Consider the following 57671-nt stretch of genomic DNA (forward strand, 5'->3'; position numbering starts at 1 on the left):
AAATTAAATAATAGCGGCGGGTAATCTTTTTTCTTATCTACTTGTTTTTCTATAATTTCTGCGTCTTTATCCTCTAAAAGCTTAACTATATTTTCTGGAGTTTCTTTATCATCAAATTTTTCATTGTCATTTTCATAATAAACTCCTTCAAATTCCTCATTATCTTTTGTTTTGAAATTTGCTACTAATTTATAATAAGTGGATGATTGAAAGGTTTCTATTTCCTTGTCTCTATCATAGATAATTTTTAATGTTGGCAGTAAAACCCTTCCTATGTTTAATGTCTTCTTGTCATTAAAGTTATATCTTAATGTTGCTACAGAAGTTAAATTTATTCCTATTATCCAATCGGCCCACTGCCTTCCAATACCTGCATCTTGGAGGGATTTCATTTGCTCGTTAGGCTTTAGATTCGAAATACCTTTTTTCACTTCTTCCGCAGTCCACTCGTTTAATAACATTCTAAATACAGGCTTTTTCTCATTAAAATACAAGAATAATTCGTCTCCAATAACCTGTCCTTCTCTATCAAAATCTGTGGCAGAAATGATTCCATCCACATCGGGTCTATCTATTAAACTTTTTATTATATTAAGCTGCTTTTCGGCACCCTTATCCACAGAGTTTCTATTTACATTATCACATTTGACTTTATACTGAAATTTTTCTGGAATAAAGGGAAACCTTTCAAGTCTCCAAGCTCTCATATTTTCATCATAGTCTTTTGCATCAAATAACTGCAGCAAATGACCAAAAGCCCATGTAATAATGTAATCATTGCCTTCAAAATATCCATTCCCTCTTACCTTAACGCCAAGGGCATCAGCTATATTCTTTGCAACAGATGGTTTTTCTGCAATAATTATTTTTTTCAATAAATACATCTCCTATTTCATTTAATTCATGCTTAATTACTAGAGTACTAATTATATTATATACTACATTATCGTACAACTATTTATTAAGTTGAAACAACCCCAGTGCCATAAAAAACACCAGGGTAGAAAACTAGAAATAGCCTTTTACTCTATATATCTTATCATTATTTCTGCCTTATTCAAACTTGCCACTTGCCACATGGGTGGCACTTTTATAAAAAAGCTGTTGATAAAATAATTTTATCAACAGCTATATTGAATATTCTTTACAAATCTATGCATTTATTATATAATTGAATTTCGCACACAATTATAACAAGTATATCATACTTTTCTAAATTACACTATTATTATAGCACAAAGATTTTAATAATGTCAATAAATTTTACAAAAAATTATAGGAGCGTGATAATTTGAATACTTTCAATGAAAATCAACATGAAGAATTAGAGTACCTTGAAAAAACTTTATCTTTAATCAAAAAAAATTTACAAGAGGAAAAAGAATTATTAAATTCAAAACTAAGCAGCGTTATAGCTGCTGGAAGAGAGATGTGGGAAGAGGTATCTCATTCATCAGAGAACTTTGATGAAGTACCTGAAAGGAATCACTTTCTTAATGAATCCAGAATCAAAGCTAGGGATTATATTAGTACAGAAAATCAAATAAAAAAACTAAATAAATTGCTTAACTCCCCTTACTTTGGAAGATTTGATTTTATTGAAGACGACTTTGATGATACTGAAAAAATTTATGTAGGGTTGTCCAGTTTAGTAGACAATGAAACCAGTGATATTTTAGTATACGACTGGCGTGCACCAATTTCAAGCATATATTATCGCAGCGAATTAGGTAAATGCTTTTATAAATCCCCTGCTGGAATTGTAAGCGGTAATATCTTATTAAAGAGACAATATAAAATCAAAGATTCAAAACTAAAGTACTTTTTTGACAGCAGTATTAAGATAAATGATGAAATGCTCCAGGAAGTATTAAGTCAAAATGCTTCTGATAAAATGAAAACCATAGTTCAAACGATTCAAAAGGAACAAGATATTATCATAAGAGATACGGAAAATGAGCTTTTAATTGTTCAAGGTGCTGCAGGAAGCGGCAAGACCTCCATAGCTCTTCACAGAATTGCATTTTTACTTTACGAAGGATTAAACTCTAAGCTAAATACAAATAACGTTATAATAGTTTCCCCTAATTCATTTTTTAGCAGTTATATCTCAGATGTACTCCCTGAGCTTGGAGAAGACAATGTGGAGCAAATAACCTTTGATAACATTATAGTAAATTCCTTTCATAAAAATTATGTATTAGAGACACGGGAAAACCAAATGGAACTTTTATTGACTTTGCAAAGCTGTAGCAGTGATGATTTCAAAACAAAGCTTGACAGCATTAAGTTTAAGGGTTCTCCTGAATTTATAAAAATTCTTGATAATTTGCTAATATATTTAGAGAGAAAGCTAATCCCTTTTAAGGATGTTTACTTCAACGGAAAAATAATTAAAACCGGCCAGCAGATAAAAAGTATTTTTTTAAATAATAAAATAAACATGCCAGCAGCAAAACGGCTTAAGAGAATAGAAAATATGATACTTGATAAAATTCACCCATTAAGAAAAGAAAGACTTGAAATGGTTGAAGAAGTTGTTGAAAGAGTAACTGAAGATCATATACTTGAAATTAAATCCTTTAGCAGGCTTTTATGCATTAAAGAAGCCGCTAAACTTATGGAGTATATTCACACTTTCACAGAAATTGATCATTTAAATTTATATAATCTATTATTTAAAGATAAAAATTTATTTCTAAGACTTTCTAAAGGTATAACCCTGCCAGAAAACATAGATGAAATAATGAAATACACTAAAGGCAACTTAGATAACGAAGCTATATCCTATGAAGATGCTGCTGCAATTTTATACTTAAAATTAAGTATTCAAGGCAATGAAGAATTTGGTGAAATAAAGCAGGTTGTTATAGACGAAGCACAGGATTACTACCCAATGCACTACTATTTATTTAATTTATTGTTTAAAAATGCACGATATACAGTACTTGGGGATTATAATCAAACTCTTGAGAAATATGGAAATAAGACTATATATGACTGTATAGCGCAAATACTTAAAAAGAAAAAAACTGTAAAACTTAGCTTGAATAAAAGTTATAGATCTTCCTTTGAAATCAATACCTTTAACCAAAGGCTTTTAAGTAACACCCAGGAGGCAGTGCCCTTTCAAAGGCATGAAGCCGCTCCAGAAATTAAATTTGTAAAAGATACAAACGAATTAGATACCGCTATTTGTAAGGACGTTACTAAATACTTTGATTTAAACTATAAGTCCATTGCAGTTATATGCAAAAGCTCAAAGGAAGCTCTGGATGTAAAAAACAGATTAAGTAAATACATTGATGCAACCTTACTAGAAGATAAGGATATGAAAAAGAACGACTCTGTATTAGTTGTTCCGTCATATTTAGCAAAGGGCTTAGAATTTGACGTTGTACTAGTATACAATGTTTCAGATAAAAATTATAAGAGCGATTTTGATAAAAGACTTCTTTATATAGCCTGTACAAGGGCTCTTCACGGATTAACTTTATATCATACAGGAGAAAAAAGTAATTTTATTAAGGATTAATCTAAAAACAAACAGCTCCCTATAGGTTTAGAGAGCTGTTTTTATTCATGCACTACTTTTTATTTTCCATTTTAACCAGGTATCCAGCCCTCAAAATTTAAAATATTCTCTAAAAAATCATTTCTCCTGCTTTATACCCCTCAGGTAATTCTTCTTCACTTAAAAATTTGAAATTGTCATCACGTAGTATTGGTAAAAACGCTTCGTATGGAGTTCTAGCAAACTCTGAGGCATAATTACTAGCTCCAAACCACTTACCCTCTTTGCTACTCAAATTTAAATCTCTAGCAAATTTTGTATTGTTTGAACAATCATGAACTGCTAAATCCCACTTTTCTTCATCAGCTATTTTCATGAATTTAAGAGTTAATTCCCTACTCCAAATCGGAGATATATATCCATGTCTGGAAATATACATGTTTTCACCATAATAATTATCTATGTTATTTTCATTTAAATGTAATTCTGCACAATTGATAAAATCCAGTTTTGTATCTAAAATCGCTTGCTTTTTCTTAAAAAAGGTTTCAAAAAACTCAGGAGTCATTGGAGTTTCAATACCTACATTTTTAATATATTTTTTTGCTATTCCAATGTTTTCAATAACCTTATCTGAGCAATTAGAAGCACCCAGGTTAAAACGTATTTCGTCAAGACCAGCTTCAGCTAATGCTTTCAATGTCTCTTCTGTTGCTAAGATACCATTTGTATATAGATGTTGATGAATTTCAGCATCCCTAAATTTCTTTATTATTGGATAGTATTTTTCAATTTCCATGAATGGCTCTAAATAAACGTAGGAAATACCCGTTGGTTTCTTGTAGATGGAAAGAAGTAAATCAATATCCTTGTCATAAAATTTTGTACCTCCAATTTCCCACATACCTTCGCCAACTGGAGCAATATTATCTAGTTCTCCATAGTTATAGCAGAACTTACACTCTATGTTACATTTATTCGTTTTCCTAATTGCACTTAATCCAGTTCCCATCAGACAAGAACAACATCCTTTAGGGAATTTGCTTTCATTTCCCACAAAAAGAGTTCTGTTCCCCAAAGTTTTCAAACTTTTAATTTCCGACATTAACGTATCATTTCTATGATCAATGGCTGCCTCGATTTGTGCAAAGGTAGCGTAAATGATTTCTTGTTGTTTTGTCATTGGTTCCTCATCCTCTGGCAACATTGCAAAGAATTCAAACCACATCAACGCATCTTTTTTTGAAATTTTCATAACATGTCCTCCTCTAATTAATCTTCCCGAAGACTCAATTTGAATCTTCCTCTGTGCTTTTTTACATATTATCCTTCAAAAGACATATGCCAACCTATTTAATTATATATCAATTGTATTGTTTTGTGTGTAGATAAAGAGTTCAATTTTTAACATTATTCTTTAACACAATCTCAGATTTTATCACGTATGTATGACAATGTAAATAAAAACATGTCAGCATTTGATACATTGTTGACATGTTTGATTGTATTCAGCACTAGGCACATATATATTAGCAGTTAATATAAAAAACTAAAAATGTATATATTTTACATTAGGTAAATATTCTTTTATAATTTCGTATGCTAGATTAATCCAACTCTCACAAGTATTTAATATAATACCATCACTGGTCACTACATTATCCAAACTGTTCAAGATAACATCTGCATTTGGCACAAGAATAACTTCCACATCAAAATCATACTTTGAGAGAATTTCCAATATCCTTACCTTTAACCTTCCAGTGTTTGAAACTGGAGAATCTAAATAAAAAATTGTCTTTTCTATGTTCATTTTCTCTAACCTTTTACCAATAAGCTCAATAGCAGCATCTGTTTTATCAATTAGCTTATAAGTACCACGAAGACCAGCTAAGTCCCTTATTGTATCATCCATACAATGAAGAAGCGTAGATCCAGATAGTGCTACTTCTAGTGTAATAACTAAATTTAATCCATCAATATGTATCAAAGCATTTTCATAGCCCTCTTTTAACTGATGCTCTTTTCTTCTTTTAATATCTACCGAAGAAGATAAACCCCTTTTTAACGCTAATCTTTGTCTTGCAGAAAACAAAAAATGATTCCCTATAAAATCAATTACTTTATTAATTTCATATCCCCTGTCTAATAAAAAGCAAATATCCTGCTGGGCTTGTTTTAACAACTTTAAATTTTTATCATTAAACTCTATTTTATCCCTTTCAACATATCCTCGCTTTACTACTTGAGTCATAATATTCTCCTTTGTATAAGTTTTTTACTCTCTACATCAAAACCTATTTATATTATTCTTCAATATAAAAAATAAAATTATAAAAAACTTCCTAGCACTATGCTACTTATGATTTCCATATTAAATAGTTAAGCAATCAAATAATAAAATTAATGCAACGATATAGCTCGTACCACTTGGATAGCTCTTGCATATTGTATTACTGGGGGGATATATATGACTTTAAGAAAACCGTTTGAGAAGCTACTTCAGATATTACAATTTATTGAAACTGAAGCAGATAAGCCTCTTAATAATGATAATTATGAAACAAAAATATATAATAAAGGATATAAGGACGCAATGATTGCAGTTAGGGACTTTATTTGGATCATTTTTAATAGCGATGGTCCCTAAAACAGTCATAGGGAATGGTGTAAACTGTTCCTCGTCCCTCCCTAAACATAAACTATTTTATACATTTATACCAATGAAACTTATTTTAGTATATTTCATATCTATTCAAAAACCTTAACGCATCTTAGATCTAAGTAATAACAATATATTAATAGGTATGGAATAAGATATGACAAAAAAGTCCATCCTATATTCCAACCATTTCCATAGATAACTAAGTGAAATAAAAGCCCTAAGTATTCCAATGCTGTAGTAGCTACTGTAAAAATCAAAATGATTAAATAGGGCTTTAAGTACTTTCTTGAGATACAATAAATCAAATAACATCCCAATACAGAATATAACCCTAGATTTACAGATATAGAAGTATAATCGTCATTAACATTTATAGGTATTACTCTCCAAAAATTATAATGAAAACAAAATTCATTTGTTATATATGCCAATATTGACGAAAAAGGAGCAATAATTAATACTGTTTTTTTATCTTTAAAATAAAGCATTATTCCAAATATCCAAGGAATTATAAAGCCCAATATTATATTTAAAATCATATAATTACCCCTCTACTTAGTATTTTAGTTTTATTATCTCCAAAATAATATTAATTACCTTACCTAGTTTACGATAAGGAGGGGACTATTTTAGCGTCGAAAAGAATTGTTTCCAATAGATTGTCAAAGGGCCTTTGATACGGGAGCTAAATTAGTTAAAAAATATAGTGCTTATATTTTTCTCAACTTGCCACTTGCCACGTGAGTGGCACTTTTCTTTTTTATCATAAAAAATAATAATCGAACATAAAAATATCTATGTAGTAATTAAGTAATTTTATTAATGTAGGTGCGCACTATGTATATCAAATCATCCTTCATTACTAAAGAAAAGAATTGAAGGGAGGAATTTAATATAGATACAAAACAAGCATTTAAATGGGTACTATTTTGGATTTGTCTAGCTTTATGTTTTAACTTAGGAATTTATCTTATATTTGGTCAGCAAAAGGCTTTAGAATTTTTAGGCGGCTATGTTATTGAACAAATTTTAAGCCTGGATAATTTATTTTTATTTATTCTTGTTTTCAAAAACTTTGGAATAAGTACAAGAAACCAAAGAAGGGTATTAAATTATGGGATAATGGGTGCAATAGTTCTGCGCTTAATTTTTGTAATCTTAGGAGTTACAGTAGTTAGTAAATTCCACTGGATACTATATATATTTGGAATTACACTAATTATGAGCGGCCTTAAAATGATGTTTAAACATGAAGAAGAAAGTCATGACTTTCGAAACAACGGGCTGGTGAAACTTCTAAAAAAAGTAATTCCTGTAACTGATAATCTTGTGGGCGAGAAGTTCTTTGTGAAAATAAATAATGTGCTTCATGCTACCCCTCTGTTTGTAATACTTGTAATTGTTGAAGGCACAGATATTTTATTTGCTATAGACTCCATCCCTGCAATATTCTCTATAACCACAGATGCATTTATTGTCTATACCTCAAATATTTTTGCAATACTGGGATTAAGAAGTCTTTACTTCCTGCTTGTAAAAGTAAATGATACCTTCAAATACGTAGAATATGGAGTAGCATTAATATTGGTATTTACAGGTGTAAAACTTTCTATATTAATGTTCAATATAGAAATAGACATTGCATTTTCCATAATAGTAATTGCTATAATACTACTCACTAGCATTTTAGTTTCCGTTATATCAAAGATAATTACAGGAAAAAAATACACCGCCCACGATTATAAAGCCTAATAGTTAAAAGCAGAATCCTAGATGATCCTGCTCTTTTTATTTTATTCAACTTGCCACTTGCCATGTGGGTGGCACTATTTTAAAAGCTGAGTTATCTTTTCTCTTAATGTCTTTTCTTTTAAGGGCGTTAAAATACCGCTGTTCCTTTCTAAGATATTTAGCATATTCTCTGGATTTCTGAGAAGTATGAGAGTATTGTTGTGATCCTTATCTTGAACAGCCCCCATTTCATATCGACTTAAAGTAACTTCCCTCCAATTTAAAAGCTCAGAAAAAGCTCCTTGACTTAAACCATAGCTCTCCCTAATGGCTTTAATTTCCTCAGGATATAATAGTTCATGTTTTTTTCTATATATATCAAATGCTCTTTCAATATTTAATTCATCCAATTCCTTGTCAAATAATTCTTCACCGCAGCCTTCACAAATACATATCTGTACTTCTATTTCTATAGGCTCACCCTTAACTACATATATTTCATTTCTTTTTATTATATCCACAGTGTTGTACTTATCACAATTATAACAATATAATTCCTTTTGCAAGATTAACACCCCTTTCCTATTTATATACATATTTAATGGGGGAATCTGCTCTGTGAAATCCCATAATGCAAAGCAATTCTCCCCTACTGGTGTCTTTAATCTTTAATTTAATGTATATTTGATACTTTTCTTCATCTGCACCAAACTCCCATATAAACCCTGTAAAATTAGGATTATTATCCAGTTTAGGTCCATTAAAATAGTCCTTATATGTTAACTTTAATATAATATCTAAAGCAATTTTGAAATTTATACCAAGACTCGTTAAGTTATTTTTAGGCCTAGGAACAAAATCATAACTTCCAGATTTTACAAGAGATTTAACCTCCTCAAGGAAGCTATTTACTTCTGGTATAGTTGATTGAACCCCCATTCAAATCAGTCCTTCCCTGAAATAATCTGATATATAATCAGTATATTTTATATTATGGTCAAATTCAACAAAGTGCCATCATGCATAACACTTTTATATTAAAGTTTTTTCTAAGTCTTAAAAGGTGTAGGTGATTTGTAAAAACCTAACAATTCATGTTACAATACCTTTGGGGTGAGGAAATGATTAGAAGATACATAGTTCCTTTAATAATGGCTGCTGTTATGATGGTAAACTTAAGCGGCTGCACTAATAATATTTTAAATAAGAGCACTGCTTCTGTAATTAATTCAAGCATACAGAATAAAGAATCCAAATCAAAAGATAATATAAACACTAATTCTAATAAACAGATAAATAGCGATACACAAAAGAAAGATATCGTTGATGCGAAAGCTTTAAAGGATACAAAGAAAAATGAAGTGAGTAAAGAAAGTAAAGTTATAGTTATTGATGCAGGCCACGGAGGAAAGGCTACATTAGAGAAAGAGCCCATTGCTCCAGGTTCAACAGTTATGAAAGCAAAAGACGTTGCAGGGGCTACTGGAGTATCTACAGGAACTCCAGAATATGTTGTAAATTTAAATGTAGCTGCCAAGCTTAAAAACTATCTAAGTAAAGCTGGGTATAAGGTAATAATGACCAGAACATCAAATAATCAAACTATGGGAAATATAGCTAGAGCTGAAGTAGGAAATAAAAATAATGCGAACTTAGTTATAAGAATTCATGCTGATTCCTTTACTAGCCCATCTGCTAAAGGAGCATCCATGCTAGTACCTGGCAGTGTTGGTTATTCAAAGGATATATCCGGTATTAGTAAAAAATATGGAGAAATTATTTTTAACACCTTAGTAAATCAAGTTGGAATGAAGAGCAAAGGAATTATAACTCGAACGGATCTTACAGGCTTTAACTGGTCTAAGGTGCCAGTAATTCTCATTGAAATGGGATTTTTGTCTAACCCTGACGAGGACAAGCTGTTATCCTCTGATAGTTATCAAAATCAAATAGCTGAAGGACTTTTCAAAGGTATACAAAAAGCCTTTTTAGGAGCAGAATCTTAGCTCATTCTGCTCCTTTTATTGCTGCTCAACTTGCCACTTGCCACTTGCCACGTGGGTGGCACTAATCAATAAACTTCATCAATTCCTCATTGAATTTATCTTTTTCATCATAAAATGAAGCATGGCCGCTGAACTTAAAGGGTATAAGCTTTGAATTTTTGATGCATTGTTCTTGTACCTTACCTAATGCAAATGGAACAACCTTATCATGAATGCCGTGAATAATTAAGGTTGGAACCTTTATTTTTCTTAAATCGTCAAATAATACCTCAGCTATCCATGTCTTAGCAACGGCTGCAGTTGCCCATCCCGCTGCTTGTAAACCCAGGTTAAAAAACCACTGAGAAAATGGTTCAGTTATATGCTGAAAGAAAAATATATCTCCAAAGTCTCTCAGCATTTTAGGGCGGTCAGTGTATGTTCCCTGAATAATTTTAATAACCTCTTCCTTTTCTAAACCATATGGGAAATTTGGACGTTTAATAAGACTAGGTGCTGCTGCTGCAAAAAGAGCAAGCTTAGATACTCCATACCCTTTATGCCGAGCCATATATCGAATAGCTATAGCTCCACCAGTTGAATGTCCTGCTAAAGTGAAATCATTAAGTTTTAATGCATCAACCACGCATCTAACATCATCTGCTAATCTATCATAGTCGTAACCTTCATAAGGCTTATCTGATTTTCCAAATCCTCTAGTATCTATCCCAATGCACCTATATCCCATCCTTGGAAGCTGATCAAACTGATATTCAAACAACTCATGACTTCCAGGCCAGCCGTGCAAAAATACAATTGTCTTATCTCCCTTTGGATTAAGATCCTCCACATAAACTTTAACATTTGGTTCTACATTAACATAGTATCCCATTTATATCCTCCAATAAAGAACTATGCTAATAAGTTATTCTTACAAGTATAAAATTGTGAATAATTTAGTTCTTTGCCGCCTAGTGTAAAATCATCTTTTAAATCTTGCTGTATTTTAAGAACAGTATTTAAGAACTTGTCCTTAAAATAAATGGCATGCTACAGAATGTCCACTTTCTACTTCCTTCATTTCAGGTGAAATTTCTTTGCATTTTGGCATTGCATATGGGCATCTAGTGTGAAACCTGCAGCCCGAAGGAATATCCATAGGGCTCGGTATATCTCCTTCAATAATCTTCCTTACAGATGCTTGTGCCTTCCTAGGATCAGCTATAGGTATAGCTGATAAAAGAGCCTTTGTATATGGATGAAGTGGATTCTTATACAAATCATTGCTCTTAGATATCTCTACAATATTACCTAAATACATTACTCCAATTCTATCTGAAATATGTCTTACCATTGATAAATCATGAGCTACAAAAAGATATGTTAAACCCATTTGATCTTGCAAGTCTTCTAACATATTTACAACTTGGGCTTGTATTGACACATCTAATGCTGAAATTGGTTCGTCACATAATACAAAATCAGGTTCCGTTGATATTGCTCTTGCAATTCCTATTCTTTGGCATTGTCCACCACTGAATTCATGTGGGAATTTTTCCATATCAGCTTTCTTAAGTCCAACTATTTCAAGCAAGTGTTCTGTTTTCTCTAGTCTCTCTTTCTTTGTAAGAGTGGTATGCAGTGCTAAAGGTTCATTAATTAATTCTTCAACATTCATATTAGGATTTAATGATGAATATGGATCTTGAAAGATAATTTGCATCCTTTTATTATACTCTTTCATCTGTTTCTTATTAAATTTAGCAATATTGGCACCTTCAAAAAATATATCTCCCTCTGTTATATCATAAAGCCTGGTTATGGATCTTCCAAGAGTGGATTTACCGCATCCGGATTCTCCAACTAATCCAAAGGTCTCTCCTTTTTTTATTTCAAAGGAAACATCATCTACAGCTTTTATAAACTTTTTTTCTCCTCCTAGAAACTGACTTTTCACTGAAAAATATTTTTTTAAATTTCTTACTTGTATTAATATATCATCCGAATTATTCACTGTTTTTCCTCCCGCCTAACAACTTAAATTGCATAATATTTTCTATTCTGCTAAGAAACACATAGCCTTATGAGTTTTACTAAAACTTTTATATTCGGGCATTTCACTAAAACATTTTGAATTTGCAAATTCGCATCGTTCTGCAAATGGGCATCCCTTAGGAGGATTTAAAAGGGATGGCGCTGAACCATTTATTGGCTGAAGTCTTACCTTTTCATCCCCCTGAATTTTGGGTATAGAGTTTAATAACGCCTTTGTATATGGGTGCTTGGTTTCATAAAATATCTCTTCTGTAAGCCCCTCTTCCATTATTAATCCACCGTACATAACTTCTATTCTATTACATAAACTGGCTACTACTCCAAGATCATGTGTTATAAGAATAATAGACATGTTATTATCTTCTTTAAGAGATTTTAAAAGCTCCAATATCTGCGCTTGAATTGTAACATCAAGGGCCGTTGTAGGCTCATCTGCAATTAAAAGCTTAGGACTACATGCAAGAGCCATTGCAATTAATACTCTTTGTCTCATTCCACCGCTAAATTCATGTGGATATTGATTTATTCTTTTTTCTGGCATGGGTATACCTACATCATGTAGAAGATCCATTGCCACTTTCTTTGCCTCTTTCTTATTAATACCTTTGTGTCTAATTAATATTTCTACAATATGATCTCCAATTTTTTTCAAAGGATTTAATGCTGTCATAGGGTCTTGGAAAATCATAGCTATTTCCTTACCCTTAATTTTTTGAATTTCTTTAGGGGATAACTTGACAATATCTTTTCCCTCAAAGTAAACTTCTCCTGAATCTATCTTTGCGTTTTCTGGCAATATGTTCATTACTGACTTCATAAGAACACTTTTACCACTACCAGATTCTCCAACAATTCCAAGAATATCACCGGTTTCAACCTGAAAGCTTGTTCCTCTTACAGCTTCTATCTTTTTATCTTTACTGTAAAATGTAGTTCTAAGGTTATTAACTTTAAGAAGTGTTTCTTTAGCCATAATATTATCTTTCACCTCCTGCAATCTTAGGTTCAACAAATACTCTTAAAACATTGCCTAATTTATTGAATGAATATATTGTTAGTATTATTAATACTCCTGGTAAAATAGCCATGTATGGAGCACTTTGCAAATTTGTTTGAGCATTTTGAAGTAAATTTCCCCAAGAAGACATTGGCTGCTGAATCCCAAGGCCTAAAAAACTTAGTGATGACTCTGTCATTATTGCGTTAGCAATACTTGATGTAGAAGCTATTATAATAGTAGGAAATACACTTGGAATAATATGCTTAAATATTATACTTTTAGATGATTGCCCAATGGAAATTGCATAAAGCACATATTCTCTTTCCTTTATTGAAAGAGTTTCTGCACGAACTAATCTCGCAGTTTCCATCCAAGAAAATAATCCTATTACTATGATTATTGCCTGAAGTCCTGGTTTCAAAAATATACTAACTACAGTTATAAGTATCATCCATGGGATAGATGATATTATATCAACAAATCTCATAAGAATATTATCTATTCTACCTCCAAAATATCCACTTATAGTGCCCACTCCTATTCCTATGCTGGTAGATATAATCATAGCAAGAACTCCAACTATAAGGGACACTCTGCCTCCATATATGGTTCTTGTTAAATAATCTCTACCTAATTCATCTGTACCAAATAAATGAGTTAAACTAGGAGGTTGTAAAATGTTTAATGTATCTACGGCATCTGGATTTATAGGTATTAAAAAAGCAAATACTGAAATAAGTATTATAAAGATTAAAAAGGCCACTGAAAATAAAGCACTTTTATTACCTTTTAGCTCTTCTTTAACATTCTTTAATCTTCTATTTTTCATATGCTTTACTCCATTTCCTTTATTCTAGGGTCAATCAGACAGTATAATATATCTGACAATAAATTACCCATTATAACTAAAGAGGATGATAATATTAAAATTGCCATAATAACAGGATAGTCTAATCCTTGAACAGCCTTTACAAAATATGGCCCAACTCCCGGCCATCCAAATACAGTCTCTGTTATCATCGCTCCTGTAACTAGCATAGGTAATGCCATCCCAATTTTTGTTATGATAGGTAAAAGTACATTTTTACACACATGTTTAAATAATATCTCTTTCTTGCTTGCCCCAAAGGCATTTTGCACCATTACATATCCTTCAGAAACTTGTCCTATTGTTGAAGACCTTACATATCTTATAAGCTCTGGTAAGTATGCAACAACCAAAACAGTGCATGGCATTATAAAATGAAGTAAAAAATCTGAAAATGATTCATCTACCCCTATAGTACCTATTCCTAATATTGGGAAAATGGCAAATTTATATCCAAATATAAATATCATAATCATTGCAAACCAAAAACTAGGTATGGCTATACCTATTGAACAAAATCCATCTATTATTTTATCAACTAATTTATTCTTATTTGCTCCTGCTGTTAATCCAAGGATTATTGAAATTACAAGTGCAATTAAATATGCTGGTAATACCAATACAATGGTTGCTGGTAACCTTGCAGCTAAATCATTAGAAATACTCTCATGGGTAACTATTGAGTATCCAAAATTACCACTTAGTATGCCTTTAAGCCATAAAAAATACTGTACATATACAGGTTTATCAAATCCATACTTAGCCTTTATAATATCAACTGTGGCTTGGGGCATCCTTGGGGTAGTCATTGCATCAACTGCATTGTATGGAGCTAACTGAATTAATGTAAAGCATACTATAGAAATTATTAAAAGCAGCGGGATAGCTTGAAGAATTCTTTTGAATATATATTTTGCCACTCTTTTCTCACTTCCTTAATTAATAAATTATACATGGGAAATAAATCTCTTTATTCCCCATGTATTAAAATAAATTGCTCTTATTTAAAATAAAGCTTAGACATATCTTCAAAAGTATATACTGGCACTAATTGAGCTTCATCTACCCCAGCTAGTTTAGAACTCATAACTACAATTCTCTTATTTTCAAGAATTGGATAGAAGTATGCATTAGCTTGAATTTTTTTCTGGATTGCATTATATATCTCTTTTCTCTTTGCTTCATTTGTTTCAACTCTTCCAGCATTAAATAAATCATCAATTTCTTTATCTTTAAAATGACTGTAATTATATTGGCTGTCAGATGCAAACAATGAATTAAATGTATCAGGATCTATACCCATAATGTATCCACCAAGGAACATATCATAATTACTTTTTTCATTTTTCATTTGTGCACTTATTGCAGCATCTTCACCAGCAGCAAGTTCAACGTCTATTCCCACAGCTTTAAGATTTTGTTGAATTATAGCCGCTTCTTTTTTGTAAGGTACATTGCTTCCAGGATATCCAAGTTTAATTTTAAGTCCTGAAACTCCTGCTTTTGCTAAAAGTTCCTTAGCTTTTGCTTGGTTAAACTCATATTTTTCAACATCATCTGAGTGAAACTTATTTTCGTTTGGAAGGAATGAGTAAGCTTTCTTAGCATATTCCTCTGATCCAAAAGCAGCATTAATCAAATCTGTTCTGTTTAATGCATAAAATATTGCTTGTCTTACATTTGCATCCTTAAGTTTGTTAGAGTTAGAATTAAGTACTAAGTATGCTACTCTACCCTCATCATATTTGTAAGGAGTTAAAGTATCATTTTTTATTAAGTCTTTTAAATCACTTGATTGAACAGATAATGCATTTATTTCTCCCTTTTGTAAAGAAAGTTTAGCAGTATTAGCATCTGGTACTACTCTAAAAATAACATTTTTGATCTTTGCTTTTCCTAAGAAGTAATCATCATTACTAACAAACTTTACATATTGGCCTGCCTTATATTCTTGTAATTTATATGGTCCAGTACCTACTGGTTTTGCATTCTTTTCACTATTTTCGAAATTAGTTTCTCCTTCATATATATGCTTAGGCATTATGAATATATTTGCTAGAAGTTCAATTCCTGGCGCACTAATTTCTGGAAGTGTAAAGTTAACTGTATAATCATCAACTTTTGTAACTTTTACTGGTTTTCCGTTAAATATTAATTGGCTATAAGCCCAACCAGCATTTTTTTCTTTTAACATCTCATTGTATGTGAATACTACATCATCTGCAGTGAATTTAGTTCCATCACTCCATTTCACATCTTTTCTAAGTTTTGCAGTATAAGTTAATTTATCCTCTGATTGCGTCATACTTTCTGCAAGGAAATAATTAATTTTGTCTGCATTATACATATATAATGGTGAATATAAAGCCTTTATTTCCATCAATCCATAACGATCACTTGTTGTTATTACATTTACAGAATTACCAGGATCTCCATCAATACCATATATAAATGTATCTGATTTAGCTGGAGCTGCATCAGTAGTAGTGTTTTTGGATTTTCCACAAGCACTTACTAATACTGCCACAGCCATTACTCCAATTAAAATTTTTGATAACTTTTTAAATTTCATTGTTAATTCTCCTTTATAATATATAATTAGTTCTTTAAGAATTATTGAAATTTTTGTTTCTCAAACTCCGGATTTTGAGAAACAAAAAAACTCCCTCTCTTGTTCAGAGACGAAGTTTAATACTACGCGGTTCCACTCTGATTACCATTCATTTGAATGATATCTCATTAATATATTGGTACTAATATACCTCAACGCTTTAACGGGCGTTCCCGCTGAAACCTACTTCTTTTCAATTCAGAGCTCAGAGATGCACTTCCATTAAGATCTACTTAAAACCTCTTCCACCCAAGGAGGTTTCTCTCTGTAAGCTTTTCTTAACTTACTCTTCTCATCATAGCATTATTCATATCTTACATATATGTTTCATACGTTTTAATTATATGTGGTCTTGTCCACATTGTCAATATGTGTTAACTATATTTTTTCAAAAGTATAAAACACTAATTCCTTTACTCAAATAAAGCATATCTTTTATTATAAAATTAATCCTTATATACCATTATATCACAAATCAATTCACATTGCTAAGCATCTTATATAAAATTCACCCTATAGTTATTTTCTTTTCCTTGAATTTCTACCACCTTTCCTCCGCACATCTCAAAGACATGTCAATGTCTGATTCTGTAACCATTCCATTAAAACCAGTTTATCTAGGACTTCTATGTTATGAATACCATATTCATCTTTATTATTATCAGTTAAAGAATTTATTAATCCAATTTTTAGTTATATATATCAGAGAATTCTATGTTAATTTTTTCAATACAATCTTTATATATTGGATCATCAAAATCTTTTTTAACATAATCTTGGCTTTCAACTAATTTACATGGAATATGTATAATAAATTCAGTTCCTTGTCCCTCTTTGCTTGTTACGGATATTCTTCCACCATGCAACTCAACTTGAGATTTAACAAGGGAGAGGCCTATTCCGCTTCCTTCATGATTCCTTGTAAGAGACTTATCAACTTGTACGAAACGTTCAAATATTGAATTCAGTTTGTTATCCGGTATACCTCTTCCAGTATCTTTTATCCTTATACATATATCACTAGTATTATCTTCTATTTTAACAAGTATGTTACCATCTTCAGGAGTAAATTTCACTGCATTTGATAACAAATTTAGCATAATTCTTTCTATCTTTTCTGGATCGTATGCAATAACCTTTTCCTCAACATCTGTATCAAATGTAATAGAAATACCTTTGTTCTCAATATAGTCAGCTACAGATAAGGTAATGTTTTCAATTAAATTTATAATATCATGATTGCTTTCATCTATGTTAAAATAGTCATTATCAATTTTTGTTATATCAATTAAATTATTTATCAGTCTTAGAAGACGATAACAATTTTGCTTCATCATCTTTATATATTTAAATCTATCTATAGAACTATTCTCACTCGAACAATTTTTCAACATAAGTTCTTCCATCTGTAAAGCTGAAAAAATAACATTTATTGGAGTTCTTAACTCATGTGAAATATTAGTGAAAAATTCTGTTTTAATTCTATCCGTCTCTTTTACTTCATTTAGCCTTCTTCTTTCCTCTTGAATACTTTTTTGTAATTCTTCTTTTTTACTTCTTTCAGTGATATCCCTGCTTACCCCTATAAGTCCCAAAATATTACCTTGGGCATCATAATAAGGTGTTTTTATTGTATCTACTAAAACACGTTTACCGTCGGGATACTTAATCCATTCTTCTTTTCTAAGGTGGTCTCCTTGCTTCATCGTTGTTAAATCCATCGCTCTAAAATGTTCTGCATATTCCTTATCTACAATATCAAAATCGGTTTGACCAATAATATCTTTTTCCTTAATTCCTATAAAAGCTTCAAAAGCTTTATTGCATCCTAAGTATGTACTACTAACGTCCTTATAGAAAATCAAGTCTGGAATTAAGTTAATGAGAGATTCTAAAAAAGCTTGTTTTTCTTGAAACTTTTTATAAAGTTTTTTATATCTTTCTTCGCTTTTCTTAAGCTCACTAATGTCGTGAATAGTACCTACTAATTTTTCTGGCGTACCGTACTGATCAAAGTATGCCTTTCCTTTTACTACTACCCATTTTTCAGTTCCATCAGTTTGATGTACTATTCGATACTCTTTATTGAAATATTCCCCACTTCCAATTGCTTGATTAGCGTATATCTCAAACTCTTCTCTTTGACTTGGGTGAATAATATTTAACCAGCTTTTAAAATCCTTGAAATAACTATCATTTATTCCAACTAATTCATCAAATATCTCCGAACTAGTCCATATATCATTTTTTATATCATAGATAAAAACTCCAAGCTCTTCAAATCTCTGTAATTCATTTATCAAAAAATCATTCTTTAAGTCCATAATTAATCATCCCATTTCGTATAAAATCATTTAGATAAAAAATTTTTCCGCTTAATCTTTTTAACATTTATATACATTATACCTTTAATTTTTATATATTTCCACATTTTATGTTATTTTTGAATTTTCAGTATAAAAGCAAAATGTAATAAAACTTCAAAATAAAAAAGCGCCTATCATTGAAGTGTACCCACAGAGATTAGTGCTTTAACTATTTTAGCAAAACAAATTGCGTTCACTGTTAACATCTCCCGAGGGTTATTGCGAGCAAATCTTATCTCTTGTAAATCATTTTACATTTTTAAGCTAATCAGTCTATACTATTACAAAAACTAAAACCTAACTAATTTACTTAGCTAGGTTTTGCAAAACTTACATTATTTTTCATTTAATTTAGCTATTGTGGTATTACTCCAGATTTTTTTAACACTAGTAATATTATTAATAATACTACTCCTCCAAATATTATTAATGATAATGCTTTAGAAAATAATCTCTCTCTTTTATTTACTATCTTATTATAATTGATGTCACCACATATAATTATACCCATGATTATAATAGTTCCCACTGCCATAATATATCCTCGATATCCCAAGAATTGAGGATACTTATAAATAATAATTTCATCCATAAGAAGTATAATAATCATTAATATACTTAATACACTTACTACTATTGAAATCCTACTATAATTATTCTTAATGCTTTCTATAATATATATTATTAGTGCCAATAACGCCATAACTAAAAATAAGAATTTAAATCCTATTGGAAACCGCATCATACAAAAGTATCCAAAATCGCCTCCTGCAATAGATAATCTTTTCATTAAATCTTTTTTATTTTTCATTTATACACTCCTATTGAGACATTGCATTATATAAAAGCACTTTTTATAATGTTAGCTTTTATTTGATAATTTAGCAGCTATAATTATCCAAAATATAATAAATGCTAAAAAGCTTACTATAGACAAAAATACTAATATCATTGTTAATAATTCATATTTATCCGCTTGCTGGGGATAGCATTGAATAAATACTACAGCTATCACATTAACAATACACATAAATAAAATTATTACAACTGAAGCTACAGTTAACTTAAATCCCATTTTATTATTTTTACTTCTAATTGCATAAATCGAAAATATAACCCCTGAAAAAATTAATACTGTAGCCTATATCCATGTAGAGATTTTATTAACTCCAATTAATTTCAAAAGGACTTGTGTAGCTATAACAGTTATTAAACCTATTACAGCACCATATTCTTGTTTATTATTCAAATTACCACTCCTAGTCCGTCCCCAGTTCATCATTAGCAACCAATGATTTGATAATTACATCAGCTGCACATACCAAATTATTAGTACAATTCATTGCTATTTTTTCTATATTTTAATTTATAAAGGCGTATATAATAGAAGATATAATTGAGGATATAAAAGCCCATTTAAACATATCTTTAACTGAGCTGTTCTTTTCTTTATTTAACTTTATGAACATATATATTATTGAAAGTAATATAATGAACCTAATAAAAATCATAAATATAAATTCAATTAATAAATTCAATGAGCTATCTCCTCCTAAATTATGTAACTTATCAGATATATATGATCAAATTTTATTGCAAATTATGCTCTATTTTAAAAAAGCCAATAAGATTTTCCCTTTAACTTACAAACAAAATAAAACTTACTAGAACTACTTTTTGCTATGGTCTATATGCTTTAATCCTACTATTAGAATTATGAGCATTAATAAAAATAGTATAGTTATTAATATTATGAAAGCTAATTTAACTTCATTAAAAGTTTGTGGTTTTTTTCTTGAATTGCAATCATTATTCCAATAAGTATGGCAATAATAGTAATCATTACCATTGCACATATTAAGTGTTTAGTTTTATTCTTATTTTTAGTAAATTTTAATATAGCTATCACAATAAAAAACGGTATCAATCTAATGATTATCAATTGAACATTCATGGACATATTTTCAAATCCTATAGTTTGAAAAATCGTTCTAGTAACTGCCACAGCTATTAAAGCTACAGCAGAGCCTGTCCGTTCTTTTTTCATGAATTAATTCACTCCCTTTGTAATAAGGAAAAACTCTTGTAATAAAAATTTATATTAGGCAGAGGGGCATCATATTTAATACCTTTTAGTAAAGCTAAATGTCCATTTGAAATTCTTTATAAACTTAGTATTTTACAAATTTTAATAAAACTACAAGAATATATAACGGTATAAGAATAGCTATGATTTCAGCTGTCGTTCTTAATATTAACTGACGCCGAAATTCCAAATCAGTTTTTATCCTCTTTCTATGTTTTATAATCTTGTATACCCCATATCCTAAAGATGGTCCGAATAGTAAAGGAGCTGCTATTAATACGCTCTCAACTTCCTTTAGCGCCTTATTATTCACTATTACAGCTACAAAAATTAAATATAACTCAAAGAATATAGAAACAGCAATTACATATAAACTATATTTTAACACTTCTGTTTTGTTGCATTTCAAAATATAATCCTCCATATTTACTCTGAATTATTAGAACAGCAGCAAATACACTATCCATTTAATAATACTTCCGTATTAGCTTCTAATTTATATTAACATTTTCACATGCATATATTAAGGAGTAAATATTTCCTAGATTCACTTAAATTTTATTATATCTGAAAGAAAATAAGGCAATAGAACCTTGGTTTGTCCTATTGCCTTATTTTAAATTTTTATGAGTTTTTTATAGTTTCTATATGCAAGCTAGATTATGACTTTCTTTTTACAAATTTTTATACTTCCTTTTTAAAATAAGATATACTATAACTATTATAATCATTACTAATTTTGAATATTTTCGAGGGAAAATATCTATAAATGCCGAGAATAAATAAAATATAAATAGTCCACTTATTATTAATAATATAATTTTCAAGATATCTTTTATTATATCTATCATATACTAACTCCTTCTAATCACTCTATTAACATCATTATCCCACAATAAGAAAATGGCTTATTTGAAAGTAATTCTCTTGCTTAGCCTCATCATTTCTTATTTAAAAAGAGAAGTAAGCAAGCATTCCTTATACCTGCTTACTTATCATGTTATCTCCTACTACTTTGGGTTATATAGTAAAAAAGCTTCAACACTTCCTAGTAGATTACTTTCTCTTTGTTTCATGAACTATTCTATAAATAATTATAAAAAGCCCTAGTGCAAAATAACTTACTAACGATACTATTACAAGGAGTTCTCCATATCTATACATTAAAGCAGGATATCCTTTAAGTATTATGAACATTACAGATACTGATATGCTTGCTACTACAGACAATATTGCAATGATTGTATTATATCTAATGCCAAATCCCTTTTTTCCATCCTTATACGTTCCGAATATTACTAAAGAACATGCAATTGCTAAAAGAGCTATGAATGCTTGTACCGAAATATTTTCTATCCCTATACTTCTCATAGTAACTTGTGTAATAAATAATATAATTAATGTTGTAATACTATATTTCACCCTAAATCATTCCTTTTTAGTATTGTTGTATTTTAATTACTTTGCTTGGCTTTTAAAATACCTCGCTAAGTAAACTTACAACCTGCGTTCCTGTCTTATTAAATAATCCTGTGATGTATCCTTGAGCATTCCTTATGTAATATTAGCATTTAGCAATATATATCTAATGCAATTGTAAAAATAACCACTTATAGATTTCATACTTTACAAGCTTTTATATCTCTTTTTTAAAATAAGATATATTATAACCATTATTAAAAATACTATCTTTGAATATTCTTTTGGAAAACTCTCAATAAAGGTTATTAATAAATAATATACAAATATTCCAGTTATTATTGTTAATATAATCATAAGAATATCTCTTATTATACTTCTCATAATGTTAAGCTCCCTTTAATCAATTGTGTTCTCCTATCCCCTCATAAAGATAGCTTGCAAATTTATCTGTTTTTATCAATAGCTTGTCCTATTGACTTGTTCTTAGTTTCTTCATGCACATCTTCTTAATCTTTATTGCATTTATCTCTTTTCTAAATTATCTAAGAATTTAAAGTTTGTTTCAAGTTTCCTAAATTTAATATCATATCTTTGCCGCGGTACTAGATTATTATACAAATCAATAGCTTTTTCCTTTTGTCCTTGCAAAATATAACAACCTAACATCTTAATATAATACTTATCAAAACAAAACTCTTCATTGTAAATAATATTCATCCCTTTTTCAAAATGAGTTATAGCATTTGCATAATCTTTTTTTGAATAATATAAACTGCTTATATTAATAAGCAAACCATACATGTTATACTTAGTTAATCTATCATCCTTCAAACCTTGGAGTAAAATTTCAATTTCTTTGCTTTTCTTAAATATCATTCCATAACCTATACTTCTATATATATAATCATTATATTTTTTAGATGCTTTAAAAAAGCCTTTATATAAGAAATATAAAATAATAGTATAAATTACTATGTCCCTAAAATTTATATATGTACTCAATTTTCTCTCCAATCACCTATATCTGCTAAAGCTATAGCAATAGTATTTCTCAATTTGTGATTATTTGTATCTTCAAAACATTTTATTAGATATGGTACTGATTCATAAAACTTATTTTCACCAAACTCTTCAATAACTCTTATTGCATTATCTATATTATTGTTTTTTAGTTCCTGTCTTTAAAATATCTACGTCCATAATATCTCCTTTACCCGTCTGTTAGGCCACTAATGGAATCTCAATAAAGATCCTTTCTGATGTTTCATTATCCTCTATATCTCTTCCACCTCATTAGTTTCTAGTTTATATTAACATTTTCAGCTGCATATATTAAGGAGTAAATATTTCTAGTTATACATGAATTCTCTTTAGTTTTGAATCCATAAAAAAGGATTTGCATTATAAAAGCATTGAAGCTTTGTTAATGCAAATCCTATAATACTAAGTTCTAAATATAACTTCTTCCTTGCTAAACATATATCTTGCAAAGAATATTGCTGCCATAATGTATACTAAAACCCATCCGAAGGTCATTAATATATGAGATGTATTAAACACTCCTGCTAAAAATTCTTTCATTAAGCACACTGTGTTTGCTACAGGTATATGGAAATAAAAGGTATCTATATTTCTAGCATCCAGCATATAGGTTGTGTAAACGGGCACCAATGCTATTATGTTAAGGGGTGCTAAATAAGTTTGTGCTTCCTTAAAGGAACGGGCATATATGCTTATAGAAAGCTCCAATGCTCCAAAGGTCATGTTTAAAAGTATTATCATTAAAAATACCAAGGCAAAGGTTGAAGCTCCTAGATTTAAGCTAATGGCTGCCCCTTCAGTTCCAAGACTTTCTCCAAATTTGGTTAGGGATATTAAAAGTCCCAGCATTGAAGCTCCTGTGGTCATAAGTCCTACTACAGCTATTGCAAAAAACTTACCCCATAAAAGTGACATTCTTCCCGCCTGAGTGGTTAAAAGGGGCTCTAGTGTTCCTCTTTCCTTTTCTCCTGCGCCTAAGTCCACCGCTGCTCCCATAGGCCCTGTTATGCTGTATATAACAAGGAAAAGTGGAAGAAGCATAGAAAGCATTATCTTACCCATGCTGTCCTTATCTGTGGTTGAGGTTTGATATTCTACACTGACAGGATTTAATATGGATATATCTATATTTCTCTTTTGAAGTCTATGGGATACCACCTGCTTATTATAGTCTTCAATGGTTTTCTCTATCATACCTTGAGCCATAGATGACTGCTGGCTTGTATTGTCAAATATAATCTTAACAGAAGTTCCCTTTTCTTCTTCTAAAAGCGTATCTACATTATCAGGAATTTCTAGTCCAATTAATATGTTTCCACTTTTAACATCTTCCTCAATGTTACTTGAAGGAGTGATTTGTACCTTAGGGTAATTTTCTATAACCCTTCTAAATTGTGTATGTTCTCCTCCCTTTATTGCTACTTTAAAGTTATTTTCCACCTTTTTTACGTTATCAGATCCGGTTTTCCCCATGGCATAAAACATTATAGGAAATAAAATTAAAGGGATTAATACACTTACTAAAAGCGTCTTTTTATCTCTGAATATATCCCTAAGCTCCTTTTTAAATACCGTAAATGCTATGCTACTCATTTTTATCACCTACCAAACTTATAAATATCTCTTCCATGTCTTCATTGTTGTATTTTCTCTTTAATTCCTCCACAGTTCCTTCTTCTATTAACTTACCTTTATGAATTATTATAATTCTATCACAGAGCTTTTCTACTTCTCTCATACTGTGGCTTGAGAATATTATGGACTTATTTTCTGCCTTACAGCTTAATATAAAGTCCTGTACTATTTTGGAAGCAGTGACATCTAGTCCTATGGTAGGTTCATCAAAGAGCATTACAGAAGGCTTATGAACTATGGATCTTGCTATGGCTACCTTTTGCTTCATTCCTCTGGAAAACTTGCCTACTCTTCTGTCTATAAATTCCTGCATTTGAAGCATATGAGTTAAGTTTTCTATGCTTTCTTTAGCTTCTTCGTCATTCATTCCATTTAGTCTTGCAAAGTACATCATATTTTCCCTTGCTGTAAGTCTATCATATAATCCAACTTCCCCTCCAAAGAGTATACCTATTTCACCTCTTACCTTTGAAGTTTCCTTTGTTATACTGTATCCTTCAATTACTGCATCTCCTGAAGTAGGTTTAAGCATTGTTGCTATCATTCTAAGAGTAGTTGTCTTTCCTGCACCATTTTCCCCAAGTAGTCCTAATATTTCACCTTTATTTACTTTAAAGTTTACATTATCAACTGCTTTTATATTCTTAAATTGTTTTGATAAGTTATTAACTTCTATCATAAAATCCTCCTAAGTATACTTTATACTAATATCATTTTAAATTATATTTGCAATTATGTAAAACCTATTTATTAATTTTTTGTATTTTTCTTACAAACAACAAAGGAACATAAGTGTAATTATAATACACTAAATGTTCCCTAATGATTTTTAAATCAAAAACCTTAATAAAATCTATACATAAGTTATGCTCTTATCTATATTGCAAACTATGTCCGTATCCTTTCCGTCTATGCGAGTCTTTAAAATTACCTTGTGTCCCCATAAGTCTACTATATACTTTAATGTTTCCACACCATAAATCAAGTCTAATTCTCTTCCATCAAAGGTATGAGTAAGCACTAGGGTCTTATTGTAAAGGCTCATGTCCGTTACTGCAATGGCAGGTATACTTCCCATACCGCAGGAGCTGCAAATGGTATTTCTTATTTGCTTAAATCCATCATCATCGGATACTTCTTCTATTACATAATCTCTATCATGTTTTCCAAACTGGAATAAATTCATTTCACTGCATAGCTCCTCTGTAAGATATCTTCTTATAAAGGATGCATCTCTCTCAAGCTCTCTTACTTCAAATATTTTCTCCCTGCCATACCTTTTTTCTAAATCCTCAAATATTTTAAAGCCCATATAATAAGGATTTATTCTGCCCTCAAGAGGAGTTATTACATCATTATGCCTTTTTATAAATTCCAAGTGAAGGGAGGTCGGAAGTTCTAGTTCCTTTAATATATTGTAGTGCCAGTAACTTGCCCAGCCTTCATTCATAATCTTTGTTTCTATTTGAGGAAGGAAGTATTCTGTTTCCTGTCTTACAATATCTACAATGTCTTTTTGCCAAGTAGTAAGATCTCCATATCTTATTACAAATCCTAAAATATCCTCATCAGGTTCTAGTGGTATTTTTTCTATATTATTTAAGCTTTTCTTTTCCCAAGGTTTTAGTACATCTGTGGTGTCTTCAGTTATATAATCCTTAATTATTCTCTGCTTTACTTCTTCATTGGACATCTTTTTAATACCTATACTTCTTTCCCTTTGAAGCTTTACAGCATGAGCTGCATTTAGCATCTTTTCTACTTCTTCATATCCAATGCTTGGGTCATTTATATAGTCTCTTATTCTATCTGCATGACTTTTAAACATTTCAATGGTGTAGGACGCATCCGTTGCTGTTTTAAAAAGTCTATTATTCTTGAAAAAGTCATTGTGTCCATATACATGGGCAATTGTTAGTATTTGTAGCAAAAGAGTATTATCCTTCATTAAATAAGCTAAGCATGGATTTGAGTTTATAACCATTTCATAGGGAAGCCCTGTAAGGTTATAGTTATAAAGAGTTCTTAGCTTATCATATGCCTTACCAAAGCTCCAGTGAGGATAGTGGGCAGGCATACCCACATATACCTCATAAGCCAGCATATCATTATGATCTATTATTTCAAACTCCTGAGGATAATAATTAAGTCCAAATTTCTTAACTACTTTTTCTATCTTTTCATTCCACTTTTCAAGTTCATTTATAGTATAGTCCATGCTGCCACCCCCTTATTCCGCAGATTGGCTCATTTCTGCCTTCAGCATATCCCTAATGGCATTCCATAAATCCTCTTTCTTCTGCATAGCAACCATTGCAAAATTATCTCTCTTTATATCTTGAGAGTATTTCTTTTTTATAGTGCTGGAATACCCATAAGTCATTATTTCTGCATATCCAAACAAGTTGCACACATCACATAATTCATTTACTGATTTTATAGCCCTTTCATTATCTTCACTCCAGTTATCTCCATCACTTGCATGGAAGGCATAAATATTATACTGAGATGGATTATACTTTTCGCGTATAAGCTCTAATGCCTTTTGATATCCACTGGACACATAGGTTCCCCCTGACTCTACCTTATGGAAAAACTCATCTTCAGTTACAACTTTTCCTACAGTAGAGTGTGCTATAAATTCTACCTGCGCTTTTTCATATTTCATCTTTATGAAACTATAAAGCATAAAGAAAAATGAGCGAGCAAGATATTTTTTGGTTTGATCCATGGATGCAGAAGTATCCATTATGCATATTACCACTGCGTTATATTCTTTTTTCATTCTAGGCTTTACTCTGTAATATCTTATATCATCCTTCTTAAATGGGAATCTTTCTATTACTGCATTTTCATTACTTTCTCTTAATGCCCTTTTCATGCCCTGCTTTCTTTTTAGCTTTTCCACAACTGTTCTCTTCTTAGCAAGTCTTGGTGGAATTCCATTTCTTTGATATCCTGATTTCTTCTTGGAGCCTTCCATAAGGATTTCGGAGATCTTTTTCTTTTTTAAGTTTGGCAGTTCTAAGTCATCGAAAATATATTGAAAAATATCTTCTAGTGTGATTTCAGTTTCAAATATATCTTCTCCTTCTTCATTTCCTGCACCCTTGTTGCCCTTCCCCTTTGCATTGCCTTCCTTTTCGCTGCCAATTACATCTCCTCTTTTTTCAGACCCATCTCCACTTCCAACTCCAGAAGTATTCTTACCATATACAAATTGATATTCCTTTATGCCCTTTATAGGAATCTTTATTTTTTTCTGGGAGTTTTGCCCTATTAAGCTCTCTTCAGAAAGGATATCTACTAAATTTTTCTTTATGGAATCTTCCACAAGCTTTTGATGTCTTCTTCTATCCTCCGTTGTTCTATCGTGAGGGATAGGATTAAACTCTCTAAAGATTGCCATAATATCAATCCTTCCATAGGTTATTAGCTGCGTATTTAAGTATTACATCACAGCACTCTTCACAATATCCATTTTTCTTCATTTCTTCTACCATTGTATTGTATTTTTGATTTTGCTCTTTATCTCTAACTCTAGACTTGGTTATAATTCTAGACATTTCTCTTACGGAATAGGTTAATTTCTTTTCTACAGCTTCTTTTAGTGGTTCATAGGAAGTGTAATCTATCTTAGCTCCCTTTCTTACCAAATAGAACATATAAGAAGTTACATCGGATCTAAATCCCTTTGCTGAGCTATCTGAAATTCCTATTTGTTCTTCTATGGAGCGCATAAACTTTTCGTCTGGCTCAAGCTGCTCACCAGTTGCCTTATCCTTAATCTTTGTCTTGTTAACAAAAGCTTCAGCATGATCTAAATAGTTATTAAATAAGCTTTCTGCCTGTTCCCTAAAGCTTTGGATAAATGCCTTAGTGATTTCTTTTTCTAAAACCTTATTGTATTCTTTTCTTATTGTATCTTGAAGAAGCGCTAGATATTTCTTTCTTTCATCATCTGCTATATCTAAATCTTTAACGGATTTTATAATGCTTTCCATTACACTTAATGGGTTTATGCAGCCTTCCTTAGATTCAGATAATGCATTATCTATTGCCTTAACTATAAATCTAGTTGAAATACCACTCATACCTTCTCTAAGTCCTGCCTCTTCTCTAAGCTCTGTGATATCAATCTTTTTAGTGGTTCCCTTTTCTACAATTTCTTCGCCATTATAAATTTTAAGCTTAGTTAAGAGGTCAACTTTATTAGATGGCTGAAGTCTTGTAAGTATGGCAAACATAGCCGCTATATCTATGGTATGAGGTGCAATGTGAGCTGCAAAATTACTCTTACCAAGTATCTTTTTATAAATCTTTTTCTCTTCATTTAGCTCCATGCAATATGGCACTTCTATTTTTACTATCCTATCTAGTATCGCTTCGTTGGTATGGTCAGATTTAAATTTAGTCCATTCTGCTTCATTTGAATGGGCAAGGATTACTCCATCGAAATATATCATAGAGCCCTTTCCTGGTGATGGTATAGATTTTTCCTGAGTAGCTGTTATTATAGTGTGAAGATATTCAACATCATTTTTAAATACTTCAATAAACTCTACAAGTCCTCTATTACCTACGTTAAAAGCTCCATTAAGTGCAAATATTCTAGGGTCGTCTTCAGAATAAAGATCCATCTTTGAGATATCCACAGAACCAATGAGGACAGACGTGTCTTGATTATTTGGATCAACTGGTGGCACAACTCCTATGCCTTTTCTTGATCTGATTGAAAAGTCTACTTTTTCTACTGGGAATTTTTCATATTCTCCCTTATATTCATGAAGTAATTTATATCTACATACTGGACATAAATCTCCCTCTATTTTTATTCCAAGCTCTTCTTCAAATTCTTTCCTTAAATGTTTAGGAATTAAATGAAGTGGTTCTTCTCTCATAGGACATCCCTTTAAGCCATATACTGATTCTGAGGTTTCAAGTGCCTTTTTAAGGGATTCAACCAAAGAAGACTTTCCTGATCCTACAGGTCCTACAAGGTATAACACCTGTCTTGATTCTTCACCTTTCATAGATGCGGAGTAAAAATAATTAACAAGTTTCATTAAAGTTTTGTCTATTCCAAAGAAGTCATTTTTAAAAAATTTATAACTTTTAATTACTTGATTTCCATATATCTTTCTTATTCTTATATTTTCTTCTGGATCTAATACTTCTACGCCTTCACGAGTTATTATCTCATGCATTCTTTCATGAGCTAATTTATATACTTCAGGATTATTTTTCAATATTTCCAAATAGTCAAGGAAAGTTCCTTCAAATTTATCGCTTTTTCTTCTTTCTCTATCCTTCTCTATCAACTCTTTAAAATTCATAATTCCCTCCATACTAAATTGATTAATTATTCGCTTCTATTCTATTGTTGTATTTATTTATATTAGAAAAAACACATATTTAGAACCTCAATAATGTTGTAATCCACTGGTAATATTATGAACATTTAAGTTTATTTAAAATTAATTTTAAGTTATAATAAAAATAAGATATTTTGTATTGGGGGTATTTAAATGAATTTTATTGATTTGAGAAGTGATACAGTAACAAAGCCAACAGAAGAAATGAGAAAAGCTATGTATAATGCTGAAGTTGGCGATGATGTATATGAAGATGATATTACTGTTAAGGAATTAGAAGAATATGCAGCAAAGTTAGTTAACAAAGAAGCTGCACTATTTGTTCCTACTGGAACCTTTGGAAATCAGCTTGCATTGTTTACACACTGCCTTCGCGGAACTGAAGTTATACTGGAGGAAAACTGCCACATTCTTCAGCATGAAGTAGGTGCACCTGCAATCATTGCTGGTGTTCAAATAAGACCTTTAAGGAGTAATAAAGGAGAAATGAATCCTAGCGAAGTTGAAAAAACTATAAGGGGTGAAGATATTCATTTTCCTGAAACCAGCTTAATATGTGTAGAAAATGCTCATTCTAATGGAAGAGTTATATCTACTCAAAATATGAAAGAAATATATGAAGTGGCTAAAAAACACAACTTACCTGTTCATTTAGATGGTGCAAGACTTTTTAATGCGTCTGCTTCTTTAGACGTGGAAGCCTCTGACATAACTAAATACTGTGATTCCGTTATGTTTTGTCTTTCAAAAGGGTTATGCGCTCCTATAGGCTCCATGGTTGCAGGTTCCAAAGAATTTATTGCAAAAGCACGTAAAAAGAGAAAAATTATGGGCGGAGGAATGAGACAAGCTGGAATACTTGCTGCGGCAGGAATGGTTGCTCTTAAAGATATGAGACAGCACTTAAAAGTTGATCATGAAAATGCTAAATTTTTAGGAGAAGAACTATCCAAAATTTCAGGTATCAATGTAAACCTTGACCAAATTCACATTAATATGGTATTCTTTAGCATAGAAGATTCCTCTATTGACGGTAAACTTATAGTAGATGAGTTTTATAAAAATAGTATAAAGATAAATCCACCTGAAAATGGTGAATTTAGGTTTGTTACTAACTACTGGGTTAACAAAGAACATATTGTTAGATGCGTAGATATTTTAAAGGAATTACTAAACGCGAAATAGTTAGGACAAGCGCTGCTTGTCCCTTACTTTTACTTTATTTTTAATATTTATTTTTTACATATACACCTAATTTCTTATATTTTTAGTATAATTAAAGTAATAATTAAATTAACTTAAGGAGGTATATTTATGAAGAACTTAAAAAAGATTTGTATATTATTATGTTTGTCCTTTGTATTCCTCGCTTCTTGCAGCAAGAATAATGTAAATAATAATCCAACTGGAGATAAAACACCAACAGATAATCCTACTGAACAAACTACAAATTACACTATAAAAGATTATTATCCTTTTAAAGAAAATGTAACTTTAAAATATGAGGGAATTGGGAATGAATATGCTGAAAAAACAGTATATACAGATTTTATAAATGGAGATATAATTCAACTTAGAAGTATAAATGGTGGTACTACTTTAGCACAGGTATTACAGTATACAAATGGAGAACTAAGAAGCTTAGCTTCTGAAGGAGAATTTTACTACAGAGATAATTTAACTAATAATGAATATAGTAAATATGAAGTGCTTTTAAAGGAACCTTTAAAGAAAGGAACTTCCTGGACACTATCTGATGGTAAAAAAAGATACATTTCCGCTGTAGATAAAGAAGTAACGACCCCTTCCGGAAATTATAAGGCTCTAGAAGTAACCACAGAACATGGAGATTCTACAACTTATGACTACTATGCTTTAAATCAAGGCTTAGTAAAAAGCATATTTAAATCAAATGGTATGGAAGTTACAACTTCACTAGAAAAGATAACTAAAGATGCCCCTGTAATTCAAACAACTAAATTCTATTATCCTGATTATGCAAATGATAGAATGGTTTTTCATAAGGTAGCGTTAAAATTCAATACAAATGATGATACCAAAGCAGTTTTTGAAAAATACTTTAAGGAAAGCCCAAATAAAGATTTAACTTCATTAATTGGAGAAAAGGTAAAAATAAATAAGCTTTATTTAAATCAAAAATCAAATACAGTAATGGTGGATTTCACAGGAAACTTAGTTACTGAAATGAATGCAGGAAGCGGCTTAGAAGCAGCTATATTAAAGGGAATAACAAACACCCTTGGCGATTATTATAACACTACTAACGTAATAATAACTATAGATGGAAAGCCTTACAGCTCAGGTCATATTCTTCTTGAAGAAGGCGAAGTTCTTAAAACAGATTATAAAAACATAATCGAATATAAATAACTTAAAAAGGAGATTGCATCAGCTGCAATTTCCTTTTTAATCCTTAAATATTAACCAATTCTACTATCTCTTCAATAGAGTCTATTACATAATCAGGCTTATGAGCTAATATTTCATCTACAGAAAGAGCTGTATATTTCACAAGGCATGTTAGTGCTCCTGCATTTTTGCCGCAAAGAATATCATTGTGGCTGTCTCCTACCATTAAGGCTTCTTTTGGAGATACATCTAACATTTCACAGGCCTTTAAAACCGGCTCTCCCTCTGGTTTATGTTTTACTGTGTCTTCTGGAGTTATAACCACATCCATAAAGCTATCTAAGTTAAATAATTTAAGTCCCCTTAAAGCTATAGCTCTTCTTTTAGAAGTAACTATTGCAAGCTTAAACCCCTTATCCTTTAAAGAGGTTAAACCTTCTTTAACTCCCTTTATTTCCTTTGTTAATTCATCATGAATTGCTTCATTATATTTTATGTATGTATCATATAAGAATTTTGCTCTATCCTTATCATATCTTTCCATTACCCCCATCAAAGGCTCTCCAAAGGTTTTAACTATTTCTTCATCTTCTATAGTTAAATGCCCTAAATGAGTGTCAAAAACATGCCTAAAGGATTTTAATATTAAATCATTGGTATCTATAAGAGTTCCATCTAAGTCAAAAAGTATTGCCTTTATCATTGTCCCCTCCTATTACCTATTTAAGCGACTTTAAATAAAAATATGCCATTATGGTTTTATCGTCTATTATTTCTCCACTTAAAACCATGTTTTCAAATGTGCTGAAAGATACCCATTTACCTTCTAGTACATCTTGATCTTGTATTTTATTTGTATCAAAGTCATCCTTATTTATATTTACTAAAAACATATTCATAGTACTTGCGCTAAATCCTAGTATAGGTTTATAGGAAACTATTTTCTTAACATCATGTCTTTTAACATTTAGTGCTGTTTCTTCTTGAAGCTCACGGATTAGGCAGTCTTCTATTGCTTCCCCTTCTACATCTAGGACTCCCGCTGGAATTTCATAAGTTTCTTTCATTACTGCAGGCCTAAATTGTCTTACTAAAAGTATTTCATTATCTTCATTTAATACTATAGCTGAAACTGCATCATGATTTTTAACTATTTCATATTCCCTATCTTTAACTTCTCTTTTATAAAGTTTTAACCATCCATCATATATTAACTTATCCATGATTAATTCACCCCATGCATGATTTATAGAAATTTATAATTTTGTGATAAATCAGCACATCTCAATTTATTGAGATGTTTCCTTTCTAAAAGTCGTGCTCTATTCCTAGTTCATTTAAAAGCTTAACCTTTTCATTATATATTTCCTGTCTCTCTTTTATGATAGCATTCATTGGAGTATCATCGCATATGTCATTATAAGATAACTGCCATACTCTTAAAAATTCTATTGCTCTTATAACAGCTCCCCCTTGAGTATGAAAGGTTTCTTTTCCTACTGCTTCTGTAAGTTTTTTCCCGAAGTCAAATAAAAGTTCTTTTTCAACCTTTCCGCCGCCTGCCCATACGAGCTTTGGTGAAAGTGCACTATAAAGTTCTGAAGGAGTATCAATCCATGCATCTATAGCTTCTTTTCTATTTCCCTTTTTGTTTGTTAACTCTTTTAAAGTATTATCCATGGATTCCTTTATTTCTCCATAAAATAAATTAAGTACTCCTCCTGTTTTCTTATAAACAGATTGATATATAAAATCTGACTTATGTAATGGAAGCATTTTTTTATATTCATCATGTATTGGTGATCTTTCAAGCTCAGGCATTACCTTTAATATTCCTGATGCATCTTTATTTATAACCGTATATTCATAAAGTGTTTTTCCATCTAAAGCTTCAAACTTTTCATTTAAAGAACATTCTATTTGCGTTAGAAATAATTTTACTGCTGTAAGTTGATCTGGTAACCATATATCATGAGTATTGTTATTTTCCATAATATTATTCTCCTTTCAATCTATCTAACATTTGTCTTGCATTACTGTAATCTGGATTGATTGCTAGCACTTCATTTAATACAATTTCTGATTTTTCATCATCATTTTTCACTATAAGATAATTCTTAGCCATGTTATAAAGTGCTTTCACTTTTAACTCTTCTCCATTAGGTGCATCATCACTAAAGAAGCTTGATTTTTGATAGTTTTCTAAGGACTTATCAAACATTCCTAAAAGATTATATATATATCCTAGGTTATAGTATGACATTGGATCGTTTTTCTTTAACTCAAGTGATTTTAAAAACTTTTCCTTACTTTCAAATATGTTTCCGTAATATCTTAAGCTCATGTCTGCTAATACATATTCTATATAATAATTATCAGCATATATTTTTAATCTCTTGCTGTAGTTTTCTACTGCTTCTACATCCTTCTTTTCTGATGCTCTTATAAATAAGAACATTTCTAATGCCCATAAAACGTTAAGATTATCCTTATTTTCTTCTATGTACTGTTTAAAATAATTATGTAATGAAGCATTTTTTTCTACTTCATTTAAAATTGACTCAATATAATTTTCTTCATTTATGTTTGTGTTATATTCCTCTTGTACCAACTGTTGAAACTTTTTTATGGTATGATAATTGCTTTGACTTTTCATAAAGTTCACTCCTTCTTAAAAGATTAACATTTTTATTATATATCTTACCCCATATAAAAATCTACCCTTTTAATACAAATGAATCAACTAATCCCTATAATATACTATAATTCATACAAATATAAGTACATTTATGTTATAATAAATATGTTTTTATTTTTGACAATAAACGTAACAAAGGTGGGATAATATGAAGAAAAAAACACTAGCAAGTATAATTGCAGCTTTTTCTTTAACTTTTATACTTAGTTCTTGCAGCAGCGATTCAAATAAAGAAGTAGTTAAGCAAAATTATCTTTTAGGAACAATTGTAGAAATCAAAGCCTATGGTAAAAATGCTGAAAAAGCAACAGATGAAGCTATGAAAAAGATATCTGAAGTTGATGATAAAATGTCTGCTACCAAACCTACTAGCGAAGTTTCTCTTATAAATAAAAATGCAGGTAAAGATTATGTAAAAGTTAGCGATGATACCTTTTATGTAATAAAAAAGTCCCTTGAATACAGTAAGCTTTCTAAGGGTGCCTTTGATATAACAATAGGACCTTTAAGCAGCCTTTGGGGAATAGGAACAGATAAAGCTAATCTTCCTAAGGACAGTGATATTAAGGATAAACTAAAGCTTGTTAATTATAATGATGTGTTAATTAATGAAGATACTAAAGAAGTTAAGCTTAAAAATCCTAATCAAGCTATAGATTTAGGTGGGATTGCTAAGGGATATACTGCAGATTTGGTTAAAGACATTCTAGAAAAAAATAAAGTAAAAACAGCCTTTATTAACTTGGGCGGCAATGTGTTAACTGTTGGTAACAAATTAGATGGATCTCTTTGGAACATTGGTGTGCAGGACCCTTTAAAAGAAAGAGGAGAATATTTTGCTATTGCTAAAGTTGGCAGCAAATCTGTTGTAAGCTCAGGAAATTACGAAAGATTTTTTATAAAAGATGGTAAGAAGTATCATCATATTTTAAACACTAAAACAGGGTATCCTTCTGAAAGCGGAATAATAGGAACTACTATTATTTCTAATAAATCCGTTGATGGAGATGCACTTTCTACTAGTACCTTTGTACTTGGTGTAAATGAAGGAATGAATCTTATAGAATCTCTAGATGGTGTAGAAGCAGTATTTGTAACAGCTGATAAAAAAGTATATTATACCTCTGGATTAAAAGATCATTTTAAAATAACAAACGAGGAGTATAAGTATGAAGAAAGGTGATAAAATATTATTTGTTATAGTAATAGCAGTTTTACTGATTATGAGCGCTGGAACCTATGCCTATAAATTAGCCTTTAAAGATAAAGATAAAATAGCTGTAATTAAAGCAGATGGAAAAGTCGTTAAAACTATAAACCTTTCAAAATTAAAAAGAACTGAAAAATTTGATATTAAAGAAGGCGAGCATTTTAATACTATAATTGTAGAGAAAGATAAAATTAGTATAATAGATGCGGATTGTCCCGATAAAGTTTGCATAAAAACTGGATGGATTTCCGATGCAGGAGAGTCTATTGTGTGTCTTCCAAACAAACTTATTGTAAGTATTGAAGGTGGAGAAACTTCTGATAAAGCTCCAACTGATATAGATGGTGCTTCATATTAAGATCATTGAGGTGATTGAATGAAAAAAACAAGAAAAATGGTCCTTTTAGGTCTTCTTACAGGTATTGCTCTTGTAGTATATGTAATAGAAGCTCAAATTCCAGTAATACTTCCTGGTATAAAACTTGGACTTGCCAATGCAATTTCACTTTTAGCTTTAATTATAATGGGCCCTAAAGAAGCACTGACCATAATGCTCTTAAGAACCTTACTTGGAACTTTCCTCGGAGGAAATATGTCCGCCTTTTTATATAGTCTTTCTGGTGGAATACTTAGTAATCTTGTAATGATAATACTTTATAAAAAGTTTAACGAAAGCTTTAGTCTTTGGAGTATAAGTATAGCTGGAGCAATATTTCATAACATAGGACAGCTTTTTATAGCCGCACTTGTTGTACAGGATTTTAAAATATACTTTTACCTCCCTGTTCTTATGATTTCAGCCATAGCAGCTGGATATTTTATAGGACTTGTTACTAATTTTTTATCAAAGCATTTAGAAAAGATAGCATTCTTAAAAGGAATATCTTAAGTTCATTAAGATATTCCTTTTATAATAAAATTATAAAAGCCACATTAAAAAGCATGTAGTTTAAACTACATGCTTTTTATATTAAGCGTTTGCTGCTTTTGTTTCTAACTTTTCATTTAAGTTTGCAATAGCTTTTGTTGGGCATTTTGCCACACATACTGCACACTGAGTACACTTGTCATAATCTATAACTGGTAAGTTATTAACCATTGTTATAGCCTCACTTGGGCAGTTTCTTACGCATAGTCCACAGGAAATACATCCAGTAGAACATACATTTTTAACTTCTAATCCCTTGTCATGAGAGTTACATGCAATACGTACTTTTTTGGACATAGGTGCTAATTCAATAACACTCTTTGGACAAATATTTATACAAGCACCGCAAGCAACACAAGCTTCTTCATCTACTACAGCTATTCCATCTACTACATGGATAGCATCAAATGCACAAACTCCTACACAGCTTCCAAGTCCAAGACATCCATATGTGCAAGACTTTGATCCGCCGCCTGGAGTATTAGCTGCATCTATACAACTAGTTGCACCATAGTACTCATATTTTTCTTTTGCTTTTCCACAAGAACCTTGACATTTTACATATGCCTTCTTTGGTTCTGATGAATCAACAGTTACTCCCATTATTTCAGCTATTTTAGCTGAACAAGCTGCTCCACCAACTGGACACTTGTTTGCTGCCGCTCCTTCATTAACAACTGCATCTGCATAAGCATCGCAGCCTGCAAATCCACAACCACCACAGTTAGCTCCTGGTAACGCTTCTCTAACTAGTGGCACTCTTTCATCAACTTCTACAGCGAACTTCTTTGAAGCATATCCTAAAAGAAGTCCAAATACTATACCTAATCCCCCTAAGCTTATAACAGGGAATATTAAGCTATTCATTTCCATGCTAACACCTCCTAATTAGATTAAGCCCTGGAATCCTAAGAAAGCTATCGCCATTATACCTGCTGTTATTAAAGTTATTGGCAAGCCTCTTAATGGCTCAGGAATATATTCATTTGTTTCGAATTTTTCTCTTATACCTGCAAGTAATACAAGTGCTAATGTAAATCCTAGCGCTGCACCTACAGAGTTTACAACTGATTGAATAAGATTATATTTTTCATTACTGTTAATAACTGCAACCCCAAGAACCGCACAGTTTGTAGTTATAAGTGGTAAGTATATTCCAAGTGCCTTATAAAGGTCTGGACTCATCTTCTTTATAACCATTTCAACGAACTGAACTAGAGACGCTATAACTAGTATAAATGATAATGTTGATAAATAACCTATATTTAATGGTTGTAGTATAAATCTTTCAACTAAATAAGTCATCATTGAAGCTAATGCCATAACGAAAGTAACGGCAGCTCCCATACCTGTTGCTGTTTCAACTTTTTTAGAAACTCCAAGGAATGGACAAATTCCAAGGAATCTAGATAAAACGAAGTTATTAACTAATAGTGCACTTATAAATATAGTAAATATACTCATTTTTCTTCTGACACCTTCCTTTTTATAAGTTAAGGACTGAAGGTAAAGCTAAATTATTTAGCTTTAGCCTTCTTTAATTTTCTATTGTTTAGTAAAGCCATAAGTATTCCAAGTGTAATAAATGCTCCTGGAGCAAGTATCATTATTAATGCTGGTTGATAAAATCCTGGCATAACCTGAGCATTGAATACCTTTCCTGTTCCTAATAATTCTCTTATTATTCCAAGAACAGTTAAGGATATTGTAAATCCAAGTCCCTGACCAAGTCCATCAAAAGCTGAAGATACTACTCCATTTTTAGAAGCATATGCTTCTGCTCTACCAAGTATGATACAGTTAACAACTATAAGTGGTATAAATATACCAAGTGATTTATTTAACGCTGGTACATATGCTTGAAGTAAAAATTGTAACACTGTAACTAGTGTTGCAATTACAGTTATATAACATGGTATACGTATTTTATCTGGAATTACTTTTCTAAGTGCAGATATAAATACATTGGAAGCTATAAGTACTACTGTAGCTGAAAGTCCCATACCTAATCCATTCATAGCACTTGATGTAACTGCAAGTGTTGGGCACATACCAAGCACTTGAACGAAGGTAGCATTTTCTTTTATTATACCATTAGATAATCTATCGCCTATCATGCTCATTATTATTTGCCTCCTTTCAAGTTAGCATCAAAGAATTTAACAGCTTCATTAACTCCTGTTGTAACTGCTTTTGAAGTTATTGTAGCACCAGTTATTGCTTCTATCTGATTGTCTGCAGAAGGTACTGCTTTTACTACTGTTAATTCTTTTGCTGGTTTTCCTGAAAATTGTCCAGAGAACTTTGGTTCTGGAGCAAGTGCACCAAGACCTGGAGTTTCTGCATGTTCTATTATTTTAATTCCAGATATTTTTCCATCTGTAGTTATTCCAACCATCATTTTTACAGGACCTGCATATCCTTTAGGTGCTACTGTTATAGTATAACCCTTTAAATCTGCTCCTGATTTTCCTTCAGTTACAGCTGAAACTGTTCCTGCAAGTGTAACTCCAGTTTTATCAGCAAACTCTGTTGCTTCTGGAAGTATTGCTTTATTTGCTTCATCAACAGTTTTCTTTGCTTGAACAGCTATTGGAGCTTTTGTTACTTCACTTACACCGCCTAGTATAAGTCCACATATTGCAGCTATAGCCAATAATATTATACCTAATCTTAAACTGCTATCCTTATTCATACTATTTCACCTTCCCAAAAGTTCTTGGAACTGTCCATCTCTCGATAAGTGGAACGAACAAGTTCATTACTAGTATTGAGTAAGATACACCTTCTGGATATCCACCAAATATACGGATAAGACCAGTAATTACTCCACAACCAATACCAAATATTATTCTACCACGTGGTGTAATTGGAGAAGTTGCATAATCTGTAGCCATGAAGAATGCTCCAAGCATTAATCCACCTGCAAATAATTCATATACAGGGTTTGCAGATCTTCCTGCTATTGCAGTCATAATGAAAGTAGTAGCTATAAATGTAACTGGAGCTCTCCAATCAATTATTCTCTTAGCAAATAAGTAAGCTGCACCAAGAATTATTGCTAGGGCTGAAGTTTCACCAATACATCCACCAACATTTCCTATAAATACATTCATTAAGCTAGGTGCTTGACCAGTTGCTTCAATTCCTTTTAAGAAAGCAAGTGGTGTAGCTGTTGTTGATCCATCTAATGTCCAAGTAGTCATTGCTACTGGCCAAGATGCAAGTAAAAACGCTCTTGCAAGTAATGCTGGGTTTACGATATTTTGACCTATTCCACCGAAAAATTGTTTACCTATTATAATTGCAACGAAGCCACCAATCACTGGCAACCAAAGTGGAACGGATGCTGGTAAGTTGAATGCTAATAATAATCCTGTTACAACGGCACTTAAATCACTTATAGTTACTTTTCTATGAGTAGCCTTCTGCCATATATATTCAGCAGCTACACAAGAAAGTACTGAAGCAAGTATTACTAAAAGTCCCTGAAGTTTAAAGAAGTATACTCCTGCAGCAGTCGCTGGAAGTAAAGCTATAACAACATCTCTCATTATGCTCTGAGTTGTATCTTTCGCACGTATATGTGGAGATGAAGATACGGTATACATTGTTGTTTCGGACATTTATATTCACCTCTTATTTAAATTTTTAATTTATTTCTTTTTTGGAGTTTTACAAACGACCTTTTTACCGGAACGTATTCTTTGTAATAAATGACGTCTTGCTGGACAAGTAAATGAACAACAACCACATTCTATACAATCTCTTCCATCATATTGATCGAACATTTCATAGTTCTGCATGGAAGCTGATGCTGCAAGTGTTGTTGGCATTAAGTTCATAGGACAAACTTGTACACACTTTCCGCAATTTATACAGTTAGATTCTTCTTCTACAGTTGCTACCTTTTTAGTTAAGCAAAGTATTCCTGAGCTTCCCTTTGTTGCTGGAGCATCTAAAGTATACATTGCAATTCCCATCATAGGACCACCAGATATTATCTTAGTTGGTTCTTCTACAAATCCACCAGCAAATTCTACTAGTTCTTTCATTGAAGTTCCAATTTTAAATCTGATATTTTTTGGTTCTTTTATTGCATCACCAGTTACAGTTACAACTCTTGAAGTAAGTGGCTTACCATTTACTACAGCATTGTATATTTCATAAATTGTATCAACATTTTGTACAACACATCCTGCATCTGCTGGAAGTGCACCTGATGGTACTTCTCTCTTTGTTAAAGAATAAATTAACTGTTTTTCAGCTCCTTGAGGATACTTAGTTTTAACAGCTTTTACTTCTATTCCTGTTCCTTGTGCTGCATCACTCATAGCTTTTATAGCATTTGGCTTATTATCTTCTATTCCTATATAGCCTTTTGCACCTGGGAATAACTTTAGAACTATTTTTAATCCTTCTATTATTTCCTTAGTGTACTCAAGCATCATTCTGTGGTCACAAGTTAAATATGGTTCACATTCTGCAGCATTTACTACTATGAACTCTATTTTCTTGTCAGCTGGTGGCATAAGTTTTACATGAGTAGGGAATGTAGCTCCACCCATACCTACTATACCTGCTTCTTTAATGATTTCAATTATTTCTTCTTTTGATAACTTTGCATAATCAGCATTTGGCTTTATTGTATCTACTTCTTCATAAAGTCCATCGTTTTCAATAACTACTGCTGAAATCTTAGCTGCGTTAAAGTTTGATACTTGCACAATATTCTTAACAGTACCAGATACACTGCTGTGAATATTTGCAGATACAAATCCTTTAGCTTCTCCTATTTTTTGTCCTACTAAAACCCTATCACCTTTTTTTACTAGTGGTTCAGCAGGTGCACCAATGTGCTGTGACATTGGTATAACAACGTCTCCCTTTGGTAAATACTCTTCTATTTGTTTATTTTCTGTATAATGTTTACCATGAGGGGGATGTACTCCGTTTTTAAAAGTTAATAATTCCATAAAGACCCTCCATTCTTTAAATTCTATATGAAATACAATATAAACATTAAGTTTTTTGAGCACACAAATACTCATTTATATACTAATTTGTTCCGCGAAATATGTCAATAGTTTTTGAACAACTTTTAAATTAGTTCATTGGATACATAGGCAATACTTCTCAGACATAATATTATTCTGCAACAATGTGTAAATTCCTCTCTAAATAATGAAAATGAATAATTTTTTTTGTCGTTTCAAATGTATGAATAGTAACTAACTTAAGATTATTTCGACAATTGCATAATACCCATTTATATCTCAATATGCTTTTCATCATACAGCACAGCTGATCCGCCTATATAAGAAATGCCTTCTTCTATTTTTACATCTACTATACCTGGCTTGTCTAATATATATCCCTGTTCTACACTAAAAACTTCTATTTCTTCATCATAAAACTTACTTAAATAAATTCCTAGTGCACCTGCTGCCACCCCTGTAATTGGATCTTCAGGTATACCAAACAATGGATTAAACTGCCTTGCATGTATAAGATTGTTTTTATCTAATACATCAAAGGTAAAAGGATAAAATCCTTTAGAATTTGTTATACGTGATATTTCCTTTAACTTTTCAAAGTCTGGTTTTATATCGAAAAGCATATCTCGATTTTTAAGAGGTATAATTATTTTAGGTGTTCCTACAGATACTACTTTAATAGGAAGGTTTTCCTCCTTATTTTCATAAGGTATATTAAGCGCTTCAAATATTATGCTTTCTTCTATACAAATATCATTCATAAAAGGCTTTGATTGCTCCATATAAATTTTAGAGTTATTAATAAATACTTTTAATTTACCAGCCTTAGTATGCATATATACCTCTGATTCTTCTACTTCATTTAATACTTGCATACAGTGAAAAGCTGCTATAGTTCCATGGCCACATAAGTTGGTTTCAACTTCTGGAGTAAAATACTTAAGCTCAAAGTTCTTGCAATCTATCTTGCTTATAAAGGTAGTTTCTGAGAATCCAACCTCTTTAGCTATACTTTGCATTTCTTCATCCTTAAGCCCATTATTTATAACTACACCTGCAGGATTTCCTCCATTTTCAGATGATGTAAAAGACTTTACAAGAAAAACTTTTATCATTTACCTCTACTCCCTTTTCTATGATTTTACATACTATTTTATTAATTCATAATTTTATTAATTAGTCAATATTTTTTGTAGTTTTTTATATTCTTTTTAAAGAATTATGCTATAATTGGATTGAATTTTATTATTAGGATGGCGATAAAATGGATATAAATAAATTAGTACATTTAACTTCCTTTGCTGGTGAAATAATGCTGGAAAACGGAGCCGAAACTTACAGGGTAGAAGAAACTATGGAACGTATGTGCAATGCCTATGGTGTACAAGAAGTTAATAGTTTTGTAACTCCTACAGGAATAATGATATCTATAACAGATATAGATGGAAAAATCTATTCTAAAGTGAGTAGAGTCAGACATCGTAAAGTGGATTTAGATAAAATATCCAAAATAAATGATTTATCTAGACAAATATGCAGTAAGAATCTTCCCTTAAATATAGTAGACGATAATTTAACAACTATAAATAATGGACAAGACTACGAACGAAACTTAGTTATATTTTCTTCCTCTATATCTGCTGGATTTTTTACTTTATTATATGGAGGAGATTTTAACGATTTTTGTATTTCTATGATTATTGGATTTACTATACAAGTACTTTCTAGAACCCTAAGCAAAATTGGAACTAACTCCTTCTTTATAAATGCTATAGGTGGTGCTGCTGCCTCTTTTATTGCACTGGCAAGTACTTCATTACATATAGGAAATAATACTGATAAGATTGTAATAGGCTCTCTTATGTTATTAGTTCCAGGCCTTACAATAACCAATGCCATAAGGGATACTATAGCAGGAGATTTAGTGGCAGGAACTTCTAGAATTATAGAAGCATTTTTGATAGCCGTTGCAATTGCCGTTGGAAGCGGACTCGTGTTCTCATTCTGGATATCTTATTTTGGAGGAGGGTCTATATAAATGAATTTATTTTTGCCTTCTTTTTATTCTTTCATTGCATCACTGGCATTCTCAGTTTTATTTAATATAAAAGGAAAAAACACTTGGCTTGCTGCCCTTGGGGGAGGACTAAGTTGGCTTTTTTATATTCTTGCATTAAAATATACTGTTTCTCAGCCCCTGGCCTTCTTTTATGCTTCTGTAGCTGTAGCTGTATATTCTGAAATAATGGCAAGAGTACGGAAATGCCCAGTTACTATATTTATAATCTGCGGCATACTTCCACTAGTTCCTGGAGGTGGCATGTATTATACTATGCTTGCTTCAGTAGAGGGAAATGTAACTAAATCCTTAAACACAGGACTTTCAACCCTTACAATAGCAGGAGCTATTGCCGTTGGAGTGATTTTAGTTTCATCATTAACTAGACTTATAACATTTTATTATAATAAAAAAAGTAATTGTGCTAAAGTGTAATTTAGCACAATTACTTCATAAACATTGTTAACGTACTTACCAAATCATCTACTGCTCTTTCATCATTACTTAAAGCTTCACAGTTTCCTAAACAATTCTTAGCATAGTTTTGAAGAACCATGGCTCCAGCCTTATTTATTGCTGATCTTACTGCTGCAATTTGTATTAGTATTTCCTTACAACTTGCATCATTATCTATCATCTTTTCTATGCCCTTTACTTGGCCTTCTATTCTTTTAAGTCTATTTTGAATGTCCTTTTTAGCATTATCACTTGCCATTGTTATCACCTCATTTAAATACCCCTCCGGGTATTCACATTATATCATTTCTTATATGTGCCTTCAACTAAATTTTATGTTTTAAAAGTAATAAAACCTATTTTCATCTCATATGATGTTTAATGAAAACAAGGTAAAGGTGGATTAAATGAAAAGAAAATTTTATTATATAGTTTTACCTATTATAATTATGATTTTTGCTAGTTCATGTTCCAAATACTATTATTACAAGGGTAAAGAAACTAACCGCTATTATACAAATCTTTTATCTGAAGGAATTAACTTAAATAACTCTTATAGATGCACAATAACTGATACTTCTTTTTATAAGGAAAAGGAACTATCTTCAGAGGATTTAAATGTAATACCTAATTTTATTTCAAGCCTTGATGAAAAATCCTTTATAGATAAGCCTAAAAATCTTCCTAAAAAACCTTTGTATAAGATATTCATTACCATTTCTAACGAAAAATATGTAATAAACGTATATAATAAAGATTTAGTTTCAGTATACCCCTGGGATGGATTTTATGAAATGGATTTTATAAATATGAGTAAAGTACCTTATTCCTACAATCTATACAATATATCTAATTATATGATTCCTAGAGATAGCAATAAATAAGGAAGCAAGAGGATAAAACTATTCTACCCTCTTGCTTTATATTAGAATATTCTGAATAATAGTATTGTATTTTGATATGTTCTATGTTATACTGTATACAAGAAGAAGATAAAACTTCTTCTTGCAAATCCTAACTTATAAGGTTATGGTAAAAACAAGGACAATCTGTTATCTGTCTAAATTAGTCTTAGGCATTAGTTACACTCTTAAAATTAAAACCTCTATAGGAAAAGGTGATAAGAATTCAAATTGAATCAAGTTTTTTTAATAAGTTAGGATTTGCTTAACCACCAATTAGTGACATTTAACTAATTGGTGGTTTTAATTTTTGAAATCTACTATTTATACAAATGCCTTTTATGCTTCTACAAGGAACGCATAGTATCCTCTCATAGCTTCATATATATCAGCTTTACTTGCTACTTCCCAAGGTGCATGCATATTATGAAGTGCTACTCCACAATCTATTACTTCCATATTATACTCTGCAAGAATATATGCTATAGTTCCTCCGCCGCCTTGATCTACCTTTCCAAGTTCTGAAGTCTGCCAAGATACGTTATGTTTATCCATTATATTTCTAATTTCTGCTACATATTCAGCATTAGCATCATTAGATCCTGATTTTCCTCTAGCACCAGTGTATTTATTAAACACTAATCCTTTTCCAAAATAAGCTGAATTCTTCTTTTCCATTACAGATGGGAAATTCGGATCAAATGCTGCACTTACATCTGAAGATAACATTTTTGAATTATTAAGCGCACGTCTAACTTTTAATTCATTATAATCTCCAGCTAAATTCATCACTTCCGCTACAGTATTTTCAAAGAATTTAGAATGCATTCCTGTAGCACCAACACTTCCTATTTCCTCTTTATCTACTAAAAGAGTAACACATGTCTTTTTAGGATTTTCCATATCCATCATAGCTTCAAAGGATGTATATGAACATACTCTATCATCATGTCCATAAGCCATAACCATACTTCTATCTAATCCGTAATCCCTTGCTTTTCCTGCAGGAACTACTTCTAATTCCGCGGATACAAAATCTTCTTCTGTTATATCATATTTTTCGTTTAAAAGTTTTAATATATTTCTCTTTACTCTATCCTTTACATCCTTACTTTCAATAGGCATACTTCCTACAAGTATATTTAAATCTTCTCCATCTATTGCTTTGCCAAGCTTTTTCTCTAACTGCTCTCCAGCTAAATGAATTAAAAGGTCGGAAACTCCTATTACTGGATCATTATCATCTTCTCCTATAACCACATTTACTACTGTACCATCCTTTTTAGCTATAACGCCATGAATAGCAAGCGGAAGAGTTACCCACTGATATTTCTTTATTCCACCATAATAATGAGTTTCAAACATTGCTAAATCAGTATCTTCATAAAGTGGATTTTGCTTTAAATCTAGTCTTGGAGAATCCACATGAGCTCCTAATATATTCATACCCTTTTCTATAGGTTCACTTCCAATGATAAATAATGCTAAAGTTTTATCTTTATTATTAGCATATACTTTATCTCCTGCTTTAAGGCTTCCATTGTTTTTTATAATTTCTTCTAAATTCTTGTAACCCTTTTCTTCTGCAAGTGTTGCAAGTTCAATTACACATTCTCTTTCAGTTTTACACTTAGACATAAATTTCTTATATCTTTCACTTAGCGCAAATACCTTTTCTAAGTCTTCTTTGCTGTATTTGTCCCAAGCATATTCATAATTTTTTACTAAATCTTTTTCCATAGTTTTTCTGCCCATAGGTAATTAAGGGCAGATCCACCTCCCTTTTCCTCTAATCTTTACTTTTTCCATTATATCATAATAGATAAATATTTTAAAATTTGTGGCTAAGTCAAAGCCACTTTTTTCTTTTAAATAAATATATAAGTAAAATCGCTATCACAACCATGATTATAAGCAAATAATAGAAGCCATAGTTTACAAGCATAAATGGAATATGCCGCACATTCATCCCATATACACTTGTAATTAAGTTTAAAGGTAGAAATATTGTAGCTATTAAGGTAAATATTTTCATAAGTTCATTGGTTTTATTAGACATTTCAGATTCGAAGGCTTCCCTTGCTAACGCTAAATCTTGAACTAAGCTCTCTAGTGACATCATAAGCTTATCTATTTTTGTATTTAAGCTTTGAAAGTATTTCATGTTAGCATCTTTAATTATAGAATTATCATTACTTAAAAGTGAATCTCCTATATACCTTAATGGACTTAAATACTTTCTAATTTTATATACTTGTCTTCTTAGATTTATAAGATCATTTAACTGTCTATGCTCAGGATTTTTAAGTATTCTTATTTCTATTTTGTCACTTTGCTCCTCCAATTTAGATATAACATTATAGTTCTTTACTATTATTCTATCTAAGATGTAGTATAGTATAAGCTGAGGATCAGCATTCCCTTTAAGCAACAAACAATTTTTTTCCTTCCTTATGTCTTCTATAAGGAGTTCTAAAAGTTCTAGTTTTTCCTTAAAAGTAGTAATTATATAGTTATTGCTCAAAAAAATATATAATTCTCTGGAATGAACACCTTCATCATAATAATCAAATATGTTAAGAACTATAAATATGTAGTCCTTAAAAAATTCTATTTTTGTTCCTTTATTAAAATCTTTGCATTCATTTATAGACTCTTCTTCTAAATCAAATCTTTGTTTAATATCTAATAATTCATCTACATAACAATTCACCCATAAGTTGGAACCAGGACTGTCTAACAGTTTATTTTCTACTATTTTAAACTTATCCTCTATGTTAAAAGCTATCATATTATTCACCCATTAGTTATTATTCCATCCACCTTAACATCCCATTCATTCATTGGTATATAATCTACTATTTGCATTTCATAAGCTAGGGCGATTTTAGGAGTATCTTTTTTTAATTTTATCAAAAATCTATCATAAAATGCTGCTCCATAGCCCATTCTGCCTCCATTCTTATCAAAGGCTACTCCAGGAATTAACGCTAAATCTATTTCCTCTTCATTTATTTTATTTTCCAAGTTTTCTGGTTCTAGTATTCCATACTTTCCTGATTTTAAATCATCATATTTTTTTATTTCTACTGCATACATACCTTCACTCTTGGACAAAACTTTAGGCACGCATACTCTTTTTCCTTGAGATAATGCCTGCTTTATTATTTCATGGGTATTTACTTCAGTTTTATAACTTACAAATATAAAAATACATTTTGCTTCATTGTATACAGGGCTATCTATTAGAGAATTAAATATGTGTTTATCATATTTAATTCTTTCACTTAAATCTATACTATCTCTTTTTTCTAATATGATTTTTCTTAATTCTTTTTTATCTACCATTCTTATTCCTCCTCATTACTTCTTCATCCATTCTCATGCTTATAGTATCTACTGGAGTTATAGTACTGCTTAAACTATATCTATGACTAACTGCCGCCGCTTCTATAATAACTGCAATATTTCTTCCCGGTCTTATAGGAAGTGTTATTTTCTTTACATCAGTATTTAATATTTTCACACTTTCCCTATCTATTCCAAGCCTATCATAATTCTGCTCTGGCTTCCATTGTTCTAAATGTATTATAAGCCCAACGGTTTTTGCCTCTAAAACTGAACTTAATCCATATAGTGCAGGGATATCTATTATACCTACTCCTCTAACTTCTATCATTCCAGATGTTATATATGGAGATGTACCTATAAGCTTACCTTCTATTTCTTTTATATCTACAGCATCATCTGCCACTAGTCTATGACCTCTTTTTATCAATTCTAGTGCCGTTTCACTTTTACCTATTCCGCTTTCTCCAGTAATTAATATTCCTATACCGTATACGTCTACAAGTACTCCATGGAGTCTGGTTTCTGGTGCTAATTTCCCATCTAAATACCCCATAAGATTACTTATAAACCTAGTAGAAATACTATTTGTCTTAAGTGCCCATCTATTATATTCCTTTGAACCTTCTTTAAATTCATCATGAGGGTCCAGCTCCCTAGTAAATATAGAACAAGGAGTTTCAAATTGAAAAAACTTTTTAAGTCTTTTATTTCTTAGGTCCGTGTTCATTACATCTAAAAAGCTCCATTCCGCCTTACCTATAATTTGCACCCTATCATTTGCAAAATAGCTGTAAAACCCTGAGAATTGAAGTCCTGGTCTATTTATATCACTAGTAGTTATTTCTATATTTTTTTTACCTTCATTTATCACTTCTAATTGCAAGTCCTTTATTAAATCCTCTACTGTAACTGGCATAACATTTCCTCCCTAGCATTTGATTTTAACTTAAATTATACCATAATAGGTTTATCCTGAATGTGATTTTAGACAAAAATTTAAGGAAACTTTGCATATTGCAAAGTTTCCTTAAATTGAGGCTATCTTTTTTAACTATAACATTAAATATATAAATTACTTTTTGAAAGCTGATGATGTGCTTCTATAAATCTTATAGTACCTGTTTTAGCTCTCATTACCACAGAGTGAGTAGTTGCAAAGCTCTTTTTAGAATAAACTACTCCCTTTAATAAGTCACAATCTGTTATTCCAGTAGCTGCAAAATATACATCATCACTTTTTACTAAATCATCTATAAAAAGCACTTTATCTAAGTCAGCGATTCCCATAGCTTGGCATCTTTTTACTTCATCTTCATTATAAGCAACAAGCTTGGCCTGCATATCTCCGCCCATACATTTTATTGCTGCTGCAGAAATAACTCCTTCAGGAGCTCCACCTGTACCCATCATTAAATCTATTCCTGTATTTTCAAAACCACAAGCAAGTACCGCTGCTATATCTCCATCTGAGAAAAGTTTAACTCTTGCTCCTAGCTCTCTTGCATCTTTTATTATGTCTGAATGTCTTTCTCTTTCCTGCACCATTACTGTAAGCTCTGTCACATCCTTATTAAGTGCCATTGCCACATTTATTATATTTTCTTTATTAGATTTATCTATATCAATAACTCCCTTTGCTCCAGCCCCTACTGCAATTTTTTTCATATACATATCTGGAGCATGAAGTAAACTTCCCTTAGGTCCCATAGCAACTACTGCAATAGAATTAGGAAGTCCTTTAGCTATAAGTGATGTTCCATCTAATGGATCAACAGCTATGTCCATCTCTGGCATAGTTTCATCTCCTATTCCAACTTCTTGTCCTATATATAGCATAGGTGCATTATCCAGCTCTCCTTCTCCTATAACTACAGTACCTCTTATAGGCATAAGCCCAAATGCTTTTTCCATACCATCTACCGCTGCTTGATCTGCTGCAATCTTATCTCCTCTACCCATATATTTTGCTGAGGCTAGTGCTGCAGCTTCCGTTACTCTTATAAGTCCCATTGCTATATCCTGATTTTTCACGTTAGTTCCTCCTATTTATATAAGTATTAATTTATTACAATATAGTATAGTACAATCTCTATTTGATATACTTTATCTTATTTAAACACTTGTTAAAAAGTATTTAAGCTACACTTTATGTAAATATTATAACACATATCTCAATTTACTCAACACTTATTTTACTTTTTTAATCACACTTAAATTAATTTGATATAGCCGCAAAAAAATAAAAAGCCAGAAGTTATATAACTTCTGACTTGTGAAAATCAAGTTTTATCCCAACATGCCGTTAAACTTACTCTTCATACCCGCCCTCTCGCAGGTGGGTCCTTTTCATCAACCTTCTGCCTACTACAATTTAGCTAATCTAATTATCAGCGTCAGCAGCTTGGCATTACTTTGAATCTTAAAGGTCCCTTTCAAATAATGTCGGTTGAACAACTAAGTCTCACGCGCATCTCAGGACTACAATATTATTATAGCATTATCTATAAAATTTTCAAGGATTTTTGCAAACGTTTTTATAATTTTTTATCATTAAATTTAGCAGCTTTCTCATAAACTTCCTGTAGCAATTTTTCATTATCCTTTACAGGAAGTTTATCAGTGCTTTCTACGTATATTTTTTCTTCTACCTTCGCATCCATGGCTGCCATAGCAAATATAAGAGTTTCTTCTACAGGTCTAAACATATCAGGCCATGAACTTCCTCCTGTTGCAAGTATTACTCCTCTTTTAGGCTTTATATCAGTTCTGTCTTTTCTTATATATTTCTTACTCCAATATACCTGAAGCCTATCTATAAGTGCCTTTAAAGGTGCAGTCACTCCAGAAAAATACATAGGAGTCGCTATTACAATTACATCACTCTTCTTTATCTTATCATAAATTTCAATCATGTCATCCTTAATAGCACAACTTTCTACCTTATAGCAATACTTACAGTCTATACAAGCACCTATCTTTTTATCATAAACTTCAATTATTTCTTTATTTCCCTCTAATCCCTCTAAGAACTTCTCCATAAGATTGTGAGTATTTCCTTTTTTATTAGGAGAAGCTGAAAAAACTAGTATATTCATATGTTGTTCCTTCCCTTAGTACATTTTATAGTTCTAATTCATCTAGTACTTTTTCTATATCTACTTCTTTGTCTTCTGTAACAACTGCTATAAATTCTGTATATGCATCTTCTTCATCAATTTCTACATCATAGGATACAAACTGTACTTTTACACCTTTTTCTTCCATGAGCCCTTCTATTATATCAGATACATTATCTACAGCTATTTCATTTAAGTAAGGTACATAATAGTCATAGAATTTTTCTTCATCTTCATCGTCTTCACATTCCTCTTCTGCATAAGCTTGTGCTGCAGATAATTCATCTTCATCAAAATCATAAAAAAATCTTACTATAAATATTTCATTGTCCTTATGCTCTATTTGTTCTACTTCACTTAATTCACTCACTAAAAGGTACTTAACTATATCATCTCTTTCCATTTGTAATACATCTCCTTTTTATTTAAAAATATAATTATATATTGTACTAAAGCTTATCAATAAATCTATCCACAAATTCATCTGCCATTTTGTATTCATCTTCATTTGGCACAAATTTAAATTTAAATCCCTCTACTACATTTAGCTTTAATCCCTTCATTCTATCCATCATAAGCTGAACACCTTCTCCACTCCAACCATAAGAACCAAAGGCTGATGCAGCCTTTCCCCTATTAGTTATTGCAGATACTTCAGACAATACATCCCAAACAGGCTTCACCGCATCTTGATTTATAGTAGGAGAACCAAATATAACTCCTTTTACATTTTCTATGGCCTCAATTGACTCATTAACTCCAAAGGTTGTTATTTCATGTAGTTCAGATTTAATTCCCTTTTCATTTAATTTATCATTTATATATTTCGCCATAATTTCTGTATTTCCATAAGCTGAAATATAAAGCACCACTGCAGTTTTAGCCTTTGGTGCATCAGTAGATGCCAGTGTCCTATAAGTTTCTATACTTTTAGAAATATCTTCCCCAGTATGTATAGGGCCATGACTAGTGCAAACCATATCTAAATCTAAGTCTTTAATCTTATCAAGTCCAGACAACACAAATTTTTTAAAAGGAGCCATTATAACTTTAAAGTAGTGCTCTACTTCTCCCTCATAATCTTCTTCGTATCCTTCTATTACATTATGTTTTGGACAATAATGACATCCTAAGAAGTCACAGCTAAATAACACCTTTTGCTCTTTTGCATAAGTAAAGAATGTATCCGGCCAGTGAAGATTAGGAGCCGATATAAACTTTAATGTTGTTTTACCAAGACTTAATTCTTCTGGAATTAACATTATATCTAAATCTTTATTTATTATATCCTTCAAATATACCGAGCCTGCTCTGGATGCTATTATCTTAGCATCTGGATAGACTTCATGAAGCTTTGCTATTGTACCACTGTGATCTAATTCTGTATGCTGAGATATTATATAATCAACCTTTTTGTCCCCTATAATTTCCTTAACGTTTACCATGAATTCTTCAAAAAAGCCCTCTTTTACAGCGTCAATTATAGCAACCTTCTCATCATTTATTAAATAGGCATTATAGGTAGTTCCATATTCAGTTTTCATTATTATATCGAATACTTTTAAATGTGGATCTTTTACACCTATCCAATATATATTTTCTTTTAAATTTATATTGTTCATTTTCCATATCCTCCTTGACCCCTATGCTATATACCCATGTATAATTTCAAGCAATTTTTCATTTAATATTATATATAGCTAAAAGCTTACTTGAAATTCTTTCCTTAAAATCATTGTATCATATTTCCTCAAAAAATAAATAATCCTGGAAATTATTAATTAATTATTTAATGTTATTTTGTCTATTTAAAAAAGTTTTATTCTATTGCATTTTCAAAGGTTAATATTCATAATTAATCAAATATATTATATAATAACAATTGATACGCTTTTCAAAATTATAGAAAGAAGGGTTAATTTATGCTTTATAGAAGATTTGGAAGAGAAGATTTTATAGTATCTTCATTAGGCTTTGGATGTATGAGGTTTCCAACAATAAATAATAACGATGAGCTTATAGATGAAGAAAAATCTATAGAGATGTTAAGATATGCAATAGATAATGGAGTGAATTATGTGGATACTGCGTATCCTTATCACAAAGGACAAAGCGAGATACTTGTAGGCAAGGCTCTTAAAGATGGATATAGGGAAAGAGTTAAGCTTGCTACTAAATCTCCTGTTTGGCTTACAGAAAGCTATGAAGATTTTTATAAATATTTAAATGAGCAGCTTGAAAAGCTTCAAACAAGTTATATAGATATGTATTTATTACATGCTCTTAATAAAGAAAGATGGGAAGCCATTGTTAAGTTAGATGTGCTAAAGTTTTTGGATGAGGCTAAAGAAAAAGGGCTCATAAAACATCCCGGATTTTCCTTCCATGGTGATTTGGATACATTTAAACAAATTGTGGACTCCTATGACTGGAGCTTTTGCCAGATACAATACAATATACTAGATGTAGATTATCAAGCTGGAGTAGAAGGGCTAAAATATGCCTCATCTAAAGGGCTGGCAGTTATTATAATGGAACCTTTAAAAGGTGGTAAACTTGCTGTAACTCCTCCAGATGAGATTCAAAACTTATGGAATAAATCTAAAATGAAAAGACCACCTGTTCATTGGGCACTTAAATGGCTGTGGAACCAACCAGAAGTCACCCTTATATTAAGTGGTATGAGTTCATTAGATCAAGTTATGGATAACATAAGCTATGCTGAAGATTCAGAAATAGACTCACTTTCAGATGAAGAACTTAAAATAGTAGATGAAGTCCGCGATACTTATAATAACTTAATTAAAATAAATTGCACCAAATGTGGATACTGTATGCCTTGCCCTCAAGGTGTAGATATACCATTAAATTTTTCAATTTACAACGATAGACACATATACAATGATTTAAAAAGCTCATTAAAAAAATATGAAGACCTACACGAAAATAAAAAAGCTTCTTCCTGCATAGAATGTGGCAAATGCCAACCTCTATGTCCTCAAAACTTACCAATAATTGATACGTTAAAGACAATGCATGAACAACTAGCTCCAAATTAACAGATTATTAATGAATTCTTCATAGTGCTTATACCTATATTTCTACAAAATATGATATATTATATATAGGGTTTTAAATTATACCTAAAAGAAGGGGATGTAAATGGAATATTTTAATAAAGGTTATGGAATGGAAAAAGGTTTGATGAGGATATTAAAAATTTTAGGATTTTTATTTTTAACTTATTTCATAATCCGCGGCTTATTTATATTAATTCCAGTGGGGATATTGATATACGCTGCCTATAAAGGAATAAAGTTCATACAGTCAAAGTTTAAAGGCTTTAAAAAGACAGAAAGCATAAATGAAGAAGCATTCGAGGTATATAAAGTCAGTAATGAATATTTATATAATACCGAAGTAATTGACGTGGAATACGAAGAAATAAATAAGTAAATAATAAGAATGGCAAGACATCTTGCCATTCTTATTATTTTAAAGAAAATTAAATTATATAAGCTAAAAATAATTATATCAGAACTATCTTTTTTGAAATAGTATGCATGAAGAACTTAAACATATGCTATGATTAATGTATATAACTAAGTTAGGAGAGATAATTTGAAAAAAGGATTTATACCTGTAATTATAATTACTATAATAGCAGCTGCCTTCCTAATATTATATGCCCTAGGCATTACTATGGGGCTTTTGGATAGCAATATGCCCTTTATAGCAGTCATATTTGTTGCAGTGATATTTTTAATACTTTTGATAATGCTGGCAATCACTCTAATTGAAAGAATAAAAGAAATTAAAGGAGAAGATAAAGATGATATTAGTAAATACTGATTTTATAACTGGAAAGAATATAGAAACGCTATCTATAGTAAAAGGATCTACAATTCAATCTAAACATTTAGGCAAGGACATCATGAGCGGCTTTAAAACTTTGGTTGGTGGAGAATTAAAGGCTTATAGCGAAATGATGGATGAGGCAAGGGCTATCGCAACAAAAAGAATGGTTGAAGAAGCAGAAGGCCTAGGAGCAGATGGAATAATAAATATAAGATATGCCTCCAGTGCAGTAATGCAAGGAGCCGCAGAAGTTATAGTTTATGGAACAGCAGTAAAATTTAGATAGTACCAAAGCTATTAAATGAGAAGGTCTTAGTCAGATTTAAGTCCACAGCCTTGTGCAAGTGTCCTAACACTTGCCTGCTTGCTATTTAGTGAATTCAATAATTAGTTTAATATTACTAAAATAAAAAAATCAATATACTATTGTTATTACACCAACGGGTGGGAGGACAGTTCATGAACAAAGAGGAACAGATAATGATGAATTTCAGGGAATTATTTAACAAAATGGCTTGGCTTAATAAGTTTAAGATGGAAGAGACTCTTAAGGGCTATAAGCCTTCTGAAGTACATTACATCGAATGCATTGGAAGAAATGCAGATCCCAACGTGACAAAACTTGCAGAGTCCCTTTATATGACTAGGGGCGCCATAAGCAAAATGACCAAGAAGCTCATAGAAAAAGGCATTATCGAAAGCTACCAGAAGCCGGATAACAAGAAAGAAATTTATTTCCGACTTACTGAAAAAGGGCAAAGAATTTATAAAGTCCATGAGGACCTGCACAAAGAGTTTCAAGAGCGTGATAAATCCGTATTTGAGCAGGTAACCGAGGAACAATTTGACAGTATGCTTAGATTCGTGGAACAGTATAGCAAGCATTTAGATCAAGAAATAAAGAAACTAGGTATAGATATTAAGTCGGAATAAATTCGAATAATGAAAATGAAACCCCAGGCAGCCTAACTCTATTGAGAACTGGCTGCATTTTTATTGCATTTATTTTGTTGACCAGGAAACAAAATGGTGGTATGATAATTTTGTTGTCAAGGAAACAAAAATCATTTTTTGAGAGGAGAATTCTAATGTTCAAATTCAAATCATACAATGAACCTAACATAGAACAAACCGTAGATAAACACGCTTTAATATTCGGTCTTATATCTGTGTTTCTTTGCGGAATAGGCTTCAGTATCATAGCACCTGTCGTCCCATTTTTAGTACAGCCTTATACCAGCAATCCGGGAGAACAAGCCATAGTTGTTACACTCTTAACCTCTGTTTATGCAGTCTGCGTGTTTCTCACAGCCCCTGGACTTGGAGCTTTAAGCGACAAATATGGTCGTCGTCCAGTGCTCTTAGTATGCCT

Annotated in this window: 63 protein-coding genes, 1 other RNA gene and 1 other annotated feature (1 of these 65 running past the window's edge); of the genes, 18 read left to right on the forward strand and 46 right to left on the reverse strand. The window is 31.3% G+C overall.

Features of this window, described 5'->3' with window-relative positions; all coding sequences use genetic code 11:
- Positions 1 to 875 (reverse strand): DNA topoisomerase (locus tag DP68_RS09130; RefSeq protein WP_035308717.1); only part of this gene is annotated, 875 nt, incomplete at its 3' end.
- Between the two features lie 416 nt (positions 876 to 1291).
- Here DP68_RS09130 and DP68_RS09135 point away from each other — a divergent pair.
- Positions 1292 to 3535 (forward strand): 3'-5' exonuclease, encoded by a 2244-nt coding sequence (locus DP68_RS09135; protein ID WP_035308719.1) that lies wholly within the window; start codon positions 1292 to 1294, stop codon positions 3533 to 3535.
- Positions 3536 to 3644: 109 nt separating this feature from the next.
- On the opposite strand, the gene DP68_RS09140 is transcribed toward DP68_RS09135, so the two are convergent.
- Positions 3645 to 4769, reverse strand: coding sequence for a radical SAM protein (locus DP68_RS09140; protein WP_035308721.1), 1125 nt, complete (start codon positions 4767 to 4769; stop codon positions 3645 to 3647).
- Between the two features lie 294 nt (positions 4770 to 5063).
- A complete protein-coding gene (locus DP68_RS09145; RefSeq protein ID WP_035308723.1) occupies positions 5064 to 5768 on the reverse strand; it encodes a DUF434 domain-containing protein in 705 nt (234 codons plus the stop codon).
- Between the two features lie 216 nt (positions 5769 to 5984).
- On the opposite strand from DP68_RS09145, the gene DP68_RS09150 reads away from it, so the two are divergent.
- Positions 5985 to 6164, forward strand: coding sequence for a hypothetical protein (locus DP68_RS09150; protein ID WP_035308725.1), 180 nt, complete (start codon positions 5985 to 5987; stop codon positions 6162 to 6164).
- A gap of 101 nt (positions 6165 to 6265) precedes the next feature.
- Here DP68_RS09150 and DP68_RS09155 read toward each other — a convergent pair whose 3' ends face one another.
- Positions 6266 to 6718 (reverse strand): hypothetical protein, encoded by a 453-nt coding sequence (locus tag DP68_RS09155; protein WP_035308727.1) that lies wholly within the window; start codon positions 6716 to 6718, stop codon positions 6266 to 6268.
- A gap of 355 nt (positions 6719 to 7073) precedes the next feature.
- Between DP68_RS09155 and DP68_RS09160 the strand changes: the two genes are divergently transcribed.
- Positions 7074 to 7931, forward strand: coding sequence for a TerC/Alx family metal homeostasis membrane protein (locus tag DP68_RS09160; protein WP_081957157.1), 858 nt, complete (start codon positions 7074 to 7076; stop codon positions 7929 to 7931).
- Positions 7932 to 8005: 74 nt separating this feature from the next.
- Here DP68_RS09160 and DP68_RS09165 read toward each other — a convergent pair whose 3' ends face one another.
- Complete coding sequence (locus DP68_RS09165; protein ID WP_052085734.1) at positions 8006 to 8476, reverse strand: type II toxin-antitoxin system MqsA family antitoxin; 471 nt, start codon at positions 8474 to 8476, stop codon at positions 8006 to 8008.
- A gap of 16 nt (positions 8477 to 8492) precedes the next feature.
- A complete protein-coding gene (locus tag DP68_RS09170) occupies positions 8493 to 8849 on the reverse strand; it encodes a type II toxin-antitoxin system MqsR family toxin (protein ID WP_035308730.1) in 357 nt (118 codons plus the stop codon).
- A 182-nt stretch (positions 8850 to 9031) separates the two neighbouring features.
- On the opposite strand from DP68_RS09170, the gene DP68_RS09175 reads away from it, so the two are divergent.
- Entirely contained in the window at positions 9032 to 9916 is an 885-nt protein-coding gene (locus tag DP68_RS09175; protein ID WP_052085735.1) for an N-acetylmuramoyl-L-alanine amidase, read from the forward strand.
- A 61-nt stretch (positions 9917 to 9977) separates the two neighbouring features.
- Here DP68_RS09175 and DP68_RS09180 read toward each other — a convergent pair whose 3' ends face one another.
- The 19 genes from DP68_RS09180 to DP68_RS09265 form a co-directional block, all read right to left on the reverse strand.
- On the reverse strand, positions 9978 to 10787 hold the full coding sequence (locus DP68_RS09180) for an alpha/beta hydrolase (RefSeq protein WP_035308733.1): 810 nt from the start codon (positions 10785 to 10787) through the stop codon (positions 9978 to 9980).
- Between the two features lie 141 nt (positions 10788 to 10928).
- Positions 10929 to 11909, reverse strand: a complete 981-nt coding sequence (locus DP68_RS09185; RefSeq protein WP_035308736.1) for an ABC transporter ATP-binding protein — start codon at positions 11907 to 11909, stop codon at positions 10929 to 10931.
- 42 nt (positions 11910 to 11951) lie between these two features.
- Positions 11952 to 12923 carry an ABC transporter ATP-binding protein gene (locus tag DP68_RS09190; protein ID WP_035308739.1) on the reverse strand — a complete coding sequence of 324 codons (972 nt, stop codon included), beginning with the start codon at positions 12921 to 12923 and terminating at the stop codon, positions 11952 to 11954.
- Positions 12924 to 12927: 4 nt separating this feature from the next.
- Complete coding sequence (locus DP68_RS09195) at positions 12928 to 13779, reverse strand: ABC transporter permease (protein ID WP_035308742.1); 852 nt, start codon at positions 13777 to 13779, stop codon at positions 12928 to 12930.
- A gap of 5 nt (positions 13780 to 13784) precedes the next feature.
- A complete protein-coding gene (locus DP68_RS09200) occupies positions 13785 to 14738 on the reverse strand; it encodes an ABC transporter permease (RefSeq protein WP_035308744.1) in 954 nt (317 codons plus the stop codon).
- Between the two features lie 80 nt (positions 14739 to 14818).
- Complete coding sequence (locus tag DP68_RS09205) at positions 14819 to 16390, reverse strand: ABC transporter substrate-binding protein (RefSeq protein ID WP_035308745.1); 1572 nt, start codon at positions 16388 to 16390, stop codon at positions 14819 to 14821.
- Between the two features lie 102 nt (positions 16391 to 16492).
- Positions 16493 to 16737 (reverse strand) — a binding site (T-box leader).
- A gap of 381 nt (positions 16738 to 17118) precedes the next feature.
- Complete coding sequence (locus tag DP68_RS09210; RefSeq protein ID WP_035308747.1) at positions 17119 to 18753, reverse strand: PAS domain-containing hybrid sensor histidine kinase/response regulator; 1635 nt, start codon at positions 18751 to 18753, stop codon at positions 17119 to 17121.
- Positions 18754 to 19150: 397 nt separating this feature from the next.
- A complete protein-coding gene (locus DP68_RS09215) occupies positions 19151 to 19606 on the reverse strand; it encodes a hypothetical protein (RefSeq protein ID WP_035308748.1) in 456 nt (151 codons plus the stop codon).
- A gap of 51 nt (positions 19607 to 19657) precedes the next feature.
- Positions 19658 to 19870, reverse strand: coding sequence for a hypothetical protein (locus DP68_RS09220; protein WP_035308750.1), 213 nt, complete (start codon positions 19868 to 19870; stop codon positions 19658 to 19660).
- Between the two features lie 684 nt (positions 19871 to 20554).
- Complete coding sequence (locus tag DP68_RS09225) at positions 20555 to 20842, reverse strand: hypothetical protein (RefSeq protein ID WP_035308751.1); 288 nt, start codon at positions 20840 to 20842, stop codon at positions 20555 to 20557.
- A 124-nt stretch (positions 20843 to 20966) separates the two neighbouring features.
- A complete protein-coding gene (locus DP68_RS09230) occupies positions 20967 to 21290 on the reverse strand; it encodes a hypothetical protein (protein WP_035308753.1) in 324 nt (107 codons plus the stop codon).
- Positions 21291 to 21937: 647 nt separating this feature from the next.
- On the reverse strand, positions 21938 to 22303 hold the full coding sequence (locus DP68_RS09235) for a hypothetical protein (protein ID WP_035308756.1): 366 nt from the start codon (positions 22301 to 22303) through the stop codon (positions 21938 to 21940).
- 204 nt (positions 22304 to 22507) lie between these two features.
- Positions 22508 to 22684, reverse strand: coding sequence for a hypothetical protein (locus DP68_RS19570; protein ID WP_291548184.1), 177 nt, complete (start codon positions 22682 to 22684; stop codon positions 22508 to 22510).
- Between the two features lie 141 nt (positions 22685 to 22825).
- Positions 22826 to 23305 (reverse strand): tetratricopeptide repeat protein, encoded by a 480-nt coding sequence (locus tag DP68_RS09240; protein ID WP_035308758.1) that lies wholly within the window; start codon positions 23303 to 23305, stop codon positions 22826 to 22828.
- 441 nt (positions 23306 to 23746) lie between these two features.
- Complete coding sequence (locus DP68_RS09245; RefSeq protein WP_035308760.1) at positions 23747 to 24937, reverse strand: ABC transporter permease; 1191 nt, start codon at positions 24935 to 24937, stop codon at positions 23747 to 23749.
- Positions 24930 to 25658 (reverse strand): ATP-binding cassette domain-containing protein, encoded by a 729-nt coding sequence (locus DP68_RS09250; protein WP_035308762.1) that lies wholly within the window; start codon positions 25656 to 25658, stop codon positions 24930 to 24932. The genes DP68_RS09245 and DP68_RS09250 overlap by 8 nt, the downstream gene beginning before the upstream one ends.
- Positions 25659 to 25832: 174 nt before the next feature.
- Entirely contained in the window at positions 25833 to 27197 is a 1365-nt protein-coding gene (locus tag DP68_RS09255) for a SpoVR family protein (protein WP_035308764.1), read from the reverse strand.
- Between the two features lie 12 nt (positions 27198 to 27209).
- Complete coding sequence (yhbH, locus tag DP68_RS09260; protein WP_035308765.1) at positions 27210 to 28388, reverse strand: sporulation protein YhbH; 1179 nt, start codon at positions 28386 to 28388, stop codon at positions 27210 to 27212.
- Positions 28389 to 28392: 4 nt separating this feature from the next.
- Positions 28393 to 30315, reverse strand: coding sequence for a PrkA family serine protein kinase (locus tag DP68_RS09265; RefSeq protein WP_035308766.1), 1923 nt, complete (start codon positions 30313 to 30315; stop codon positions 28393 to 28395).
- 192 nt (positions 30316 to 30507) lie between these two features.
- Between DP68_RS09265 and ltaE the strand changes: the two genes are divergently transcribed.
- Positions 30508 to 31539: a low-specificity L-threonine aldolase gene (gene ltaE, locus DP68_RS09270; protein WP_035308768.1), complete on the forward strand. Its 1032-nt coding sequence runs from the start codon at positions 30508 to 30510 to the stop codon at positions 31537 to 31539.
- A 129-nt stretch (positions 31540 to 31668) separates the two neighbouring features.
- Entirely contained in the window at positions 31669 to 32745 is a 1077-nt protein-coding gene (locus tag DP68_RS09275; protein ID WP_035308772.1) for a GerMN domain-containing protein, read from the forward strand.
- Positions 32746 to 32788: 43 nt separating this feature from the next.
- On the opposite strand, the gene ppaX is transcribed toward DP68_RS09275, so the two are convergent.
- The 4 genes from ppaX to DP68_RS09295 all read right to left on the reverse strand — a co-directional run bounded on the left by ppaX (position 32789) and on the right by DP68_RS09295 (position 35380).
- The gene (gene ppaX / locus DP68_RS09280; RefSeq protein WP_035308774.1) at positions 32789 to 33427 is read right to left on the reverse strand and encodes a pyrophosphatase PpaX; all 639 of its coding nucleotides are present in this window, start codon (positions 33425 to 33427) and stop codon (positions 32789 to 32791) included.
- 16 nt (positions 33428 to 33443) lie between these two features.
- Positions 33444 to 33947, reverse strand: coding sequence for an NUDIX hydrolase (locus DP68_RS09285; protein ID WP_035308776.1), 504 nt, complete (start codon positions 33945 to 33947; stop codon positions 33444 to 33446).
- A gap of 85 nt (positions 33948 to 34032) precedes the next feature.
- Entirely contained in the window at positions 34033 to 34716 is a 684-nt protein-coding gene (locus DP68_RS09290) for a hypothetical protein (protein ID WP_035308778.1), read from the reverse strand.
- Between the two features lie 4 nt (positions 34717 to 34720).
- Positions 34721 to 35380, reverse strand: coding sequence for a tetratricopeptide repeat protein (locus DP68_RS09295; protein ID WP_035308781.1), 660 nt, complete (start codon positions 35378 to 35380; stop codon positions 34721 to 34723).
- A gap of 190 nt (positions 35381 to 35570) precedes the next feature.
- On the opposite strand from DP68_RS09295, the gene DP68_RS09300 reads away from it, so the two are divergent.
- The 3 genes from DP68_RS09300 to DP68_RS09310 are packed head-to-tail and all read left to right on the forward strand — an operon-like array spanning position 35571 to position 37521.
- Positions 35571 to 36605: an FAD:protein FMN transferase gene (locus DP68_RS09300; RefSeq protein WP_035308783.1), complete on the forward strand. Its 1035-nt coding sequence runs from the start codon at positions 35571 to 35573 to the stop codon at positions 36603 to 36605.
- Positions 36592 to 36990 (forward strand): NusG domain II-containing protein, encoded by a 399-nt coding sequence (locus DP68_RS09305; protein ID WP_035308785.1) that lies wholly within the window; start codon positions 36592 to 36594, stop codon positions 36988 to 36990. The genes DP68_RS09300 and DP68_RS09305 overlap by 14 nt, the downstream gene beginning before the upstream one ends.
- 18 nt (positions 36991 to 37008) lie before the next feature.
- Positions 37009 to 37521 (forward strand): Gx transporter family protein, encoded by a 513-nt coding sequence (locus DP68_RS09310; protein ID WP_035308787.1) that lies wholly within the window; start codon positions 37009 to 37011, stop codon positions 37519 to 37521.
- 81 nt (positions 37522 to 37602) lie between these two features.
- On the opposite strand, the gene rnfB is transcribed toward DP68_RS09310, so the two are convergent.
- The 7 genes from rnfB to DP68_RS09345 form a co-directional block, all read right to left on the reverse strand.
- On the reverse strand, positions 37603 to 38427 hold the full coding sequence (gene rnfB / locus DP68_RS09315) for an RnfABCDGE type electron transport complex subunit B (RefSeq protein ID WP_035309349.1): 825 nt from the start codon (positions 38425 to 38427) through the stop codon (positions 37603 to 37605).
- Positions 38428 to 38448: 21 nt separating this feature from the next.
- On the reverse strand, positions 38449 to 39024 hold the full coding sequence (gene rsxA / locus DP68_RS09320; RefSeq protein ID WP_035308789.1) for an electron transport complex subunit RsxA: 576 nt from the start codon (positions 39022 to 39024) through the stop codon (positions 38449 to 38451).
- A 53-nt stretch (positions 39025 to 39077) separates the two neighbouring features.
- Positions 39078 to 39683: an electron transport complex subunit E gene (locus DP68_RS09325; protein ID WP_035308793.1), complete on the reverse strand. Its 606-nt coding sequence runs from the start codon at positions 39681 to 39683 to the stop codon at positions 39078 to 39080.
- 2 nt (positions 39684 to 39685) lie between these two features.
- Entirely contained in the window at positions 39686 to 40255 is a 570-nt protein-coding gene (locus tag DP68_RS09330; RefSeq protein WP_035308795.1) for an RnfABCDGE type electron transport complex subunit G, read from the reverse strand.
- A 1-nt stretch (position 40256) separates the two neighbouring features.
- Entirely contained in the window at positions 40257 to 41186 is a 930-nt protein-coding gene (locus DP68_RS09335; protein WP_035308797.1) for an RnfABCDGE type electron transport complex subunit D, read from the reverse strand.
- A gap of 30 nt (positions 41187 to 41216) precedes the next feature.
- Positions 41217 to 42536, reverse strand: a complete 1320-nt coding sequence (gene rsxC / locus DP68_RS09340; RefSeq protein ID WP_035308800.1) for an electron transport complex subunit RsxC — start codon at positions 42534 to 42536, stop codon at positions 41217 to 41219.
- A 293-nt stretch (positions 42537 to 42829) separates the two neighbouring features.
- Positions 42830 to 43672: a PhzF family phenazine biosynthesis isomerase gene (locus tag DP68_RS09345; protein ID WP_035308801.1), complete on the reverse strand. Its 843-nt coding sequence runs from the start codon at positions 43670 to 43672 to the stop codon at positions 42830 to 42832.
- 149 nt (positions 43673 to 43821) lie between these two features.
- On the opposite strand from DP68_RS09345, the gene DP68_RS09350 reads away from it, so the two are divergent.
- Both DP68_RS09350 and DP68_RS09355 read left to right on the forward strand, forming a co-directional pair.
- On the forward strand, positions 43822 to 44595 hold the full coding sequence (locus DP68_RS09350) for a threonine/serine exporter family protein (protein ID WP_035308803.1): 774 nt from the start codon (positions 43822 to 43824) through the stop codon (positions 44593 to 44595).
- On the forward strand, positions 44596 to 45051 hold the full coding sequence (locus DP68_RS09355; RefSeq protein ID WP_035308806.1) for a threonine/serine exporter family protein: 456 nt from the start codon (positions 44596 to 44598) through the stop codon (positions 45049 to 45051). It abuts the gene before it with no gap.
- 10 nt (positions 45052 to 45061) lie between these two features.
- Here the strand turns inward: DP68_RS09355 and DP68_RS09360 are convergent, their stop codons facing one another.
- A complete protein-coding gene (locus DP68_RS09360; protein WP_035308808.1) occupies positions 45062 to 45331 on the reverse strand; it encodes a metal-sensitive transcriptional regulator in 270 nt (89 codons plus the stop codon).
- Between the two features lie 148 nt (positions 45332 to 45479).
- Here DP68_RS09360 and DP68_RS09365 point away from each other — a divergent pair, with 148 nt between their 5' ends.
- On the forward strand, positions 45480 to 45956 hold the full coding sequence (locus DP68_RS09365; protein ID WP_035308809.1) for a DUF4883 family protein: 477 nt from the start codon (positions 45480 to 45482) through the stop codon (positions 45954 to 45956).
- 357 nt (positions 45957 to 46313) lie between these two features.
- Here DP68_RS09365 and DP68_RS09370 read toward each other — a convergent pair whose 3' ends face one another.
- From DP68_RS09370 to DP68_RS09405, 9 genes are all read right to left on the reverse strand, one after another.
- Positions 46314 to 47714 carry an aminopeptidase gene (locus tag DP68_RS09370; RefSeq protein WP_035309351.1) on the reverse strand — a complete coding sequence of 467 codons (1401 nt, stop codon included), beginning with the start codon at positions 47712 to 47714 and terminating at the stop codon, positions 46314 to 46316.
- A gap of 109 nt (positions 47715 to 47823) precedes the next feature.
- Positions 47824 to 48765, reverse strand: coding sequence for a magnesium transporter CorA family protein (locus DP68_RS09375; protein WP_035308811.1), 942 nt, complete (start codon positions 48763 to 48765; stop codon positions 47824 to 47826).
- A 5-nt stretch (positions 48766 to 48770) separates the two neighbouring features.
- Positions 48771 to 49322 carry a 5-formyltetrahydrofolate cyclo-ligase gene (locus DP68_RS09380; protein ID WP_035308813.1) on the reverse strand — a complete coding sequence of 184 codons (552 nt, stop codon included), beginning with the start codon at positions 49320 to 49322 and terminating at the stop codon, positions 48771 to 48773.
- Positions 49312 to 50241 carry an HPr(Ser) kinase/phosphatase gene (gene hprK / locus DP68_RS09385; RefSeq protein WP_035308815.1) on the reverse strand — a complete coding sequence of 310 codons (930 nt, stop codon included), beginning with the start codon at positions 50239 to 50241 and terminating at the stop codon, positions 49312 to 49314. Before hprK ends, DP68_RS09380 begins: the two co-directional genes overlap by 11 nt.
- 143 nt (positions 50242 to 50384) lie before the next feature.
- Positions 50385 to 51356: a class II fructose-bisphosphatase gene (glpX, locus tag DP68_RS09390; protein WP_035308818.1), complete on the reverse strand. Its 972-nt coding sequence runs from the start codon at positions 51354 to 51356 to the stop codon at positions 50385 to 50387.
- Between the two features lie 253 nt (positions 51357 to 51609).
- Positions 51610 to 51807, reverse strand: a non-coding RNA gene (gene ssrS, locus DP68_RS19220) — 6S RNA.
- A gap of 52 nt (positions 51808 to 51859) precedes the next feature.
- Positions 51860 to 52420: a flavodoxin family protein gene (locus DP68_RS09395; protein ID WP_035308821.1), complete on the reverse strand. Its 561-nt coding sequence runs from the start codon at positions 52418 to 52420 to the stop codon at positions 51860 to 51862.
- A 25-nt stretch (positions 52421 to 52445) separates the two neighbouring features.
- On the reverse strand, positions 52446 to 52844 hold the full coding sequence (locus DP68_RS09400) for a hypothetical protein (RefSeq protein ID WP_035308824.1): 399 nt from the start codon (positions 52842 to 52844) through the stop codon (positions 52446 to 52448).
- A 46-nt stretch (positions 52845 to 52890) separates the two neighbouring features.
- Positions 52891 to 54063 carry an FprA family A-type flavoprotein gene (locus DP68_RS09405; RefSeq protein ID WP_035308826.1) on the reverse strand — a complete coding sequence of 391 codons (1173 nt, stop codon included), beginning with the start codon at positions 54061 to 54063 and terminating at the stop codon, positions 52891 to 52893.
- A gap of 300 nt (positions 54064 to 54363) precedes the next feature.
- Here DP68_RS09405 and DP68_RS09410 point away from each other — a divergent pair, with 300 nt between their 5' ends.
- The 6 genes from DP68_RS09410 to DP68_RS09435 all read left to right on the forward strand — a co-directional run.
- Positions 54364 to 55500, forward strand: a complete 1137-nt coding sequence (locus DP68_RS09410; RefSeq protein ID WP_035308828.1) for an aldo/keto reductase — start codon at positions 54364 to 54366, stop codon at positions 55498 to 55500.
- A 103-nt stretch (positions 55501 to 55603) separates the two neighbouring features.
- Positions 55604 to 55897, forward strand: coding sequence for a hypothetical protein (locus tag DP68_RS09415; protein WP_035308830.1), 294 nt, complete (start codon positions 55604 to 55606; stop codon positions 55895 to 55897).
- A 165-nt stretch (positions 55898 to 56062) separates the two neighbouring features.
- On the forward strand, positions 56063 to 56293 hold the full coding sequence (locus DP68_RS09420) for a hypothetical protein (protein WP_035308831.1): 231 nt from the start codon (positions 56063 to 56065) through the stop codon (positions 56291 to 56293).
- A complete protein-coding gene (locus tag DP68_RS09425; protein WP_035308833.1) occupies positions 56274 to 56585 on the forward strand; it encodes a YbjQ family protein in 312 nt (103 codons plus the stop codon). Before DP68_RS09420 ends, DP68_RS09425 begins: the two co-directional genes overlap by 20 nt.
- 173 nt (positions 56586 to 56758) lie before the next feature.
- Positions 56759 to 57232: a MarR family transcriptional regulator gene (locus tag DP68_RS09430; RefSeq protein WP_035308834.1), complete on the forward strand. Its 474-nt coding sequence runs from the start codon at positions 56759 to 56761 to the stop codon at positions 57230 to 57232.
- A gap of 155 nt (positions 57233 to 57387) precedes the next feature.
- Positions 57388 to 57671: the 5' end (the start) of a tetracycline resistance MFS efflux pump gene (locus tag DP68_RS09435; protein ID WP_035308836.1), read on the forward strand. Its footprint extends 973 nt past the window's final position; 284 of the gene's 1257 nt are visible here — the first part of the coding sequence; the start codon lies at positions 57388 to 57390; its stop codon lies off the right edge, out of view.

The organism is Clostridium sp. HMP27 (assembly GCF_000765165.1).
Classification (GTDB): domain Bacteria; phylum Bacillota; class Clostridia; order Clostridiales; family Clostridiaceae; genus Clostridium_AK.

Bases quoted from the DNA above. Each gene is read 5' to 3' on its own strand.
- DP68_RS09140 (WP_035308721.1), bottom strand. From the start codon at position 4,769: ATGAAAATTTCAAAAAAAGATGCGTTGATGTGGTTTGAATTCTTTGCA.
- DP68_RS09145 (WP_035308723.1), bottom strand. From the start codon at position 5,768: ATGACTCAAGTAGTAAAGCGAGGATATGTTGAAAGGGATAAAATAGAG.
- DP68_RS09150 (WP_035308725.1), top strand. From the start codon at position 5,985: ATGACTTTAAGAAAACCGTTTGAGAAGCTACTTCAGATATTACAATTT.
- DP68_RS09155 (WP_035308727.1), bottom strand. From the start codon at position 6,718: ATGATTTTAAATATAATATTGGGCTTTATAATTCCTTGGATATTTGGA.
- DP68_RS09170 (WP_035308730.1), bottom strand. From the start codon at position 8,849: ATGGGGGTTCAATCAACTATACCAGAAGTAAATAGCTTCCTTGAGGAG.
- DP68_RS09175 (WP_052085735.1), top strand. From the start codon at position 9,032: ATGATTAGAAGATACATAGTTCCTTTAATAATGGCTGCTGTTATGATG.
- DP68_RS09180 (WP_035308733.1), bottom strand. From the start codon at position 10,787: ATGGGATACTATGTTAATGTAGAACCAAATGTTAAAGTTTATGTGGAG.
- DP68_RS09190 (WP_035308739.1), bottom strand. From the start codon at position 12,923: ATGGCTAAAGAAACACTTCTTAAAGTTAATAACCTTAGAACTACATTT.
- DP68_RS09195 (WP_035308742.1), bottom strand. From the start codon at position 13,779: ATGAAAAATAGAAGATTAAAGAATGTTAAAGAAGAGCTAAAAGGTAAT.
- DP68_RS09205 (WP_035308745.1), bottom strand. From the start codon at position 16,390: ATGAAATTTAAAAAGTTATCAAAAATTTTAATTGGAGTAATGGCTGTG.
- DP68_RS09210 (WP_035308747.1), bottom strand. From the start codon at position 18,753: ATGGACTTAAAGAATGATTTTTTGATAAATGAATTACAGAGATTTGAA.
- DP68_RS09215 (WP_035308748.1), bottom strand. From the start codon at position 19,606: ATGAAAAATAAAAAAGATTTAATGAAAAGATTATCTATTGCAGGAGGC.
- DP68_RS09220 (WP_035308750.1), bottom strand. From the start codon at position 19,870: ATGGGATTTAAGTTAACTGTAGCTTCAGTTGTAATAATTTTATTTATG.
- DP68_RS09225 (WP_035308751.1), bottom strand. From the start codon at position 20,842: ATGAAAAAAGAACGGACAGGCTCTGCTGTAGCTTTAATAGCTGTGGCA.
- DP68_RS19570 (WP_291548184.1), bottom strand. From the start codon at position 22,684: ATGAGAAGTATAATAAGAGATATTCTTATGATTATATTAACAATAATA.
- DP68_RS09245 (WP_035308760.1), bottom strand. From the start codon at position 24,937: ATGAGTAGCATAGCATTTACGGTATTTAAAAAGGAGCTTAGGGATATA.
- DP68_RS09250 (WP_035308762.1), bottom strand. From the start codon at position 25,658: ATGATAGAAGTTAATAACTTATCAAAACAATTTAAGAATATAAAAGCA.
- DP68_RS09255 (WP_035308764.1), bottom strand. From the start codon at position 27,197: ATGGACTATACTATAAATGAACTTGAAAAGTGGAATGAAAAGATAGAA.
- yhbH (WP_035308765.1), bottom strand. From the start codon at position 28,388: ATGGCAATCTTTAGAGAGTTTAATCCTATCCCTCACGATAGAACAACG.
- DP68_RS09265 (WP_035308766.1), bottom strand. From the start codon at position 30,315: ATGAATTTTAAAGAGTTGATAGAGAAGGATAGAGAAAGAAGAAAAAGC.
- ltaE (WP_035308768.1), top strand. From the start codon at position 30,508: ATGAATTTTATTGATTTGAGAAGTGATACAGTAACAAAGCCAACAGAA.
- DP68_RS09275 (WP_035308772.1), top strand. From the start codon at position 31,669: ATGAAGAACTTAAAAAAGATTTGTATATTATTATGTTTGTCCTTTGTA.
- ppaX (WP_035308774.1), bottom strand. From the start codon at position 33,427: ATGATAAAGGCAATACTTTTTGACTTAGATGGAACTCTTATAGATACC.
- DP68_RS09285 (WP_035308776.1), bottom strand. From the start codon at position 33,947: ATGGATAAGTTAATATATGATGGATGGTTAAAACTTTATAAAAGAGAA.
- DP68_RS09290 (WP_035308778.1), bottom strand. From the start codon at position 34,716: ATGGAAAATAACAATACTCATGATATATGGTTACCAGATCAACTTACA.
- DP68_RS09295 (WP_035308781.1), bottom strand. From the start codon at position 35,380: ATGAAAAGTCAAAGCAATTATCATACCATAAAAAAGTTTCAACAGTTG.
- DP68_RS09300 (WP_035308783.1), top strand. From the start codon at position 35,571: ATGAAGAAAAAAACACTAGCAAGTATAATTGCAGCTTTTTCTTTAACT.
- DP68_RS09305 (WP_035308785.1), top strand. From the start codon at position 36,592: ATGAAGAAAGGTGATAAAATATTATTTGTTATAGTAATAGCAGTTTTA.
- DP68_RS09310 (WP_035308787.1), top strand. From the start codon at position 37,009: ATGAAAAAAACAAGAAAAATGGTCCTTTTAGGTCTTCTTACAGGTATT.
- rnfB (WP_035309349.1), bottom strand. From the start codon at position 38,427: ATGAATAGCTTAATATTCCCTGTTATAAGCTTAGGGGGATTAGGTATA.
- rsxA (WP_035308789.1), bottom strand. From the start codon at position 39,024: ATGAGTATATTTACTATATTTATAAGTGCACTATTAGTTAATAACTTC.
- DP68_RS09325 (WP_035308793.1), bottom strand. From the start codon at position 39,683: ATGAGCATGATAGGCGATAGATTATCTAATGGTATAATAAAAGAAAAT.
- DP68_RS09330 (WP_035308795.1), bottom strand. From the start codon at position 40,255: ATGAATAAGGATAGCAGTTTAAGATTAGGTATAATATTATTGGCTATA.
- DP68_RS09335 (WP_035308797.1), bottom strand. From the start codon at position 41,186: ATGTCCGAAACAACAATGTATACCGTATCTTCATCTCCACATATACGT.
- rsxC (WP_035308800.1), bottom strand. From the start codon at position 42,536: ATGGAATTATTAACTTTTAAAAACGGAGTACATCCCCCTCATGGTAAA.
- DP68_RS09345 (WP_035308801.1), bottom strand. From the start codon at position 43,672: ATGATAAAAGTTTTTCTTGTAAAGTCTTTTACATCATCTGAAAATGGA.
- DP68_RS09350 (WP_035308803.1), top strand. From the start codon at position 43,822: ATGGATATAAATAAATTAGTACATTTAACTTCCTTTGCTGGTGAAATA.
- DP68_RS09355 (WP_035308806.1), top strand. From the start codon at position 44,596: ATGAATTTATTTTTGCCTTCTTTTTATTCTTTCATTGCATCACTGGCA.
- DP68_RS09360 (WP_035308808.1), bottom strand. From the start codon at position 45,331: ATGGCAAGTGATAATGCTAAAAAGGACATTCAAAATAGACTTAAAAGA.
- DP68_RS09365 (WP_035308809.1), top strand. From the start codon at position 45,480: ATGAAAAGAAAATTTTATTATATAGTTTTACCTATTATAATTATGATT.
- DP68_RS09370 (WP_035309351.1), bottom strand. From the start codon at position 47,714: ATGGAAAAAGATTTAGTAAAAAATTATGAATATGCTTGGGACAAATAC.
- DP68_RS09375 (WP_035308811.1), bottom strand. From the start codon at position 48,765: ATGATAGCTTTTAACATAGAGGATAAGTTTAAAATAGTAGAAAATAAA.
- DP68_RS09380 (WP_035308813.1), bottom strand. From the start codon at position 49,322: ATGGTAGATAAAAAAGAATTAAGAAAAATCATATTAGAAAAAAGAGAT.
- hprK (WP_035308815.1), bottom strand. From the start codon at position 50,241: ATGCCAGTTACAGTAGAGGATTTAATAAAGGACTTGCAATTAGAAGTG.
- DP68_RS09395 (WP_035308821.1), bottom strand. From the start codon at position 52,420: ATGAATATACTAGTTTTTTCAGCTTCTCCTAATAAAAAAGGAAATACT.
- DP68_RS09400 (WP_035308824.1), bottom strand. From the start codon at position 52,844: ATGGAAAGAGATGATATAGTTAAGTACCTTTTAGTGAGTGAATTAAGT.
- DP68_RS09405 (WP_035308826.1), bottom strand. From the start codon at position 54,063: ATGAACAATATAAATTTAAAAGAAAATATATATTGGATAGGTGTAAAA.
- DP68_RS09410 (WP_035308828.1), top strand. From the start codon at position 54,364: ATGCTTTATAGAAGATTTGGAAGAGAAGATTTTATAGTATCTTCATTA.
- DP68_RS09415 (WP_035308830.1), top strand. From the start codon at position 55,604: ATGGAATATTTTAATAAAGGTTATGGAATGGAAAAAGGTTTGATGAGG.
- DP68_RS09425 (WP_035308833.1), top strand. From the start codon at position 56,274: ATGATATTAGTAAATACTGATTTTATAACTGGAAAGAATATAGAAACG.
- DP68_RS09430 (WP_035308834.1), top strand. From the start codon at position 56,759: ATGAACAAAGAGGAACAGATAATGATGAATTTCAGGGAATTATTTAAC.